Source organism: Nitrobacter sp., assembly GCF_051535215.1.
Classification (GTDB): domain Bacteria; phylum Pseudomonadota; class Alphaproteobacteria; order Rhizobiales; family Xanthobacteraceae; genus Nitrobacter.
In genome coordinates this window covers 1-56173 of sequence record NZ_JBPPLY010000017.1, presented here as the reverse complement: position 1 = coordinate 56173, position 56173 = coordinate 1, and the positions used below count along the sequence as shown (strand labels likewise).

Sequence of the window (56173 nt, the reverse complement as noted above, 5' to 3'; positions counted from 1 at the left end):
TCGACGCCGACAACCGCGTGCTGATCGCGCAGCGCCCGAAAGGCAAGCAGCTTGCCGGCCTGTGGGAGTTTCCGGGCGGCAAGTTCGAGCCCGGTGAACGCCCCGAAGAGGCGCTGATCCGTGAGCTGCGCGAGGAGCTCGGTATCGTCACGCAGGAAAGCTGCCTCGCACCGCTGACATTCGCGAGCCACGCCTATGAGAGTTTCCATCTGTTGATGCCGCTCTACATCTGCCGGCGCTGGCAGGGCGATGTGGTCTCGAAAGAGGGGCAGGCGTTGAAATGGGTTCGCGCCAACCGCTTACGCGACTATCCAATGCCGCCGGCGGACATTCCATTGATCCCGCCGCTGATTGATCTGCTGATGTAGCCGGCTCCCCGTCATGCTCGGCTTTATGCCGGGCATCCACGTCTTCTTTTTTCGAAGACATGGATGGGCGGGACGAAGCCCGGCCATGACGAAACCTTATTCCCGGCCCGGCTTTTCTTTTGAACTGTTTCTTACCGCGTCCTCCAGACTGGCCTTGGCCGACCCCGGCTTTAACGGCTTCTGCTGGCTCTCATGCGGCGCCCAGCCCGACAGCCATACGATATCGAAGGTGGCGCGGATGCGGCCGTCGGGATCGGCGAAGCGCTCATGATAGATTTGCGCCATCCGCAGCAGCGTTGCGCGGCGCAAAGGCGTGCGCCGCCGCTCGGCCATGATATTCGTTGCGCCCATGCGGCGGAGATCGTGCATCAGCGCGAAGGCATCATCGTAGCGCACCACCACGCGATCGACGTCCGTCACTGGCAGCGCGAAGCCGGCGCGCTGCAACAGCGCACCGCTATCGCGCACATCCGCGAACGGCGCGACGCGCGGCGAGATGCCCCCCTCAAGCTCGGACTCGGTGGCAGCAAAGGCTTGACGCAGTTCGGTCAGCGTTTCGCCGCCGACTGTGGCCGCGAGCAGAAACCCGTCAGGCTTCAGCGCGCGTCGTATCTGCGTCAAAACGCCCGGCAGGTCGTCGACGAACTGGAATGCGAGCCCTGAGACGGCGAGGTCGAGCGATTGCGGCGACAACCCCAAGGCTTCGCTCTCATCGGCAGGAAGCTTGACGGGCGCGAGTTCGGTGACGCGCGCCGCCAGCGCACCGCGCACCTGATCGCCCGGCGTGCCGACGTCCACCCCATGTTGAAACGTGCGCAGCACGGCCTGCAGGCGCTCCGCCATATCCTCCGCGACGCGCTCGAGCAGAAACGGCGCGACCCCCATTTTGGCCGCGCGCTTCTGCCGCACGCGCAGCAGAGCGCGGTCGAACAGAACGGGCGGAGATGGCGGGTTCGCGGCCATACGGCTTGGTACGCCGATCATCCCGTTGCTGGCAATCCGCGGCGACGCGATTGTGTCCCGGGCGCGGTGCAGCGCCACTTCGGCGAATGCTCCGCAGCACCGGGGCAAAAGGACTCGTTCTGTCCGGCTTGAGCACCGCCAGATCGCGGGCTAGCCTTCCGTTCCATGGACGCTTCAACGGACAGTCAGACTTCAGCGCCGCGAGCCAACCCGCTGTGCGGCGCGTGGCAGGCCTGTTCCGGCGTGTTGTCTCGCGCTGCGCGAACGGCGCTCGATATCGCGCTGCCGACGCTCTGCGTCGCCTGCCGCGAACCGGTCGCAGGCGTCGGCGTTTGCGCGGAGTGCTGGACGAAGCTGTCGTTCATCGAGCGTCCCTATTGTCCCCGCCTCGGCATCCCGTTTGTTTACGATCCGGGTTCCGACATGCTGTCGATGGAGGCGATCGCCAATCCCCCGGCCTATCAGCGCGCCCGCGCCGCGGTGCGCTACGACGATGTCGCCAAGGTGCTGGTCCACGCGTTGAAATATCAGGACCGCACCGACCTCGCGCCCGCGATGGGACGCTGGATGGCGCGCGCAGGCACCGAACTGCTCGAGGCTGCCGACGTTCTGATTCCGGTGCCGCTGCACTGGCGGCGCGGCTGGAGCCGCCGCTACAACCAGTCCGGCGCGCTGGCGCGCGTGATCGCCGCACAATCCGGCGTGCCGGTCACGCCCGACGCGCTGCAGCGCATCCGCCCGACCCGGCAACAGGTCGGCTTGTCGCGAACCGACCGCGCCCGCAACGTCCAGGGCGCGTTCAAGATCGCGACCGAACGCATGAGCGAAATCCAGGGCCGCCAGGTCGTCCTGATCGACGATGTCCTGACGTCGGGCGCGACGGTGGACGCGTGCGCGCGCGTGCTGCTGCGCGCCAAGGCTGCACAGGTGGACGTGCTGGTGTTCGCCCGGGTTGTCGACACCATGAAAGCTCCCATATAAATTGAGCTTCGAACCCGGAGCCTCGTTCCTGTTCGGGCGAAAGGCAACGACATGAACACCGAGACCACGTTCGTCGCGGCGATGATCCAGATGCGCAGCGGTCTGTTGCCGAAGCCGAATCTCGATGAGGGCGCAAGGCTGATCCGCGAGGCGGCGGCGCAGGGCGCGAGCTTCATTCAGACTCCCGAAGTCAGCAACATGATGCAGACCGATCGCATCGCGCTGTTCGAAAACCTGCAAAGCGAGGATGATGACCGCTCGCTCGCCGCTTATCGCGATCTGGCGCGCGAACTGAGGATCCACCTCAACGTCGGCTCGCTGGCGTTGCAGGCCACGCCCGACAGAGCCGTCAACCGCTCGTTCCTGATCGGACCGTCCGGCGATATCCTGGCGCGCTACGACAAGATTCACATGTTCGATATCGATCTCGGCGGCGGCGAAAGCTACCGGGAATCAGCCAACTATCAACCAGGCGAAACTGCCGTCCTGGCGGAGCTGCCCTGGGGCAAGCTCGGCATGACGATCTGCTACGACGTCCGCTTTCCGGCGTTGTATCGCGCGCTGGCCGAAGCGGGCGCGTCGTTTCTCACCGTGCCCTCGGCTTTCACCAGAAAGACCGGCGAGGCGCACTGGCACACGCTGCTGCGCGCCCGCGCCATCGAAAACGGCTGCTTCGTGTTTGCCGCGGCGCAAGCGGGTTTGCACGAGAACAAGCGCGAAACATTCGGCCATTCGCTGATCGTCGATCCCTGGGGCACCGTGCTGGCGGAAGGCGGCGCCACCGAACCCGGCATCGTGCTGGCGACAATCGATCCGGCCAAGGTCGCAGCCGCGCGCAAGACCGTGCCGTCGTTGCAGCACGGGCGGCGCTTCTCCCTGGTCACCCAGGATTCGGCGACCAATCACCTGCATCTCGTGCGAGGCTCGGCATGATCCGCTACAATCTGCGCTGCGAGCGCGGCCACACCTTCGAAAGCTGGTTCCAGAGTTCCGCGTCCTACGACGCGCAGGTCAAACGCAAGCTCGTGACCTGCGCGGTCTGCGGCTCGGCAAAAGTCGAGAAGGCGATCATGGCGCCGCGGCTCGGCGGCAGCAAGAAGAAGGGCCCACGGCGGATCGCGGCCGCTCCCGCATTCACGATCGACCCTCCCGAGGGAGGTTCGGCATGATCCGCTACAACCTGCGCTGCGATCGCAATCACACTTTCGAAAGCTGGTTCCAGAGCTCGTCTGCCTACGATTCGCAGCTCAAGCGCAAGCTCGTGACCTGCGCGGTCTGCGGCTCGGCGAAAGTCGAGAAGGCAATCATGGCGCCACGGATTGTCGGTGCGAAAAAGCGCGGATCGCAAGCGCCTGCTGACCCATCCACGTCGGCAATGATGGCGGAGGAGCGCGAACTGCGCGCCGAACTCAAACAGTTGCACGACCATCTGGTCAAGAACGCCGACGATGTCGGCGCGCGATTTCCCAACGAAGCCCGCAAAATGCATTACGGCGATATCGAGCCTCGCCCGATCTACGGCGAAGCGTCGCCGGAGGACGCGAAATCGCTGATCGAGGAGGGCGTCGCGGTGGGATCGCTGCCGGTGCTGCGGGACGACCGGAACTGATGAGCACACAGGCCCTTGCGAGCTGGCAAGCCTGGGCGGTGTTATCAGCCGTGTTCGCGGCGCTGACCGCCATTTTTGCCAAAATCGGCGTCGAGGGCATCAATTCCGACCTTGCTACTTTCCTCCGCACCATCGTTGTCCTCCTCAGTCTCGGCCTGATCCTGTTGGCGACGGGACAGATCCGTCACTCCGGTCCAATTCCGATCCGAAGCTGGATTTTTCTCGTGCTGTCGGGACTGGCCACCGGAGCGTCGTGGCTTTGCTATTTTCGTGCACTCAAACTTGGTCCGGCGACGCTGGTCGCGCCGATCGACAAGCTAAGTGTCGTGCTGGTGGCCCTGTTCGGCGTCATCTTTCTTGGCGAGCGCCCATCGCTGAACGGCTGGATTGGAATCGCCTTGATCGCAGCCGGAGCGGTCGTCATTGCCATCAAACGCTGACTCTGACTGAAGCCTTTCCCGCTTCCGATGGAAACCAGAAGCGATTCCATGATTTTGATGTCTTCACGGAACCCGGTGCAGCCTCCTCGTGCTCGAGGGCCCGCTTCGCTCGAAAACGCCTTAAACCGCCACCAGCAGCCCGACGCCGATCACGATCAGCACGATGCCGCCAGCTTCACGCAACGAAAGCGGCTGCTTGAACGAATAGTATGACACCGCCTGCGCGAACAGCACCTCGATGAGCGCCAGCGTGCGGACGTTGGCGGCCGCGGTGAGCGCGAACGCCAGGAACCAGAATTGCGAGGCGAACGCGCCCATAAAGCCCGCCAACATCGACGGCCGCCACAGGCCGAGAATTCGTTTCGGCACGTCCGGCGCGCGCAGCAGCAGATAGGCCGTCAGCACCGCCGTCTGCACCAATAGCCCGAGCACCAGCGTGCACGACGCCGCGGTGACGAACGATACGCCCGGCACCGCGATGATGGCGCCGCGAAAGCCGACCGCCGACAGCGCGAAGCAGGCGGCCGCGACCAGTCCCAGCACCATCGGCTTGAGGTCGGCAAAGCTCTTGGCGCCGGCCGGCCGGAGCGCGGTGAAAATGACGCCGAAGGTCACGATCAGGATCGCAATCACTTTCAGCCAAGTGAGATGATCGCCGAGAAAAACAAATCCGAAGATCGCGGTCTGGATTGCTTCGGTCTTGAGGTACGCGGTCGTCACCACGAATGAGCTGTCGTTCATCGCGAGCAACATCAAGCCGGTGCCGACGATCTGGCTGAGCGCGCCGAGCAGCAGCCACAGCCAGAAGGCGGCGGCAGGCCACGGGATTGGATCGCCGGTGAACGCCATCACCAAAGCGAAGAAAATCAGCGAGAACGGAAGGCCGAACAGGAAGCGGATGTTGGTCGCACCCCAGGTGCCGAGCGGACCGGTCAGCGACCGCTGCATCGCGTTGCGCGCGACCTGCCCGAGCGCGGCCGTGACCGTGAAAGGTATCCAGAGCGAGGCAACGGTGAACATGAAAGATTTTTTTCACCCGCCCCTGGAGCAAGTGGGTTGAGTGAACCTCACCCCACCGCCTCCGCCACCACCATGTAGTTGACGTCCAGGTCCGACGACAGGTTCCATTTGTCAGCGAACGGGCTGTAGACCACGCCGCTCTGCTCGGTGATGCCGAGCCTGTTGCGCTCGAGATGACCTGCGAGTTCATCGGGGGTGACGAACTTGTCCCACTGGTGGGTGCCGCGCGGCAGCCAGCGCAGCACGTATTCGGCCGCAACGATGCCGAGCGCGAAGCTCTTCCAGTTGCGGTTGAGCGTGGAGGCCACCATCATGCCACCCGGTTTCAGCATCGCGGCGCAACGATCGATGAACAGGCCGACATCGGCGACGTGCTCCACCACTTCCATCGCGAGGATGATGTCGAAACGCTCACGCACATCCATGTCTTCCACGGTGGTGCAGCGATAATCGATCGACAGGTGGGCTTTCTCGGCGTGCAGTTTCGCCGCGGCGATGTTGGACGCGGACGGATCGACCCCGATCACCTCGGCGCCGAGCCGCGTGAAGGGTTCGCACAGAAGGCCCGCGCCGCAACCGATATCGAGCAGCCTCAAATCCGCCAGGCAGTTCAGGCTGCGCGCGCTGCGCTCGAACTTGCGGCAGGCGGCGTCGCGGATGAACTGGAGCCGCAGCGGGTTGATCTTGTGCAGCGGCGCCATTTTGCCGTTGGGATCCCACCACTCCTGCGACAGTTTGGAGAACTTCGCGATCTCGGCCGGATCGACCGTCGATCCCGACGCGGCCGAAGAATTCGCGGAAGGGTTGACTGGCATGGCCATGGTTGTACGCGGCTCCTATCGTGCCGTGATGTGACTGCGGAACGCCAGCGGCGAGGCGATCGTCCTGATCCTCTCGGCCCCTTCGCCAACCCCACGCACCGTCACGTCGCCGTAGTTGAGAATACGGCCGAGAATACTCTGATTGACATCGACGCTCTCGACCTTGTCCAGACTCATCTCGAAAGTACGCCGTTTGATGAAGCCGGTCTTGTGCACAACCCGCAAATTGGTCACGTCGGTCTCTGTGGTCCAGCGGTGAAACCACGCCCGCAGCATCCAGTATAGCGCCACCAGCGCCGCTATTACGGCCAGCGACAGGCACAGCAGCATCCATGTCTGGCTCACGAACGCCTGCGAACCCGCGAAAAAGGCGAGCGCCACGATCCAGGCGGCGATGGCCGGCAGATAGAAGATCCAATGCACGTTGGTCGAATACAACACCTTCTCGCCGGGTTGCAGAATATCATCGATATAGCGTCCCATCGGCCTGCCTCGCGCGCCCTGCCTGGATCATCCGACCGCCCGTGGAGCGGCCGGAAGCCGGGTTGCCTGCCCGCAACCGCGCCGTTATGTATACGCGCCTTCTCGCCCGTGCGCCCGCTTTTCGCACGATATTCTGTTCAACCAGCCTCTATCCGGTTAACCCCTCAATCCAGATCGCCTTGGGAACGCACCATCCGTCATGAGCCGGCTTGTGATGAAATTCGGCGGCACCTCCGTCGCCAATCTCGACCGCATCCGCAACGTCGCGCGGCATGTCAAACGCGAGGTCGATGCCGGCCACGACGTCGCGGTGGTGGTATCGGCGATGTCGGGCAAGACCAACGAACTGGTGGCCTGGTGCAGCGATGCGTCCGCAATGCACGATGCGCGGGAATACGACGCGGTGGTGGCGTCCGGCGAGCAGGTCACGTCGGGGCTCCTGGCCATCGCATTGCAGGCGATCGGCATTCAGGCGCGCTCCTGGCAGGGCTGGCAGATTCCGATTCACACCTCGGACGCGCACGCCTCGGCGCGCATCCTCGGCATCGACGGCGGCGAACTCGTCAATCGCTTCAGGGAGCGCAAGGAGGTCGCGGTGATCGCCGGCTTCCAGGGCATCAGTCCGCAGACCGGCCGCATCACCACGCTCGGCCGCGGCGGCTCCGATACCTCGGCGGTGGCGATCGCGGCCGCCATTCGCGCCGATCGCTGCGACATCTATACCGACGTCGACGGTGTCTATACCACCGATCCGCGCGTGGTTCCAAAGGCCCGCCGGCTCGACAGGATCGCGTTCGAGGACATGCTGGAACTGGCGTCGCAGGGCGCCAAGGTGCTGCAGGTCCGTTCCGTGGAACTGGGCATGACCCAGAACATGCCGATTTTCGTCCGTTCCAGTTTCGACAAGCCGGAGGACATCGACCCCCATGGCACGCCGCCGGGTACGCTGATCTGCAGCGAGGAGGAAATCATGGAAAGCCACGTCGTCACCGGCATCGCCTTCTCCAAAGACGAAGCCCAGATTTCGGTGCGCCAGATCGAGGACAAGCCGGGCGTGGCCGCCTCGATCTTCGTCCCGCTCGCAAACGCCAATATCAACGTCGACATGATCGTGCAGAACGTCTCGGAAGACGGCAAGACCACCGACCTGACGTTCACGGTGCCGGCCGCCGACCATGCCCGCGCCCGGGAGACCATCGCCCAGGCCCGGGACACCATCGGCTATGCGCGCCTCGACAGCGCCACCGATGTCGCGAAAATATCGGTGATCGGTTCGGGCATGCGCAGCCACGCCGGCGTCGCTGCACAGGCGTTCAAGGCGCTGTCGGACAAGGGCATCAATATCCGCGCCATCACCACGTCCGAAATCAAGTTCTCGGTGCTGATCGATACCGCCTATACCGAACTCGCGGTGCGCACCCTGCACACGCTTTACGGTCTCGATCACGCCTAGAGGTCCTTCCGAATCTGATGGAATCAGCGGGAGCGAATCAGCCGCGTTCTATGATTTTGTTTGACGCGTTTTCTTGCCGCGAAACCGGTATCCACTTCGCCGGAAAACGCTATAGATCACGACGATAATCGATCCAAATCCAGCAGTTGAGAAAGGATGCGGACGGAAGCCGCCACACTTGTCCTTGTCCCGCTCGGGTATGCACTCCGAGCGTCCTTTTCGCCGGGCCGGCGAAAGCGGGCCGTGGTCTTACCCGTCGCCGGCGTCGGCGTTGCAGATTTTCCAAACCATCCGCCCCTTTGCGGGAGGCGTTTTGCTTGGCAAACCGGATAGCGATTGGTTATACGGCCCCCTAACGTGACCGGTGTGACCGGCGCTAGGGCTTCAGACAATCATTCGGTCGTGAGCCGCTGCGCGGAGCTTTCGGACGCGTTAAAGTCATTGTTTTTCTGAGGCTTATCAAAACGCGGCCTCGCAGGGAGGATACCGGGACATGCGGAGCGCGTCGAGCGGCCCCCGCGTCTTGTTGAGACGGCTCCGCGAAGTCATGGCGGAGCCGGTCAGCGCACAGGAGCGCCTCGACAAGATCGTGGTGCTGATCGCCGCCAACATGGTAGCGGAGGTGTGTTCGACCTACGTGCTGCGCGTCGACAATACCCTGGAACTCTACGCCACCGAAGGTCTCAACCGCGCCGCCGTGCATCGCACCGTGCTGACCTCGCATGAGGGTCTCGTCGGCCTCGTCGCCAGCGAAGCGACGCCGCTCAATCTGTCGGACGCCCAGAGTCACCCGGCGTTCTCGTTCCGCCCGGAGACCGGCGAAGAAATCTACAATTCCTTCCTTGGCGTGCCGATCCTGCGCGCGGGCAACACGCTCGGCGTGCTCGTGGTGCAGAACCGCGCCAGGCGCACTTATGTCGAGGAAGAGGTCGAAGCGCTTCAGACCACCGCGATGGTGCTGGCCGAGATGATCGCCTCGGGCGAACTGGCAGCCCTCGCCCAGCCCGGCCTCGAGCCGGTCTCGCGCCACTCGATCCGCCAGACCGGCGCGATCCTGTCCGACGGCATCGCGCTCGGCCATGTGGTGCTGCACGAACCGCGCGTCGTTATCACCAACTATATCGCCGAGGACCTCCCGAAGGAAATCAGGCGGCTGGAGTCTGCGCTCGCCAAGCTGCGCGCCGACCTCGACCGCATGCTGGAGCGCGGCGACGTCGCCGACGGGGGCGAACATCGCGACGTGCTCGAAGCCTACCGGATGTTCGCCAATGACCACGGCTGGTCGCATCGGCTGCAGGAGGCGGTCGCGACCGGCCTCACCGCCGAGGCCGCCGTCGAGCGCGTGCAGTCGGACACCCGCGCGCGGATGCTGCGCTCGACCGATCCCTATCTTCGCGAGCGCCTGCACGACCTCGAGGATCTCGGCCATCGCCTGATGCGGCAACTGGCCGGGCAGGACCATGCGCCTTCTCGTGAACAACTTCCCGAGAACGCCATCCTGATCGCGCGCGCCATGGGGCCGGCGGCCCTGCTGGACTATGACCGCAAGCGGCTGCGCGGTCTGGTGCTGGAGGAAGGCACCGCGAATTCACACGTCGCAATCGTCGCGCGCGCGCTGGGGATACCGGCCGTGGGCGAGGTGCCGAACGCGCCCGGACTCGCCGATCCCGGCGACGCCATCATCGTCGACGGCACGTCGGGCGCGATCTACGTGCGGCCGTCGGCTGAAATCGAATCGGCCTATGCAGAGCGCGTGCGTTTTCGCGCCCGGCGGCAAGCGCAATACATCGCGCTGCGCGACAAGCCGTGCGTCACCCGCGACGGCCAGCCGGTCGATCTCATGATCAATGCCGGCCTCCTGATCGACCTGCCTCATCTCGAAGACACCAATTGCTCGGGCATCGGCCTGTTCCGGACCGAGCTGCAATTCATGGTCGGCCAGAACCTTCCGCGCAGCAGCGAACAGCTTGCGCTGTACCGCGCGGTGCTGGATGCCGCCGGCGACAAGCCGGTGACCTTCCGCACCCTCGACATCGGCGGCGACAAGGCCGTGCCCTACATGGAAACCATAGCCGAGGAAAATCCGGCGCTGGGCTGGCGTGCGATCCGGCTCGGGCTGGATCGCCCCGGTCTGCTGCGCGGACAGGTCCGCGCGTTGCTGCGCGCCGGCGGCGGACGCGCGTTGCGCATCATGTTTCCGATGATCTCGGAAGTGGCCGAATTCGATCAAGCCAAGGCCATCGTCGAGCGCGAGCTCACCTATCTGCGCCAGCACGGCCACGCGCTGCCGGAACGCGTCGACGTCGGCACCATGGTCGAGGTGCCGGCGCTATTGTACCAGCTCGACGAACTGCTCGGGAAAGTCGATTTCGTCTCCGTCGGATCGAACGATCTTTTCCAGTTCATGTTCGCCGTCGATCGCGGCAACAGCAAGGTATCAAACCGCTTCGACACGCTGTCCGCGCCGATTCTGCGGGCCCTGCGCGATATCGTGATCAAAGCCAGGGCCGCGGGGAAAAGCGCCTCGCTGTGCGGAGAGATGGCATCGCAGCCGTTGGGCGCGCTGGCCCTGATCGGGCTCGGCTACCGCTCGCTGTCGCTGTCGGCCACAGCGCATGGTCCCGTCAAGGCCATGATCCTCGATCTCGATGCGCAGAAGATCGAAGCGGCGATCATGCCTCTGCTGGACGCCCCCTCCGGCAGCCTGTCCATCCGCGACCGGCTCAAGGACTTCGCCGATGCAGAAGGGCTAGCGTTGTGAGCAACATCTTGAGTCGCGTTTCACCACGCCCGAGCTTAACCCCGTCCCTGCCCCTCCCCCGCACGGGGAATAACGAGCCATTGCGCGCCTGATCATGCTGCCCGAAGCCAAACTCGACCTCATGCTGGCCCGCCACGCCGCGCTCGAAAGCGAACTGCTGAGCCAGGTCAGCGCCGACAGATACGTGCAGATGACGCGCGAACTGGCAGAACTCAATCCTGTCGTCGAGGCGGTGAAGAACTGGCGCGCGGTCAGGGCCGAGATCACCGGCATCGACGCCATGATCGCCGATCCCGCCACCGACGCCGAAATGCGGGCGATGGCGGAAGCCGAGCGCCCGGCGCTGGAAGCGCAAGGCGACGAACTCGCCCAGAAGATCCGAATTGCCCTTCTGCCAAAAGATGCAATGGACGAGCGCAACGTGATGCTCGAAATCCGCGCCGGCACCGGCGGCGACGAAGCCTCGTTGTTCGCGGGCGACCTGTTCCGCATGTACGAGCGCTTTGCAGGCTTGCTGGGCTGGAAGGTGGAGGTGGTGTCGGCGAGCGAAGGCACGATGGGCGGCTACAAGGAAATCGTCGCCGAGCTGCGGGGCCGCGGGGCCTACGCCAAGCTGAAGTTCGAATCCGGCGTGCACCGGGTACAGCGCGTGCCCGATACCGAAGCGCAGGGCCGCGTCCATACTTCGGCCGCGACGGTGGCGGTGCTGCCGGAGGCCGAAGAAGTCGATGTCGAGATCAAGCCTGACGATCTTCGCATCGAAACCATGCGCGCGCAGGGCGCGGGAGGCCAGCACGTCAACAAGACGGAGTCCGCGATCCGGATCACCCACATCCCGACCGGCATCGTCGTCAACATGCAGGACAGCCGCTCCCAGCACAAGAACCGCGCTTCGGCGATGAACATCCTGCGCTCGCGCATCTACGACGCCGAGCGGCAGCGCATCAATGCCGCGCGCTCCGCCGACCGCAAGGATCAGGTCGGATCGGGCGACCGGTCCGAGCGCATCCGCACCTACAATTTTCCGCAAGGCCGCGTCACCGATCACCGCATCAACCTGACGCTCTACAAGCTGCCGCAGGTGATCGCCGGCGACGCGCTGCACGAACTGATCGATGCGCTGACCACCGAGCACCAGGCGGCGCAGCTCGCAGCCGAGAATGGCAGCGCGTGAAACGACACGGCGTATGGGTCCCTGCCTGCGCCGGGACGACAACGCATGGGTCGGAGACGAGTGGATGACCGATTCATTAGCCGGACAAAGCATCGAGACGGCGCGCCGCGCGCTGACGACGCGATTCGAGTCCGTGGGGATCGACAGCGCCGCACTCGACGCCCGAATGCTGACCGGCGCGGCGCTGCAGCTCGATCTTACGGCGCTGATATCGGCCGCCGCACGACACCTGACAACGGACCAGGCCACGCACCTGGAAGCGTTTTCAAGACGCCGCCTCGCCGGCGAGCCGGTGGCGCGCATTCTCGGAACGAAGGAATTCTGGGGGCTGCCGCTCAAGCTGTCGGCGGAGACACTGGTGCCGCGGCCGGACACCGAAACCGTGGTCGAGGCTGCGCTCGACATCCTGCGCGCCGAAGGCCGCGCGAAGGCACCGCTCCGCATCGCCGATCTCGGCACCGGCAGCGGCGCGATCCTGCTCGCGTTGCTGACCGAACTGCCGAATGCCACCGGCATCGGCACCGATCTGAGCGCGGCTGCGCTCGACACCGCGAAAGACAACGCGCAAGCCCTCGGTCTTACGCCGCGCGCAGATTTCATGGTCAGTGACTATGCGAAGGACCTGTCAGGCCCGTTCGACCTGATCGTCTCGAACCCGCCTTATGTCCGCACGGCCGATATCGCATCTCTCGCGCCGGAGGTACGCGATCACGATCCGCATCTTGCGCTGGATGGCGGTGGCGACGGGCTCAAAGCCTATCGCCGGATCGCGCCGCAGGCCGAAAGGCTGCTATCGACCCGCGGCCTCCTCGTTCTGGAGGTCGGACGGGGCCAGGCCGATGATGTCGCCAAGCTGATGGTAACCGCAGGGTTAACGGTCGCGGGATCCCCCAAGGCCGACCTCGCGGGCATTGGCCGCGCCGTCATAGCCCGAAAATCGCCCTCGTAAAGCCCGATTGGGTCGTAAAAAACCACTTGGAATATCCCTCGGGAGCGACTACCTTCAAATCAACATGGTCCCGGGTTGCTGGCCCCGCAGCGTTCCTGCAGGCGAGCCTGGAGTTCTCGAACGAGAACCGACCCGAGTGACGGTTTCTTAAGGGCAGGTCATATCAAGCGCGTTGGCAGAGAGCTGCGTTGCTTGCGACCATGAAACGAACGAAAGCCTGATACTGCATTTGAAGACTCACGAGAGAAAACCGGAGTTTGGCGTCTCTGGCTAAATGGTGTGGCCGTGCCGGTGCGATGCGCCTGCCGACCGACCCAGAGGCGCATGTTTACTTAACGCGGCGATTGGCGGACCGATATGGGAAGTGGTGCGTGCGCTGCGCAGGCCACGTCGATGGCACAATAAGAGTCGGTGGCACAATAAGAAGTGACAAGACAATTCCTCAAGGGTGAAACTTCAAGGCTGGTAACCGAAGGCGGGACATGAGAAACGGTCAGAATAACAACAAGCGGATGCGTAACCGGAATAACAATAATAACAACAATAACAACCGACGCAGCCAGAACCCGATGACTCGGGTTTTCGAATCCAACGGCCCCGACATCAAGATCCGCGGTACCGCCTCTCACGTCGCCGAGAAATACGTCCAGCTCGCCCGCGACGCCCGTTCATCCGGCGATCCCGTCGCCGCCGAGAATTACTATCAGCATGCCGAGCATTACTTCCGACTGATCGCCGCGGCGCAGGAACAGTTTCGCCAGAGCCAGCCGCAGCAGCAGCCGCGGATCGACGTCGAGGCGAGCGATGATGCGGGCGACGACGAGAGCGAAAACTACTCGAACTTCGGAGCGGAGCCCGGCTTCGTTCCGGTTCAACAGCCGCGCGACAATCATCAGCGCGATCCGCAACCCTTCCAGCGCGACCAACAGCAACCCCGCGAACACCGTCAGCCGCAGCCGCAATATCAGCCGCAACCGGCGATGCAGCCCGCAGACAATGGCGGCGTCGATCGCCTGCCGTCGTTCATCACGGGATCGCAGCCCCAGGCGAATGGCGGCCGGTTCGAAGGCAACGGCCACCAGGGTGGTGAGCGCAATGACCGCTTCCCGCCGCGCCGGCGCCGACGTCCCCATAGTCCGCGTCAAGACAGCATGGCGCAACCGTCCGTCTCCGGCGAGGACTTCAACCCCGGCAACGAATAGAGCATTTTCGAAAGAAGCATGCTTTTCGGGCTCGAGCCGAGGATGGATACCGGTTCGCGTCAAGAAAACGCGTCAAAGCTAAATTATAAGCCTCGCTTCCGATTCCCATCAGAGGCGAAACTCCAGCGCCGCGCCTCATCCCTTTTAGCTCCGGAGGGATGGACGCGCCGGAAACCGCCATCTGATATCACTCGTCTGATATCACTCGTCGGTACTGCAGGATGACGGCGCGAGCACCGGGGGCAAAACCGGGATCAGCCGGCTGTGCTCCCGCTTCGCGGCGATCGGGCGATAGACCTGCTTGGTCGCCTCTACGATATGAACGCCGGCGAAAGGCAGCGACAGCGCGGCACCGACGCGCTCCCACGCCGCCGCCGAACGCAGAAACCAGCTGCCATTGATCGGCGGGACAAACAGTGCCTCGCCCCAGGCCGACGGCGTGAACCATGTCTGGCGCAGCAGTTGAGTGATCTGCGAGCGCGAATAGGGCCGGCCGTGGCCGAACGGCGTGGTATCGGTGCGGGTCCAGATACCGCGGCGATTGGGAACGATCGCCATCATACGGCCCGACGGCGAGAGAACGCGCCAAACCTCCCGCAGCAGATTTTCCGGATCGTCCGACATTTCCAGCGCATGAACCAGCAGGATGCGGTCCGCCGCCGCGTCCTGCAGCGGCAATGAAAACTCGTTGACTAGGCTTGCCAGCGCCGGCCGCGCCGTTGGCCATTTCAACACCCCCTGCGCCGCCGGCATGAAGGCGATACACCGTTCGCAGTCCTCCCGGAATAAGCCGAGATAAGGGGTCGGATAGCCCAGGCCGACCACGCACTGACCTTCCATGTTCGGCCAATGCGCCTGAATACCGCGATTGATCAGCCGCCGAGCCACGATGCCGAGGCGCTGCGAATAGAAATCCCGAAGGTCAATAACGTCGATTGCCATGGCCCTATCTACCATGTTGCGGCAGGACCGGCACCCCGGCCCGGCCTGGATTTGTGTAATTATAACCCGGCGTTAACGGCATGTTTCACCGCATACAGGGGTATGCTAGGGTCCCATTCAACGACGTTGAACCGGACTCCAGCCTTAATTTTTGATCGAGCATGATCTTATCCGAAAAGCGGTTTCCACTTTTCGGGATCATGCTCTAGCTTGACCGTCTCGGACTCACGGAGACGACATGACCGCCGAAATTCGCCTGTTCACCTGCCTCACTGACAATTTCGGCGCCCTGATTCACGACCCAGCCACCAAGGCGACTGCCGCGATCGATGCGCCGGAGGCCGGACCGATCATCGAGGCCCTGGAACGGAACGGCTGGAAGCTGACCGATATTCTGGTCACCCACCATCACGCCGATCATGTCGGCGGCATCGCGGAGCTGAAACAGAAATACAACTGCCGGGTCGTGGGGCCACACGACAAGGGCGCCACGATCGCCAATGTCGATGTGCGGGTCGGTCAGGGCGACATCGTCAAGGTCGGCACGCTGCTGGGACGCGTGCTGGAAACGCCCGGCCACACCCTGGACCACGTCAGCTACGTCTTCGACGACGAGAAGGTGGTATTCGCCGCCGACACCCTGTTCTCGATCGGCTGCGGCCGGGTGTTCGAGGGCACCTATCCGATGATGTGGGATTCGCTTTTGAAACTGCGCGCACTGCCGGACGATTTCCGGCTCTATTGCGGGCACGAATACACCGCATCGAACGTGAAATTCGCGCTGACCATCGAACCGAACAATCCGGTGCTCAAGGCGAGGGCCGAGGAAGTCGCGCGGCTGCGCGCCGAGGGCAAGCCGACGGTGCCAACCCTGATGGGCGAGGAGAAGAAGGCCAACGTGTTCCTGCGCGCCGACGATCCTGCCGTGGCGGCCGGGGTGCACATGAAGGGCGCCAGCGGCGTCGACGTTTTCGCCGAGCTCCGCGAACGCAAGAACAAGTCGTGAGTTTATGGCACGATCAGATGGCACTTTCCGCCACTGATATCATCGCGCGGCTTGATCTCAAGCCACACCCGGAAGGCGGTCACTATCGCGAGACTTTTCGCGACACCCAAACTGACGAGCACGGCCGCGCCGCGTCAACCGCGATCTATTTCCTGCTGGCGCGCGGCGAACGCTCGCGACGGCACCGCATCGATGCGGCTGAGGTCTGGCACTACTATGCCGGCAGCCCGATGGTGCTGGAGATCCATGAGGGCGGCGTTAGGCGCACGGTGCGCCTCGGCGCGAATCTTCCGGCAGGCGAAGCCCCGCAAGCGGTCGTGCCCGCTCACGCCTGGCAGACGGCAGAAAGCGGCGGCGACTGGACTTTGGTCGGATGCACGGTGGCGCCGGGGTTTGAGTTCTCCGGCTTTGAGATGGGTTAGCTAAAGCTCTCGATTACACGGAATCAACCGTTCCGGCGTCATGCGCGGTCTCGGGCCCGAGCATCCATCTTCTCTGGAAGATTGATGGAAAGCCCGACCATGACAGATAATCGAGGTGCGTCCGTCAAAATGTGAAGCACTTTAAAACAGCGTGCGCTGCCGCATCGCGGCCGACAGCGTCCCCTCATCGAGGTAATCGAGTTCGCCGCCGACCGGAACGCCGTGGGCGAGCCGCGTCACTTTCACGCCGGCATCGCCAAGCAGGTCGGTGATGTAATGCGCGGTGGTCTGGCCATCGACGGTCGCATTCAGCGCCAGCACGATTTCCGTCACGCGCGGATCGTGCGCGCGCGACACCAGCGCATCGATGGTGAGATCCTGCGGGCCGACGCCGTCAAGCGGCGACAGCGTCCCGCCGAGCACGTGATAAAATCCGTTGGATGCGCCCGCGCGCTCCAGCGCCCAGAGGTCGGCAACATCCGCGACAACGACGATGATAGAGGGATCGCGCCGCGTATCCGTGCATACGGTGCATGGACTGGGCGTGTCGATGTTGCCGCATGTCTCGCAGACACGGATCCTGTCGATCGCAACCTGAAGCGCGCTTGCGAGCGGCGTCATCAACGCCTCGCGCTTCTTGATCAGATGCAGGGCCGCCCGCCGCGCCGAGCGCGGGCCAAGCCCCGGCAGCCGCGCAAGCAACTGAATCAGGCGGTCGATCTCAGGGCCGGTGACGGACGGCATGTTTCTAGAGCTTCTCCGCTTCCGGAATCAGAAGCGAGGCGCGATGATATGTTGACGCGTTTTCTTCACGCGAAGCGACATCCATCCTCGGGTCAAGCTCCGAGGACATGCTTCGCTCGAAAACGCTCTGGTGGTCCGATTCCGACACGCACATTCCGCTTCACCGATCAGGTGAAACCCAGGCCCGGAGGCAGACCAAGTCCCCCGGTCAGCGCCTGCATCTTCTCCTGCATCGCGGTCTCAGCCTTGCGGCGCGCGTCGGCAATGGCCGTCACCACAAGGTCCTCGAGGATTTCACGTTCGTCCGGCTTGATCAGCGACGGATCGATCGAGATCGCCTTGACGTCCATCTTAGCGGTCATCCGTACCCGGACGAGACCGCCGCCGGACGTGCCCTCGACCTCGACATGCTCAAGCTCGTCCTGCATCGCCTTCATCTTGGATTGCAGTTGAGCCGCCTGTTTCATCATGCCAAGAAAATCAGCCATCACGCGTTCCTTTTGCTATTCGTCGCCACCGTCGAAGCCGTCGGCCAAATCTTCGGAAACGACATCCGAATCCGGCGGCGACAAAGCGAGCTTTCGCACCTCGATCACCTTGGCGCCGGGAAAACGCTCCAGCACGTCCTTCACGCGCGGATCGGCCTCGGCGGCGCGCTCGCGTTCGTTCTTTTGCAGCAGCGCCTGCGAACGCAGCGTCGGCTGGCCCGGCTCGTTGGAGACGATCACGGTCCAGCGCCGGCCTGTCCACTGTTCCAGCTTGCGCGCAAGATCGTTCACCAGCGTGCGCGCCGCGCTGCGTTCGAGCGCAACCTCGAGCCGGCCGTCTTCCATGCGGACGAGGCGCATATCAGCCTCCAGCGCGGCCTTGACGATCAGGTCGCGCTTTTCGCCCGCGAGCGCCACGAGTTCGGCGAAACTCTCCAGCCGCACCGCGGGTGCCGCATCCGCCGGATCGGCCATCGCCGCCACCGCCTGCGGACGGAACGCAGGCTCCGCAGCGGCGCGCGGCGCCGACACAGCGCGGACGGCGGATGATTGGACGGAAGACGCCGATGCGCCGGACGTTTTCTGCGATACGGCGCTGTTCGGGGCGACAGGCGATCCGTCGCCGTTCCGGTCCAGCAACCGGATCGCTTCGTCCGGTGTCGGAAGGTCAGAGACATAGGCGATGCGCACCAGCACCATCTCGGCCGCCGCCGCCGGCCGCGTCGCGCCCTGCACTTCGGTGATGCCCTTCAGCAGCATCTGCCACATCCGCGATAGCACGCGCATCGACAGCTTCGCGGCGAAATCGCGGGCGCGCAGCCGCTCCGTCTCGCCGAATGCGACATTGTCGGCGAGCGCGGGGACGATCTTGATGCGGGTCACGAAGTTGACGAACTCGGCCAGATCGCTGAGCACCACGACCGGATCGGCGCCGGTATCGTACTGATCGCGAAATTCGCCGAACGCGCGCGCGATATCGCCGCGCGCCAGCGATTCGAACAAATCGATCACCCGTGTGCGGTCGGCAAGCCCCAGCATCTGCCGCACGGCGTCGGCCCGCACCACGCCGGCGGCGTGCGCAATAGCCTGGTCGAACAGCGAGAGCGAATCGCGCACCGAGCCTTCGGCCGCCCGCGCCACGATGCCGAGCGCTTCCGGTTCGACCTCGACGTTCTCTTTCGCCGCAATATTGGCGAGGTGCGACACCAGGACGTCCGCATCGACGCGCCGGAGATCGAAACGCTGGCAACGCGACAGCACTGTCACCGGGACTTTGCGGATCTCGGTGGTCGCGAACACGAATTTCGCATGTTCCGGCGGTTCTTCCAGCGTCTTCAGGAACGCGTTGAAAGCCGCTGTCGACAGCATGTGGACTTCGTCGATGATGTAGACCTTGTAGCGCGCGCTCGACGGCGCATAACGCACGCTGTCGTTGATCTGCCTGACGTCATCGACGCCGGTGTGAGACGCGGCGTCCATTTCCAGCACGTCGATATGACGGCTTTCCATGATCGCCTGACAATGCACGCCGAGCGTCGGCATCCGGATGCTTGGTCCGCTCACCGAGCCATCAGGCAATTCGTAGTTCAGCGCGCGGGCGAGAATGCGCGCGGTGGTGGTTTTGCCGACGCCGCGCACGCCGGTGAGAATCCAGGCCTGCGGGATTCGTCCGGTCTCGAAAGCATTGGACACGGTGCGCACCAGCGCTTCCTGTCCAATGAGATCGTCAAAGCTCGCAGGACGGTATTTCCGTGCCAGCACACGATACTCGGCGCCGGACTCGGATGCCCGCGCACCGAGGTCGAAGCCGGTCTGGCCGGCGGCGTCATCGGAGGGCGTTGAGGAATGGCCAGCGTCGGTCATTGAGCGATCCGCAATTTTGTCTCTCGAAGCCGGCTTGCGGAGCAACGAGCGATCTTTCGGGCCGCGCCCGATCCGGCGCCGGCAAAAGTCCCGAAAAACATGGCTCGCCAAAAACAGGTAGGAGACTGACGAGCGACCCGATCCGGACCTCGTTAGGGCTGCTTCCTTCCGGACCTGACCCGGTTGGCGAGTGGCTCGTCCACCGCCAATCTCCCGGTCTCTATTTGGGGCCAAAAGAACCGGAAAGCAAGCGGCCGCGGCATTCCGTTCCGGGCCATTGACCTTGGTGGATCGCCGGGCCAGTTTGCCTCGGCCCTCCTCAAAAAAAGTGGCCGCAAACGATGTCCGAAGCCTGGTCGCTTCACCCGCAACTCGACAACGACGCGGTCGGCATCGGCGACCTGCCGCTCAGCCGACTCCTGCTCAGCAAGGACGCCAACTACCCCTGGCTGATTCTGGTGCCAAGACGGGCGGGAGCGGTAGAGATCATCGACCTCGATAGCGACGACCGCGCCAGCCTGATGACCGAGATCGGTCAGGTCTGCGAAGCGCTCAAGGACGTCACGGGTTGCGACAAGCTCAACGTGGCCGCACTCGGCAATCAGGTGCCGCAGCTTCACGTCCATATCATCGCGCGCCGCAATGGAGACGCCGCATGGCCGCGCCCGGTGTGGGGGGCTGCGCCCGCGCTCGAATACGACGCGGCGGAACTTGAGGCATTCATGGGTGCGATCAGGCGGAGGACAGGATTCGGTTAGATCGTTTAGGATGCGGTTTGCGGAGCCGACAAGGGAACCAGCGATGAACTTTCGTGACGCCGCGCCCAAGCGCCTGTCCCACATCCTGTGCATCGGGATACCGGTGCGCGATATGACCTTCCACGTGCAGGGCCTGCCGGAACGCGGCTTCAAGATCGGCGCCGAGCGCTTCGAGGAAATCGCCGGTGGCAACGCGCTCAACGCGGCAATCGCCATTTCCCGGCTCGGCGGCCGCGCGGCGTTCTGCGGCCCCATGGGCGATGCCGGCGAAACCTCCAGCCGCTATATCTTCGACAAGGCGGCGGAACTCGGCATCGCGATGCAGGACATCGTTCACATGCCGGGCCTGGTGACGCCGATCTCCAGCGTCATGATCGACCCCGGCGGCGAGCGCACCATCATTACCTTCCGCGATCCCGAATTGTGGAAAGTGCGCCTGCCCGACACCGAGCGGCTGCTCACCGACTGCGACGCCATCCTGGTCGAGAGTCGCTGCGCCCCCTTCTGTACGGATCTCTGCACGGAAGCGCGCCGGCGCGGCATTCCCGTCGTGGTCGATATCGACAGCGCCATGCCGATGCGCGGCGGCCTGCTGACCGCATCGTCGCATCTGATTTTCTCCAGCGAAGCACTCCAGGCCATGGCCGGCACCGACGACGATGCGACGGCGCTGCGGACTCTTGCCGGATCTACCTCGTCCTTTCTCGCCGGAACGCGTGGTCCACAGAGCACGTTGTGGCTGGATGCCAACGGCGAACTTCGGGAGACCCCAGCCTTTCCGGTCCCCGCCGTGGACACGCTGGGAGCCGGAGACGTATTTCACGGCGCATTCGCCCTCGCCATGACCGAAAACCAGGAAGTGCCGACGGCACTCCGATTCGCCTCCGCCGCCGCCGCGATCAAATGCACCCGTTTCGGGGGCGCTTTTGCCTGCCCGCAACGTCCTGAAGTGGAAGCGTTTTTGAGAGAAGCAGCTCCGGCCTCGGCTTAGTCCGGAGCGATCGCCCTTGCATTGGAATATTTTTCTATATATGAGGTTGAACAACTTACATATTGGAACAATGTTCTAATCATGAGCGATCTCGCCCTCCAGCCGCCCGAGTCCGGCCGTCGTCTCGACGCCATCGACCGCAAGATCCTGACCGTGCTCCAGGAGGATGCATCGCTATCGGTAGCCGAGATCGGCGACCGGGTCGGGTTGTCCTCGACGCCCTGCTGGAAACGAATCCAGCGGCTTGAAGCGGACGGCATCATCCTGCGCCGGGTGGCGCTGGTCGATCAGAACAAGATCGGGCTCGGCATTTCGGTGTTCGTCTCAGTGGAGAGCGGCGACCATTCGGATGCCTGGCTGACCACGTTCGCCAACGCGGTCAGCGCCATGCCCGAAGTGATGGAACTCTATCGCATGGCGGGCGATGTCGATTACATGCTGCGCGTCGTGGTCGCGGACATGGCGAGCTATGATCTCTTTTACAAGAAGCTGATCAGCGCCGTGGCGCTGAAGAACGTCACCTCGCGATTCGCGATGGAGAAGATCAAATCGGTGACGGCGCTACCGGTGCCGGCGGTAAGCGCAGCGTAGCGATTTCAATCGTCATCCGCGGGCTGACCCGCGTATCCATCACCTGATGGATTTGCCGGATCAAAGTCCGGCAATGACATCCGTGTTAAATCTTCTGATTGTATTCGCCGACCTCGGGATGGGTGCGCAGCACGCTGTCCATCGCCTCGAACATGTCGCGCATGCGCTGTTCGGAGACGGGGCTTTCCACAACGACCACCAGTTCGGGCTTGTTCGATGACGCCCGCACAAGGCCCCAGCTTCCATCCTCCGCCGTCAGCCGGATGCCGTTGACGGTGACGAGATCGCGGATCGGCTGTCCCGCCACCTTGTCGCCATTGGCCCTGGCGGTCTCGAAATGTTTCACCACGCTGTCGACGATGCCGTATTTCGCCTCGTCGGCGCAATGCGGCGACATGGTCGGCGACGACCATGTCTTGGGCAAGGCGTCCTTCAGGTCGGCCAGCGATTTTCCCGGAGCGCGATCGAGCATCTCGCAGATTGCGATCGCCGAGATCAGGCCGTCGTCATAACCGCGGCCCATCGGCGCGTTGAAGAAGAAGTGGCCGGATTTCTCGAAACCGGCAAGCGCGCCGAGTTCGTTGGTGCGCCGCTTCATATAGGAATGACCGGTTTTCCAGTAGGTCACGTTGGCGCCCTGCTTCTGCAAGACCGGATCGGTGACGAACAGGCCCGTCGACTTCACGTCGACCACGAAATGCGCATCCTTGTGGATCGCCGACATATCGCGCGCCAGCATCACGCCCACCTTGTCGGCGAAGATTTCCTCGCCGGTGTTATCGACGACGCCGCAACGGTCTCCATCGCCGTCGAAGCCCAGACCGGCATCGGCCTTGTGTTCGAGCACCGCATCGCGGATCGCGTGCAGCATCTTCATGTCTTCGGGGTTCGGATTGTACTTCGGAAAGGTGTGATCGAGTTCGGTGTCCAGCGGGATCACCTCGCAGCCGATCGCCTCCATCACCTTCGGCGCGAAGGCACCCGCGGTACCGTTGCCGCAAGCAACAACGACTTTCAGCTTGCGCTTCAGCTTCGGCCGCTTGGTCAGGTCGGCGATATAGCGTGCCGGAAAGTTTTCGTGAAACTGATAGGAGCCTCCCGCACTGTCGGCGAAGTCGGCACCGAGCACGATCTCCTTCAGCCGGTTCATCTCATCGGGTCCGAAGGTCAGCGGCCGGTTGGCGCCCATCTTGACGCCGGTCCAGCCATTGTCGTTGTGCGAGGCCGTCACCATGGCGACGCAGGGGACGTCGAGTTCGAACTGCGCGAAATATGCCATCGGCGTCATACACAGTCCGATGTCGTGAACCTTGCAGCCGGAGGCCAGAAGGCCGGAGATCAATGCGTATTTGATCGATGACGAATAGCTGCGGAAGTCGTGCCCGGTGACGATGTCCTTCTTCTGGCCGAGTTCGCCAATCAGCGTGCCGAGCCCCATGCCCAGCGCCTGAATGCCCATCAGGTTGATTTCCTTACCGAACAGCCAGCGCGCGTCATATTCGCGAAAGCCGGTCGCCTTCACCATCGGCTCGGATTCGTAGGCATAGGTATTCGGCGCCAGAACGGGTTTCGGCTTCGGAAACATGCAGATGGCCTCGTCAGGATAAGGGCAGGAACATTAGAAACAAAATGCAGCCCTGAATGCCATGGCTGCCGGAAATGTGGGAGCGGGTTTGTGAAAGGCAATTGCGGCATAATTCGCAGCGCCACAGCGGAGCGCGTCGCCTGCAATCTCGATCGACGGCGGCGCCTGCCTTATTGTTCCAGCACCATGCGCCCGTTGGCGAATTCGAAGCGCCTGAGTTTGGACAGAAACGACAGGCCAAGCAGGTTTTCCGACAGCGCCTCGTCGGGCAGCACCATGGCGTCGACATCCCGTACAACGAGGCCACCGACGTCGACCATGGCGAGCCGGGTTCGCGCCGCCTTGACCTTGCCGTTGGCGGTGGTCACCGTCGCATCATAGTCGTTCTGCGACGGCCGCACGCCGATCCGCGCGGCTGAACTTTCATTGAGCGCAATCACCGACGCTCCGGTATCGACCATGAAGCCGACGCGCTGGCCATCGATCCGGGCTTCCGTCTGGAAGTGGCCGCGACCATCGCGAGCGATGCTGACGCTGCGGCGACCGGCCTGAGCGCTATCCTCGAACGTCGCCTGCTGCGCGGGTGTCGTCGCGCGCGCCGCCGCGGTTACGGTCATCTTGTCGGCCACCTGCGCCATGTAGGTGCCCGCTCCGATCAGAAGCGCGGCAAAGATCATCAGATTACGCATGGCGCACACTCACTGACAGACGGAACGGCGGCCGCGATCTTACGCGTGGCCGTCGGCCGGCCATAACCCGCAACGGCCGTGTGGCTCTTTATTTGGGAAAAGGATGAGCGAAGCGTTAATACGGGCCTGGAGCCTTTTGACGCGTTTTCTTCACGCGAACCGGTCTCCACTTCGCTCGAAAATGCTCTAGCGGCCGTCTTCCGTGCTCAAGGCAAACGCCTTGATCTCATAGCTCTTACGGATCAGCACCAGCAGGTCCGTCGGCCGGACCGATCGCTCGGCGCGTCGCCATGAGACATCGAACGAACAATCGATCGACCCGTCATCATGCCGTTTCAGTTCGGCGAAGCGGGCGTGATAGCCAAAGCCTCCGATCAGGCGCGGCAGTTCGACGATCGCTCGCACCTCTGCATCGGCTGCGACGACCACCCGGACGCGGTGCTCGCGAGGGATGACATAGTCGACCCATTGCAGCGCCCAGAGAGTCATGACCGCCAGGGCCGTCGCGGCGGCGCCAAGCACCAGTTGACCGCCACCCAGGCAGAGACCGATCACCGTGATCAGCCACAACGTCGCCGCGGTGGTAACGCCGGTGATGAGATCTCCTTTCTTGAAGATGGTCCCGGCACCGATGAAGCCGACGCCGGTGAGGATGCCAAGCGGCAAACGCATGACATCCATCTCGGCGAAGGACGCCGGCGTCTTGCCGCTCGCCGACAGCAGGATGTTGGCCTGGATCATGGCGACCGAGGCGGCGAGTCCCACCAGAATAGTGGTGCGAAATCCGGCCGCGTGTCCCCGCGCGCTCCGATCCAGGCCAACGATGCCGCCGGCGACCATCGTCAAGGCGAGACGGATCGCGATATCCGGCCAGGTCGGTTGCAGGGGCATATCCATGGAAGCCTCGGGCGAGATGTCGTGGAGCATTTTCGCATCTGATCGAATCAGAAGCGAAGCTTCAGATTATTGTTTTAACGCGTTTCCTTCCCGCGAACCGGCTTCCACCTCGTTCGAAAGGCCATAACGCCGCGGCGACGGCACCGGTTCCCGGATACGCGGGCCCTTCAGGTCCCGCGCGGCTTGACCCGACGTGTCGGCGGCGCGTTCGCCGGATCTTCTGGCCAGGGATGCCGGGGATAGCGCCCGCGCAAATCGGAGCGCACGGCAGCATAGCTGCCGCGCCAGAAGCCGGGCAGGTCGCGCGTCACCTGCACCGGACGATGCGCCGGCGACAGCAATTCCAGAACCAGCGGCACCTTGCCTTGCGCGATCGTCGGGTGCGTCGTCAAGCCGAATAATTCTTGGAGTCGCACCGCAATGGTCGGCCCCTGCTCCGCTTCATAATCGATCGCCAGCATCGTGCCGGTCGGCGCCTCGAAATGCGTCGGCGCCTCCCGCTCCAGCCGTGCGCGCAAACTCCACGGCAACAGCGCTATCAGCGCGTCAGACAGATCGCTCGCGGAGAAATCCTTCAGCGATGTCTTGTCCGACAGAGCGGGCACCAGCCAGCTTTCCGCTTCGGCTGCAAGTCCGGCATCGGAGAGATCGGGCCACTCATCGAGTCCCTTCCGACCTTCCGCCGCGCGCAGGAACATCACCCGGTCGCGCCATTGCTTGAGCGATTTCGACCACGGCAGGCGATCCGGTCCCGCCCCCATCAGACCTTCGGCGAAGATGCGTGCGGTCGCCATCGAAGGAACGATCGCCAGCGGGGCTTCAGAGAGCGTGATCGCATGCAGCCGTTTCCGGCGGCGCGCCCGCAACGCCATCGCCGCGCGGTCGAACGAGACCTCATCGTCGGCCTCGATCTGGTCGGCGAAACGCGCCTCGATGTCGGCCTGCGTGATCGGCGCAGCCAGCAGGATACGGCCATTGGCGGCGGCGCCGGTCAGTTCGGCAACCGCGATGAAGGCCTCTCGCGCCAGGCGGGAGGCCGGGTCGACCGACGCGCCGCGGCCGTTGGCGAGGACGAAGGAGCCGTTGCCGCGATTGCGCGCCACGCGATCGGGGAATGCGAGCGCGAGCATCAGACCGGTGGACGGAAGCTCCCCTCCCCCTTGTGGGGCCGAGACGGGCAAGGACGCCCGCTCTGAGGGGTTAGGGGTAGACCCCCCTCCCCGCCCCTCCCCCACAAGGGGGGAGGGAGAAGAGGTCATGCCGCGCGGCGATGATTGCACACTCTCATTCGCTTTCACCTGCGAGGCCCATCGCTCCGCGAGTTGCCTTGCGCCTGAGGCGCGAGGGGAGCGGTCGCGACGGAAATTATCGAGCCGCGCGTCGAGATCGATGCTGTCGCCGCCGAGGCCGCGCTCGGTCAGAATAGCCGCGATGTCGGCAGCCTCCCGGCCCGCGCCGAGCCGATGCGAATCGACGATCATGCGCGCGAGCCGCGGCGGCAGCGCCAGCGCGCGCAGGCTTTTGCCCTCGTCGGTGATGCGGCCGTCCCCATCAAGCGCGCCGAGTTCGCGCAGCAGGGTGCGCGCTTCGTTCAATGCCGGCGCGGGCGGCGCATCCAGGAACGACAACATCGCCGGATCGCTGACGCCCCACTGCGCGAGATCCAGCACCAGCGACGACAGATCGGCGCTGAGAATCTCAGGCTGGGTGTGGGCGGGGAGCGAGGCGGTCTGCGGCTCATCCCAGAGCCGATAACACAGGCCGGGCTCGGTGCGGCCGGCGCGGCCGCGGCGCTGATCGACCGCGGCGCGCGAGGCGCGCACGGTTTCAAGCCGCGTCAGACCGATGTCGGGCTCGTAGCGTGGCACCCGCGCCAGGCCGGAATCCGCCACGATGCGGACCCCCTCGATCGTCAGCGACGTCTCCGCGATCGACGTCGCCAGCACCACCTTGCGATGGCCTTTCGGCGCCGGCGCGATGGCGCGGTCCTGCACCGCGGCGTCGAGCGCGCCGAACAGCGGCACGATCTCGACAGATGCATCGTGAACCCGTTCAGCGAGCATATTCTGTGTTCGGCGGATTTCGGCCGCTCCCGGCAGAAACGCCAGCACCGAGCCGGCATCAGCGCGCAGCGCCATGGCGATCGCGTCAGCCATCTGCCGTTCGAGAGGCGCGTCGGGCCTGCGGCCGAGATAGCGCGTCTCGATCGGAAAGGCGCGGCCCTCGCTTTCGATGACCGGCGCATCGCCAAGCAGCTTCGCGACACGCGCGCCGTCGATGGTCGCGGACATCACCAGGATGCGCAAGTCCTCCCGCAAGCCGGTCTGTACGTCACGCGCCAGCGCAAGACCCATGTCGGCATCGAGCGAGCGTTCGTGAAACTCGTCGAACAGCACCGCAGCAACGCCGGTCAGTTCAGGATCATCGAGAATCTGCCGCGAGAAGATACCTTCGGTGACGACCTCGATGCGGGTTGCGCGCGACACTTTCGAGCCGAACCGCACGCGGTAGCCGACGGTCTCGCCGGCGCGCTCTCCCAACGTCTGCGCCATTCGCTCCGCGCTCGCGCGCGCCGCGATCCGGCGCGGCTCCAGCACAATGATCTTCTTGCCCGTGGCCCAGGGCGCATCGAGCAGCGCCAACGGCACCCGCGTCGTCTTGCCGGCGCCGGGCGGCGCCACGAGCACGGCCGTATTGCGCGCGCCAAGCGTTCGTGCGAGTTCGTCGAGCACGGCATCGATCGGGAGCGGCGTGGCAAATTCTCGGATCACCGTCTCGGTTCCGTCATCACCCAACGAAGGTGGTGTTCGCGTAAGGCAGGTTTCAATGATTTCGAAAGCGGACGTACCGGATACCTCGCCTTCGCAAGGTATGACAGCCGGTTTGTGCCCGCGGTGATCCTTCAATGGTTAATGGCCTATTCCGATCACGGTCCCCTGAAACATGGCACATTATTTGATTGGTGAAAGGAGAACGCAACCGATCCTCCTGTAAACGCGCCCGATCGCGCCGAAAAGAGACACCCGATGACCGGAAACGGCACAGCCGCACTGAAGAACGAACGGATCGACTGGGTCGACTATGCCAAAGGCATCTGCATCATCATGGTCGTGATGATGCACTCGGTGCTGGGGGTTGAGGCCGCGGCCGGCCAGACCGGCTTCATGCACCTCGTGGTCGAATTCGCGAAACCGTTCCGGATGCCGGACTTCTTCCTGATCTCCGGCCTGTTCCTGCCCCTCGTCATCAATCGCGACTGGCGTACCTATCTCGACCGCAAGGTGGTGCATTTCGCATATTTCTACGTGCTCTGGGTGACGATCCAGTTCGGCTTCAAGGCGCCCTCGTTCGCCGCCGAAGTGGGCTGGCCGGGGGTCGCCCGGCTTTACCTGCTGTCGTTCATTGATCCGTTCGGCACGCTGTGGTTCATCTACCTGCTGCCGGTGTTTTTCGTGGTCATCAAGGCCACACGCAACGTTTCGCCATGGGCGATCTGGGGCGCCGCCGCGGCGCTCGAGGCGGCGCATATCTCCACGGGGTGGACGCTGATCGACGAATTCGCCGCGCGTTTCGTCTACATCTATTCTGGCTACCTGTTCGCGAGCCATGTGTTCGCGCTGTCCAACCGCGCCCGCGCCTATCCGGCAGCAGCGCTGGCAACGCTGGCGCTGTGGGCGGTCACGAATGCCGGCCTCGTTTATACCGGCGTCAGCGAATGGCCTATCATCTCGCTCGCGCTCGGGCTGGCCGGTGCCTGCGCCATCATCACAACGGGCACGTTGCTGGCCAAAATGCGCTGGCTGGACGCCGTGCGCTATTGCGGCGAGCATTCCATCGTCATCTACCTCGCCTTCTTCCTGCCGATGGCGACGACGCGCACGCTGCTGCTGAAGACCGGCATCATCCACGATATCGGCACGGTGTCGCTGATCGTCACCATCGCCGGCGTGGTCGGCGCGGTGCTGATCTGGTGGGCCTGCCGCAATACGCGGGCGAATTTCCTGTTCGAGCGCCCGGACGCCTTCTGGATCGCGCCGAGAAAACGCCCGGCCGCGCTGCAGGCGGCGGAATAAGCCAGCGATCACGCGCAAAACCGAACGGACCCGCCGCGAATTTGCTGGCGATGGCGGCCCGCAAGGGGGTGCCATTGCGCGCAAGAGTCCTTAAGTTGCGGCCATGCCGAAGAAGCCAGCCGCCGCGAAACCCGACCTAGCCGAGACGACAGCCAGCCCCGCTCCAGCGACAGCGGCGGGAGACGCTGGAATGCAGGGCCAGCACGTCTTCCTGGTCGACGGATCGTCCTACATTTTCCGTGCCTATCACGCGCTGCCGCCGCTGAACCGCAAATCCGACGGGCTGCAGGTCAATGCGGTGCTCGGCTTCTGCAACATGCTGTGGAAGCTGTTGCGCGATATGCCGAAGGACGACAAGCCGACCCATCTCGCGATCATCTTCGACAAATCCGAGGTCACGTTCCGCAACAAGCTCTATGCCGACTACAAGGCGCATCGGCCGCCCGCGCCCGACGACCTGATCCCGCAATTCGCGCTGATCCGCGAGGCTGTGAAGGCTTTTGATCTTCCCTGCCTCGAACAGATCGGCTTCGAGGCCGACGACCTGATCGCGACCTATGTGCGGCAGGCCTGCGAACGTGGCGCGACCGCAACCATCGTCTCCTCGGATAAAGACCTGATGCAGCTCGTCACCGACTGCGTCACCATGTACGATACCATGAAGGATCGCCGCCTCGGCGTTCCCGAGGTGATCGAGAAATTCGGCGTGCCGCCGGAAAAGGTCGTCGAGGTGCAGGCGCTGGCGGGCGACAGCGTCGATAACGTTCCCGGCGTGCCCGGCATCGGCGTCAAGACCGCGGCGCAGCTCATCACCGAATATGGCGACCTCGAAACGCTGCTGGCGCGCGCCGGCGAGATCAAGCAGCCGAAGCGGCGCGAGGCGCTGATCGAGAATGCGGAGAAGGCGCGCATTTCGCGGCAACTCGTGCTGCTCGACGACAAAGTGCAGCTCGACGTGCCGCTGGAAGAACTCGCCGTGCAGGAACCGGACGCGCGCAAGCTGATCGCTTTCCTCAAGGCGATGGAATTCACCACGCTGACGAAGCGCGTCGCGGAGTATTCGCAAGTCAATGCCGCCGAAATCGAGCCGGACAGAAAAAACGCGAGCGGCGTATCATCGGCGGCGGCCAAGGCCTCGAAGGACGCGGTCACTGGAGACTTGTTCGGAAACGACAGCGGCGCAAAAACCACGCCGGCGATCAGGGCAAAGGCGACAAGCGACACTGCGATCAAGACGCCGCAAGCCCTCGCTGCAGCGCGCCTTGAAGCCGTGCGCAATTTGCCGGTGCAAGCGGACAAGTATGAGATCGTCCGCTCGGTGGACCGGCTGAAGAACTGGATCGCCCGCATCGACAACGACGGCAGCTTCGCGGTTGAGGCGCTGGCCCCGACGATCGATCCCATGCGGGCCGAATTGTGCGGTATCGCGCTGGCGCTCGCGCCGAACGATGCCTGTTACGTGCCGCTTGGCCACAGGCAGTCCGGAGACGGGGCCGGGCTGTTCGCCGCCGGGCTCGCGCCGGATCAGATCGCGGCCGCCGATGCGTTGAAGCTCCTGAAGCCGGTTCTCGAATCCCGCGGCCATCTGAAGGTCGGCTTCAACGTCAAGTTCACCGCCGTGCTGCTGGCCCGGCACGGCATCGTCATGCAGAACAACGACGACGTCGAACTGATCTCCTATGCGCTCGATGCCGGGCGCGGCTCGCATGATCTTCAATCGCTGGCAAAGCGCTGGCTCGGCCACGGCAGCTTGGGATATGGCGAGTTGATCGGCAGCGGCAGGAGCAAACTTGCCTACGATCAGGTGCCCATCGATCGCGCCACGACCTACGCCGCGGAATATGCCGACCTCACCTTGCGGCTATGGCAGGTGTTGAAGCCGCGGCTCGTCGCCGAGCGCATGACCACCGTCTACGAGACGCTGGAGCGGCCGATGATCGCGACGCTGGCGCGCATGGAGCAGCGCGGCATCACCATCGACCGCCAGGTGCTGTCGCGGCTCTCGGGTGAATTCGCGCAGACCGCCGCGCGGCTGGAAGCCGAAATTCAGGAACTCGCAGGCGAGCCGGTCAATGTCGGCAGCCCGAAGCAGATCGGCGACATCATGTTCGGCAAGATGGGCTTGCCGGGCGGCAGCAAGACCAAGACCGGCGCATGGTCGACCTCGGCGCAGATCCTCGACGAACTGGCCGAGCAGGGCCACGACTTCCCGCGCAAAATCCTCGACTGGCGTCAGGTCTCGAAGCTGAAATCAACTTATACCGACGCGCTGCCGGAACACGTCGATCCGCAGACCCGCCGTGTCCACACGACCTACGCACTCGCCGCCACCACCACAGGACGCCTGTCGTCAAACGAGCCGAACCTGCAGAACATCCCAGTACGCAACGAAGAGGGCCGCAAAATCCGCCGCGCCTTCATCGCGACGCCGGGCCACAAGCTGGTGTCGGCCGACTACTCCCAGATCGAGCTGCGGCTGCTCGCCGAGATCGCCGACATTCCAGTGCTGAAGCAGGCGTTCCGGGACGGGCTCGACATTCACGCCATGACGGCGTCGGAAATGTTCGGCGTGCCGGTGCAGGGCATGCCCGGCGAAATCCGCCGCCGCGCCAAGGCGATCAACTTCGGCATCATCTATGGCATCTCGGCGTTCGGCCTCGCCAACCAGCTCGGCATCCCGCGCGAGGAAGCGGCCGCCTACATCAAGAAGTATTTCGAGCGCTTTCCCGGCATCCGTGCCTACATGGACGCGACCCGCGACTTCTGCCGCGAGCACGGCTATGTCACCACCCTGTTCGGCCGTAAATGCCACTACCCCGACATCCGGTCGCCGAACCCGTCGCACCGCGCTTTCAACGAGCGCGCCGCGATCAATGCGCGATTGCAGGGCACCGCCGCCGACATCATCCGCCGCGCCATGGCGCGGATGGACGACGCGCTTGCCGAGAAGAAGCTGTCGGCGAAGATGCTGCTGCAGGTCCACGACGAATTGATCTTCGAGGTGCCCGACGACGAGGTGACGGCGACGCTGCCGGTGGTGCAGCACGTGATGCAGGACGCTCCGTTCCCCGCAGTGCTGCTGTCGGTGCCGCTGCGGGTCGATGCCCGCGCCGCCGACAACTGGGACGAGGCGCATTAAAATATGCCTGCGACCTGACCGATGAGCGACATTTTTTCGGGGTCACTCGCTGCCTTCGCGCTGACCTCGCTCGTCATCGAGATGACGCCGGGGCCGAACATGGCCTATCTTGCGGCGCTGTCGCTGTCGCAAGGCATCCGCGCCGGGCTCGCCGCCGTCGGCGGCGTCGCGCTCGGACTCTCCGTTTATGGCGCGGTGGCGGCGCTCGGTCTCAGCGCGGCGATCGACAATTCGCCGCTGCTCTATGAGGTGCTGCGCTGGGGCGGTGTCATTTATCTGCTGTGGCTCGCCTGGGAGGCGTGGGCGAGCGAGGCGGAGACCGCCCCCGAAAAAGCCGGCAATCCCGATATCCGAGCCGGACAGGCGTTTCGTCGCGGCCTCATCACCAATTTGCTCAATCCGAAGGCGGCGGTGTTCTACGTCGCGGTGCTCCCGGACTTCGTTCAGGTCGGCAAGGGATCGATCGTGACGCAGACGCTTGGGCTGTCGGCGCTCTATGTCGGCATCGCCACGCTGGTCCATCTCGTTATCGTGCTGCTGGCCTCGCGCTTGCAAAACGTGGTCCAGACACCTGACAAGCGCAAAACCATCCGGCGGGTGCTGGCGGTGGCGCTTGCCGCCATCGCTGTGTGGTTCGCCTTCAGCACCGCCCGCTGATGGCGCCGCATTGAACTGTTGATGGGCGCGCGGAAAAGTGGTTCACCCTTCCGATCGTCGCTAGATTACCGTCACCCTTTCGAGCCCTGTCCGTGTCCCAACCCGCCTCCCGCACCCGCCTTGCCGAGATCATCCGCACCCGCTCGTTCGGGCGCGGCGAAATCACGCTGGCGTCGGGGCGCAAGAGCGATTTCTACTTCAACCTGAAGCCGACCATGCTCGACCCCGAGGGCGCGGCGCTGCTCGCGGAACTGAGCTTCGAGGCGCTCAAGGAAGACGGACTCGACTATATCGGCGGGCTGGAGATGGGCGCGGTGCCCCTCGCCGGCGCCATCGCACAGTTGTCGTGGCTGAAGCATCAGCCGATCGCCGCGTTCTTCGTACGCAAGAAGCCGAAAGAGCATGGCGCTCGGCTGGCGGTGGAAGGTCTTGCCAAAGACGAGAGCCTCAAGGGCAAGCGCGTCGTCATCGTCGAAGACGTCACCACCACCGGCGGCTCCGCCATCAAGGCGGTGGAGTCCGTGCGCGAGGCCGGCGGCGAGATCGTGCTGGTCTTCACCATGGTGGACCGCGAGGAGGGCGCTGCGGAAACCTTCGCGCAAGCCGGCGTGCCATTCCGCGCGCTGTACAAGGCGAGCGAATTCCTCAACCGGTAACTGCTTCGGACTCCATCAAGAACACAACCGGAACGCACGCCTGCGGCGGCGCTGCAGCGCGTTTACCACGTTCCCGACTCGGAACGTTTCCCGCTCCGTGATATTGAATCATATTCTGCCGTCCCCCGGCCCGTCGCGTATGGAGTTTGTCCGATGGCCCCGCGTGCGAACTGGAAAGGCTTTTTGCGCCTTTCGCTCGTGACCTGTCCGGTCGCCCTGTTTCCGGCGACGTCGGAGTCCGAGAAGGTCAGCTTCAACCAGATCAATCGCAAGACCGGCCACCGCATCAAATATCAGAAAGTCGACGCCGAGACCGGCGAAGACGTCGACAGCGAGGACATCGTCAAGGGCTACAAGGTCGACAGCGACACCTATCTCGAGGTCACCAAGGACGAACTCGACAACATCGCACTGGAGTCCACCCACACCATCGAGATCGACCAGTTCGTGCCCCGCGCCGAGATCGACGACCTCTATATCGTGAGGCCGTATTATCTGGTGCCCGACGGCAAGATCGGACATGACGCCTATGCGGTGATCCGCGACACCATCAAGGCGACGGGCAAGGTCGCACTGGCGCGGGTGGTGCTCACCAACCGCGAGCACGTCATCGCGCTTGAAGCGCGCGACAACGGGCTGGTCGGCCTGCTGCTGCGCTACGCTTACGAGGTGCGCGACGCATCGGATTATTTCGACGACATCAAGGACGTGAAAATCACCAAGGACATGCTCGATCTCGCGCGGCACATCGTCGAGCAGAAATCCGGTCACTTCAAACCGGATTCGTTCGAGGATCACTATGAGGCCGCCCTGCAGAACCTGATCGAGCAGAAGCAGGCCGGTCGGCCGATCGCCAAAGCGAAGATCAAGACCGAAGGCAATGTCATCAACCTGATGGACGCGTTACGGCAGAGTTTGAAGGGCGGCAAATCCGCACCGGCCGCAACCGACAAGCCGGCGTCGGCGAAAGGCAGGAAGCCCAAAAAGCGCATCGAAGGCCAGCGCGAGATGCTGTTTCCGATCGAGGGCAAGAAGGCGGCAAAGGAGTCCAAGCGGGAGCCCGCGAAGCGTCCGGCCAGGACGCGCGGCGCGAACAAGACGCCAGCCGCGAAACGCAAGGCCGGTTAGCGGGATGAGGAAAAGTGTGTAACGGTTTTCCGCCCGCATCCCGCTCCAAAATATTGGGCTCGATCACGCTCATGATTTTGGTTCGATCCAAAATCATCGTGATTTAACCGGCACGCGCCGATGCGCAAGCTGATCGCCTTCGACGACGAGACCATGACGGCGCTGACGCGTCTCGGTCGGGATCGCATGGCGACGATACAGGATCTGGCCGACGAAGCTTTCGCCGATCTTTTGAAAAAACATGACGTCCCGATCGACCTCAAGGACGCGCTACGCAAGAGCGCGGGCGTAAGACGCAAAAAATCGTAACGTCGCGGCACCCGCAAGCGTTTCCGGGCGTTGCACATCGGATGATCCAACTGGAACGACGCCGTGCCCTCCCGAAAGCTCAGCACCTACATCCAGAAGCGCGACTTCTCGAAGACCACAGAGCCGAGCGGCAAAGCGCGCGTCGCGGCTTCAAACCAACGGCGCTTCGTGATCCAGAAGCACGCCGCCACGCGGCTGCATTACGATTTTCGTCTCGAATATGACGGCGTGTTCAAGTCCTGGGCCGTGACGCGCGGCCCCTCCCTTGATCCGGGCGAGAAGCGGCTGGCAGTGGAGGTCGAGGATCATCCGCTCGACTACGGCGACTTCGAGGGCACCATCCCCAAGGGCCAGTATGGCGGCGGCACCGTGGAGATCTGGGACCGCGGCTACTGGTACGCCGACGACCCGGCGAAAGGTCTCGCCAAGGGCGACCTCAAATTCGCGCTGATGGGTGAGAAGCTCAAGGGCGAGTGGGTGCTGGTGCGCATGAAGCATGACCGCAGCGGCGGCAAGCGCACCAACTGGCTGCTGATCAAGCACCGCGACGACTATGCCAAACCCGGCAGCGGCGAGGACGTGCTGAAGCAGGACCGCTCGGTCGCGTCGGGCCGCACGCTCGAACAGATCGCGCAAGGCAAGGGCAAGGCGCCGGAGCCTTTCATGATGACCGCGCGGACCGCCGGCTCCGATGCGGTCTGGAATTCCAACAAAGGCATTGCAGCAGAAGCGCGGGCGACAAAGACAAGCGCCAAACCGGCTTCAACCCGCAAGCGAGCGCCGAAAAAAGCCACGACACGAGCGAGCAAGACACGAGCGAGCCAAGCACAAACGCACAAGACCCGCGCCATCAAGGACGATATGCCCGACTTCACCGGATTTCAGCTATGCGAAATTTCGGCGCGTCCGCCAACGGCGGAAGGCTGGGTGCACGAGATCAAGTTCGACGGTTACCGCATCCAGATGCGGATCGAGAGCGGCGAGGTGACACTCAAAACCCGCAAGGGGCTCGACTGGACCGAGAAGTTTTCCGCCATCGCAAAAGCCGCCGCGAAGTTGCCCGACGCCATCATCGACGGCGAGATCGTCGCACTCGACAGCAAGGGCCATCCGGACTTTTCCGCGATGCAGGCCGCGCTGTCCGATGGCAAGACGGACAACCTCGTGTTCTTCGCTTTCGACCTGCTGTTCGCCGGGGGCGAGGATCTGCGTCCCCTGCCGCTGCTCGCGCGCAAGGAACGGCTTCGCAAATTGCTCGGGCGCTCGGCGCAATCGAGCCGCTCGCCGATCCGCTACGTCGAGCATTTCGACGCGGACGGCGAACAGATGCTCGCATCGGCTCGCAAGTCCGGCCTCGAAGGCATTATCTCAAAGCAAGCGGATGCGCCCTATCGCGCCGGCCGAGGTGGAAGCTGGCTCAAGGTCAAGAGCCGCCCCGGCCATGAAGTCGTGATCGGCGGCTGGAAAACAACGGGCGGAAAATTCCGCTCGCTGATGGCCGGAGTCTATGAAGGCGACCGCCTCGTCTATACCGGCATCGTCGGCACCGGCTACGGCCGCGACACCGTGAAGCGCATCATGCCGGCTTTAAAGGCCGCTGCTGCCTCGAAAAGTCCGTTCTCCGGCAAGAATGCCCCCTCCGGCGGGCGTGAGGTGCACTGGCTCAAGCCGGAGCTCGTCGCCGAGATCGAATTCGCGGGCTGGACCAATGACGGCATGGTCCGGCAGGCTGCTTTCAAGGGCTTGCGCGCAGACAAGCCGGCCGGCGAGGTCAAGGCCGAGATGCCGGTCCGCACCGCGGTGCCCAAGCTCGATGCAAGGGCCGCGGCCGCAGTGCGCACGGAGACCACCACCTCGCGCCAGCCACGCGCATCTTCGGCGCGGGACCGCGCGGCGGTCATGGGCGTTGCGATCTCGCACCCGGACAAGGCGCTATGGCCCGATGCCGGGGACAAACAGCCAGTCACAAAACGGGATCTTGCCGAATACATGGAAACCATCGGCGATTGGATGATGCCACACATTCAAGGGCGGCCCTGTTCGATCGTCCGCGCTCCCGACGGCATCGATGGCGAAACCTTCTTCCAGCGTCATGCCATGCCAGGCATGTCGGACCTCGTCACCCAGGCAAAAGTGTATGGCGACCGTAAGCCTTATCTTCAGATCGATCGCGTCGAAGGCCTAATCGCGGTGGCGCAAATCGGTGGACTCGAACTGCATCCGTGGAATTGCGCGCCCGATCAATACGCCGTGCCGGGACGACTGGTGTTCGATCTCGATCCGGCGCCGGGCGTCGCATTCTCCGATGTGATCGCGACGGCAAAGCAGATGAAGCAGCGCCTTGAGGCGCTCGGACTTGAAACGTTCTGCAAGACCACCGGCGGCAAGGGTCTGCACGTGGTCACGCCACTTGCCACCGCCAAAAAGGAAACGCTAACCTGGAAACAGGCCAAGATGTTCGCGCAGGCCGTCTGCGAACAAATGGCGGCAGACGAACCCGACAAATATCTCATCAACATGTCGAAGAAGCAGCGCGAGGGCAAAATCTTTCTGGATTATCTTCGCAACGACACCAAGTCGACCGCTGTCGCGCCGCTGTCGCCACGTGCGCGCCCCGGCGCGACCGTGTCGATGCCGCTGAACTGGTCGCAGGTGAAAGCCGGCCTCGATCCCAAACGTTTCACGCTCCGCACCGCCGTTGACCTCCTGAAGAAAAGCAAGGCGTGGTCGGGTTACGACGAGGCGGCCCGCCCGCTGCAGGCCGCGATCGCTAAGCTGCTCCGATGACGGACGTCGGCGACGGAAGATTCGCAAAGGTCGCGCTGCTCGGCGTTCCCATCGACATGGGCGCCTCGCAACGCGGCACCTTGATGGGCCCGGCGGCGTTGCGCACGGCGGGCATCAAGCCGGTGCTGGAAAACCTCGGCATCGAGGTGACCGATCATGGCGATGTCTCGGTCGCTCAGGCGGTGCCGGCGACCGACCAGATTCCCGCAAACGCCAACCACTACCGGGACATCCAGGCATGGGTCCGAGCACTCAGCCCGCGCGCTTATGATGTGGCGAAATCCGGCGCGATACCGATCTTTCTCGGCGGCGACCACAGCCTGTCGATGGGTTCGGTCAACGGCGTCGCGCGCTATTGGCATGAACGGGGCCGCGAGTTGTTCGTGCTCTGGCTCGACGCCCATGCCGACTACAACACGCCGCTAACGACGATGACCGCGAACATGCATGGCATGTCCGCCGCCTTCCTGTGCGGCGAGCCCGGACTCGACGGCCTGCTCGGCGCGGAGCCGCGCGCATCGATCACATCAGCGCATCTCGACCTGTTTGGCATCCATTCGATCGACCCGCTCGAGAAGAAGCTGGTGCATGACCGCCACATCGCCATCGCCGACATGCGCGAGATCGACGAATTCGGGGTGGCGGTGCTGATCCGCCGCGTCATCGACCGGGTCAGAGCGCGCAACGGCGTGTTGCACGTCAGCTTCGATCTCGATGTTCTTGATCCAGCGGTGGCGCCCGGTGTCGGCACCACCGTTCCCGGCGGCGCGACCTATCGCGAGGCGCATCTCATCATGGAGCTGTTGCACGATTCCGGGCTGGTCCGTTCCGTCGATATCGTCGAACTTAACCCGTTTCTGGACGAGCGCGGACGCACTGCGCGGGTCGCGGTCGAATTGATCGCGAGCCTGTTCGGGCAGCAGATCATCGACCGCCCTACTCCCAGCAATACCTTGGGTGGAAGCTGACTCTCACTGTTTATCCATGCGCATTGTTTATCCATGCGGCGTCCGCCGCGGATGTTCATGCGAGCGCGGTCGTGACCGCGCGCCCGACGGCCGCCATCACCGCATCTTGCCGCTCCGCCGGAGCAGCCGCGCCGGTGAGATAGGCCGTTATGACGAACGGCGCGCGGTCCGGCGGCCAGATCACGGCGACGTCATTCGCCGTTCCCTGCTCGCCCGTTCCGGTCTTGTCGCCGACGCGCCAGCCGGCCGGTAATCCGGCGCGCAGACGCTTGCTACCGGTCATATTGGCTGCGAGCCAGCCGATGAGTTGCGTGCGGGACTTCGTCGACAACACGTTGCCCAGCGCCAGCGCGCGCAGGTCAGAGGCCATCGCATCCGGCGACGTCGTATCGCGTGGATCGTCAGGCGCCGCCTCGTTGAGTTCGGTCTCGATGCGATCGAGGCGGGTCACGTCGTCGCCCAGCGACCGAACGAAGGCGGTCAGGCCCTGCGGGCCGCCGATGCTTGCAAGCAGCAGATTGCCGGCGGTGTTGTCGCTGAGCGTCATGGCGGCCTCGCACAATTCGGCGACGGTCATGCCGATCGGACCGACACGCTTCTGCGTTTCAGGCGAATGCGCCACGAGATCAGCGTCGGTGAAATAAATCCGCCGCACGAGGCTTTCCTTCCCTGCATCGACGCTGTGAAGAACGGCGCCCGACACCAGCACCTTGAAGGTGCTGCACATCGGAAATCGCTCGTTCACCCGATGACCAACGCACTGGCCGGTGCCTGTATCGAGCAGGGCGACACCCAGCCGTCCGCTGCTTTCGGTCTCCAGCCGCTTCAATTCGTCGACAAACCTCTTTTCCAGTACCGCAGCCGCCCGGGCTGCGCAGCCCATGACGACGAGGCCGGCCAGACCCGTACCCGTCGCGCGCAACAACTGTCGTCTGCCGATCATTTTGAAGCATCCTCATGTTCCGCCGCCCCGAGACTGCCGGAAGGCACCGCGGCGACGCCTCCGTAGCTTAACCTCTTGCTGATCGAGCATGGCACTTTCTTTTCGGGGTCATGCTCTAATAGGAAGACTCGGGATTAAAAAAGGCGGCTACTGAGCCACCCTTTTTGGTTTCACAAAATTGATTGGCGGGGCTCTACTCCGCCGCGATCCTCACCTCGGGCGCCGCCGCCCTGACCTCCGCATCGACGTCATTTTCGAATCTGGCGAAGTTCTTCCGAAACATGCCGACCAGCGCGCGGGCGGTTTTGTCGAACTCGGCCTTGTCGGCCCAGGTCTTGATCGGATTGAGGATATGAGGCTCGACGCCCGGCACAGATGTTGGCACCGCAAACCCGAAATACCTGTCAGTCCGGCACTGGACATCCCGGAGCGAGCCGTTCAGCGCAGCACCGACCAGCGCGCGCGTGACCTTGATCGGCATGCGGCGGCCGGTGCCGTATTTGCCGCCGGTCCAGCCGGTATTGACCAGCCAGCAATCGACGCTGTGCTTCGCAATCAACTCGCGCAGCATGTTGCCGTAAACGCTGGGATCGCGCGGCAGGAAGGGTGAACCGAAGCAGGTCGAGAATTCAGGCTGCGGCTCGTCGCCCAGACCGCGCTCGGTCCCCGCCACTTTCGCGGTGTAACCGGAGAGGAAATGATACATCGCCTGCGCCGGCGTCAGCCTGGCGATCGGCGGCAGCACGCCGAAGGCGTCGGCAGCCAGCATGATCAGATTTTTCGGCTGACCCGCGCAGCCGGTCAAGGACGCGTTCGGAATGAATTCGAGCGGATAGGCCGAGCGGGTGTTCTCGGTCTTCGAGCCGTCATCGAAATCGGGCACGCGGGTGGATTCGTCGTGCACGACGTTTTCAAGCACCGCGCCGAAGCGGTTGGAGGCCGCATGAATTTCGGGCTCGGCCTCCTGCGACAGCTTGATGCATTTGGCATAGCATCCACCCTCGAAATTGAAGATGCCATCCCTGCTCCAGCCATGCTCGTCGTCGCCGATCAGCGTGCGCTTGGGATCGGCGGAAAGCGTGGTTTTTCCGGTACCCGAGAGGCCGAAGAAGATCGCGCTGTCGCCGCCCGCGCCGATATTGGCCGAACAGTGCATCGGCAGCACGCCTTTGTCCGGCAGCAGGTAGTTCAATGTGGTGAAAATGCTCTTCTTCATCTCCCCCGCATAACGGGACCCGCCGATCAGAATGATTCCGCGGGAAAGATCGAGCGCTACGACGTTTTCCGAGCGGACGCCGTGCCGTTTAGGATCGGCGCGAAAGCTCGGCAAGTCGATGACCGTGAGGTCGGGGGTAAATTCCACAAGCTCCGACGCGCTCGGCCGACGCAACAGCGTGCGGATAAACAGAGAATGCCATGCCAGTTCGGTGAAGACGCGGGTCTTGATGCGGAAGCTCGGGTCGGCGCCGCCGTAGAGATCCTGCGCGAAAAGCGTCATGTCTTCGACGTGCTTGAGGAAGTCGGCATACAGCGTCTCGAATTGCTCCGGCGTGATCGACTGGTTTCCATCCCACCAGACGTTCTGCTCGGTGGCTGCGTCGCGGACCGTGTATTTGTCCTGCGGGCTGCGGCCGGTGAACACACCGGTGTCCGCGCATAACGCACCGTCCGCGTTCACCATCGCTTCGCCGTTGCGAAGCGCGTGCTCGTAAAGTTGCGGCGCGCCGAAATTCCAGTACACGGCCTTGACGTTCTTCAGTCCGCTTTTCCCGGCGCCGAAGGCGTCGTTACGCACGCCTATTTCTCGCACGGAGAATTCCTCCTCGAACTCCGTATCATTGGCGCGGAAAGTGAAACCGCGCCTCTGCCACGATGCACTTAATATAACCGATCCGGCGTGGCTCCGGCGAACGGATATTGGTGAACGCCGGACGCCGCCAAGCCGATCCCCCGGCGTATCGATTTGTTCCGAAGCGGCTGACAGCGATCAAGGCTGGTTTGCGGCGCGAGCTTTTTCCGCCAGATCCTTCAAAACGACGCGAAGCTCGGTCGGCGTGACGATCCGCCGCGGAAAATCCAGCCGCAGCGCGTCATGACCATCGGCACTCATGTCCAGGCCATCGGGATCGCAGCCGGTGCAGCGCCAGTCGGCGGCCTTGGCGCCGAGCAATCGTGTCGCATAGAGATTCAGCGAGTCGCGATGATCGGCGTTCATATGATCGACCGCGCGCTGTTCGGCCTCAAGCAATTCGTCTGCGCCCTCAAGACTGGTCAGAATCTTTTCCGGTTTGAGATCCACGATCCGCCCGAAACCGGCTACCAGATGAACATTGGTCGGCCGAATCCGGAAAAAAGAGAAATCCTTGAAGTCCGCGAAAGACTCTGCGGACGGATGAACGTTCAGATACCGTCGGCGTAGCGTTGTCCTCAGCTCCCCGTCCGCCTCCTCGGCCGTTCCGCCGACCATGATCCGGGAACCTTCCAGCGGATCGCCCTCGGCGCGTTCGTCCAGCATCAGCGATACTCTGTGATCGGCGAGCAGGTTTTTCGTGTGCAGCGCCAGACGCGAAATGAGGAGAATTGGCGAGCCATCGTAATGACTTGCGACATTGACGAGCGAGCAATAGGGGTCCCCGCTGCCGGTCATCAGGGTTGCAAGCGCACCTTGCCGGCTTCGGCGCAGCAGCGATCGGGTAAGGTTGGCGGCGGTAAAATTGGCGGTCGGCTGCATGGCTTAAGTCCTCAATTCATTTGAAAAAACCGCCCTTTCGGGCTAAAATCAAAGGATCGAACAGGTACGGAACGGTGGCGTCCTTCGCGCGTTTTCCGGGAACTCGGTCACACTTCAGCCCAGCTTGCATTGCTCGTTGACTGCGTTCTTAAAGCCACTCCAAAGGCAGACGGTCGAATTGTTCGCCTCTCGCCATCCGCTTCGGAAAGCAGGCATATGCCCACAATCGCTTTGGTCGATGACGACCGCAACATTCTCACATCGGTCTCGATCGCGCTCGAAGCCGAAGGCTATCGCATCATGACCTACACCGACGGTGCGTCGGCACTCGACGGCTTCCGCACCAGTCAACCCGATCTCGCGATCCTCGACATCAAGATGCCGCGCATGGACGGAATGGAGACGCTGCGAAGGCTGCGTCAGAAATCCGACTTGCCCGTTATTTTCCTCACCTCCAAAGACGAAGAGATCGATGAATTGTTCGGTCTCAAGATGGGTGCCGACGACTTCATCCGCAAGCCGTTCTCGCAGCGGCTGCTCGTAGAACGCGTCAAGGCGGTGTTGCGCCGTGCTTGCCCGAAAGACCCGGCCGCGGCTCCCAAGGAGACCGACGCCAAGGCGCTGGACCGTGGTCTGCTGCGCATGGACCCGGAACGCCACACCTGCACCTGGAAGAACGAGCCTGTCACTTTGACCGTCACGGAATTCCTGATTCTGCAGGCGCTCGCGACACGTCCCGGCGTGGTCAAAAGCCGCAACGCGCTAATGGACGCCGCCTATGACGATCAGGTCTATGTCGACGACCGCACCATCGACAGCCACATCAAGCGGCTGCGTAAGAAGTTCAAGGTCGTCGACGACGATTTCGAGATGATCGAAACCCTCTACGGCGTGGGTTACCGTTTCAAGGAAACCTGATAAACTGCCGTTCCGGGATGTGCAGCCCCGCGAGCCGATTCATGCTCGGGGCAAGCCTTCCCGACGCGCGGTTCATATCCGAGGCAGGGCCACCGGCATGACCTCAACATCGGTCGGCATGGGCATCCTCCGCGTGAACGCGAAGTGGCGGGAATGACGATAGTGAAATGTGGGACCGATAACCGGGCAGTTTCAGTCTTTGCTTGATCGAACGCAGCCTGATCTCAATCCGGATACCACCGAGGACACCTCGCAGGTCCTGGTGACGGAGGCTCCTGCCGATCATGTCGAGCCGACGCCACGCTGGCAGCGGCCGCTGGAATGGCTGAGCCGCGCCGGGCAGTTTCTCTTCACGCTCAGTTTTTCGAGCCTGACCCGCCGCATCGTGTCGCTGAATCTCGCGGGTCTGATCGCACTGGCGGCCAGCATCCTGTATCTCTCGCAATTCCGCGCCGGACTGATCGATGCGCGCGCGCAAAGCCTGCTGGTGCAGGGCGAGATCATCGCAAGCGCCATCGCCGCTTCGGCGACGGTGGAAACCAACACCATCACCATCGACCCGGATCGCCTGCTCGATCTCAAGCCCGGCGAGAGCTACGGAGCGCCTGAGGAATTTTCCGGGCTGGATTTTCCGATCAATCCCGAGCGCGTCGCTCCCGTGCTGCGGCGGCTGATCTCGCCGACCAAGACGCGCGCGCGCATCTACGACCGCGACGGCGTGCTGATCCTCGACAGCCGTAGCCTTTTTCGTCGCGGCGACGTCATTCGTTTCGAACTGCCGCCACCGACCGAGGTCAAGCCGGGCTTCCTGGAGCGAACCACGATCGCGATCCGCACCTGGCTCAATCGCGGCGATCTTCCGCTTTACCGCGAACTCGGCCCCGAAAACGGCAACGGGTATCAGGAGGTCGCGCAATCGCTCAAGGGCGAGAAATCGAGCATGGTCCGGATCAACGATCGCGGCGAAATCATCGTCTCGGTGGCGGTTCCGGTGGAGCGGCCGCGCGCCACCATCTTCGGCTCGCTGATGCTGTCCACGCAGGGCGACGACATCGACCAGATGGTGACGGCGGAGCGGCTGGCGATTCTGAAAGTGTTCGGCGTCGCCGTGATGGTCATGATCGTGCTGTCGCTTCTGCTGGCCAGCACCATCGCGGGACCGGTGCGGCGGCTCGCCGACAGCGCGGAACGCGTTCGCCGCCGCATCAAGACGCGCATCGAAATCCCCGATTTTACTCGCCGCCGCGATGAAATCGGTCACCTGTCCGGCGCGCTGCGCGACATGACCGACGCGCTCTACAACCGCATCGAGGCGATCGAGACTTTCGCCGCCGACGTCTCCCACGAACTGAAAAACCCTCTCACCTCGCTGCGCTCCGCAGTGGAGACCCTGCCGCTTGCAAAAACCGAAGCCAGCCGCAGCCGCCTGCTCGAGGTGATCGAGCACGACGTGCGCCGGCTTGATCGGCTGATCTCCGACATATCCGACGCAAGCCGTCTCGATGCCGAATTGCAGCGCACAGACGTGGCCCCGGTCGATGTCCGACGCTTGCTGACCACGCTGACATCGGTCGCAAACGAAACCCGGCTTGGTCACGACGTCGGCGTCGACGTGCGCTTCGAGGGCAATCGGGCTGATACCTTCTCGGTCCCGGGGCACGACTCCAGGCTCGGCCAGGTCATCTCCAATCTCCTGACCAATGCGCAGTCTTTCTCGAAATCCGGCGGCCGCGTGCGCATCGTGTGCCGGCGACTGAAATCCGAAATCGAGATCGTGGTTGATGACGACGGACCGGGCATTCGTCCCGACGCGCTGGAGCGGGTGTTCGAACGCTTCTACACCGACCGACCGCACCAGGGTTTCGGCCAGAACTCCGGCCTCGGCCTGTCGATCTCCAAGCAGATCATCGAGGCGCATCGCGGGCGCATCTGGGCGGAAAACCGCCCTGGCCCGACCGACGCCCAGGGCGACACGCGGATCGCGGGCGCGCGCTTCGTGGTCCGCCTTCCCGCGACATGACCGTGTCGTCCGGTTCGACGATCCACGGCTCCGCAGTTCTGGTGGGAGATCGCGCCGTTCTGATCCGCGGGCCTTCCGGCGCCGGCAAGTCCCGCCTCGCCTTCGATCTCATGCTGGCCGGCGGTAGCGGCCTGATCCCGGCGGCGACGCTGATCGGCGACGATCGCCTTTGCCTGGAGCCGGTCCGCGACCATCTTGTCGTCAGGCCACCGCCCGAACTCGAGGGGCTGATCGAAATCCGCGGACTCGGCATTCGCCGCACCGCTTTTGTCGCAGAGGCTCCGGTCGGCCTGGTAATCGATCTTGCCGCGTCGGATGCCGAACGCCTCCCCCCGGCAAATGCGCTGCAAACAACGATATTAGGTGTCGAACTGGCTCGAATCCCGGTCGCGCCTGGCTTTTCGCCACTTCCGATGACCATCGCCGCGCTGACGACCATTCCGGGTTGCAGCGACACTCGCCTTACTGCTGATTGCCGGGGGAAATCTGGTAACCATATAAATCCCACTATAGCCACGAAGTAGACCATCGCGGCTCACGGAGCGACCGGTTTTCAGCGAAAAACCTGCCGCTCCCCCTTGCGTGAGGGCTCCGGATGGTCAAAGTGGCCCGTTCGTGCGGTGCACCAAGAGCACCCGCGAGGAGTTTTCAATGATTGGTCTGGTACTTGTGACCCACGGGCGCCTCGCCGATGAGTTCAAGGCGGCGCTCGAACATGTAATGGGCCCGCAAAAGCAAATCGAAGCCATCACCATCGGCGCCGAAGACGATGCCGATTTGTGCCGAGGCGATATCATCGAAGCCGTCAACCGTGTCGACAGCGGCGACGGTGTCGCTATTCTCACCGACATGTTCGGCGGTACGCCATCAAACCTCGCGATCTCCTGCATGAGTCGGCCCAAGGTCGAGGTGCTCGCGGGAATCAATCTTCCCATGCTCGTCAAGCTCGCCAAGGTGCGCGAGGAACGCACGCTGCCCGACGCCATCGCGATGGCGCAGGAGGCGGGGCGCAAATACGTGACGATCGCCAGCCGCGTGCTTGCCGGGAAATGACCGGGAAACCGGACGACGGAATCTCGTCGAACGATGCGCCGGCGACGGCGAGAACATCTGTGGCTCCGGGCGCGGTCTCCCGCGAAATTCCGATCGTCAACAAGCGCGGCCTGCATGCGAGGGCGTCCGCTAAATTCGTTCAGATGGTCGAGCGCTTTAATGCCGACGTCAGCGTGACGCGCAACGGCGAGACGGTCGGCGGCAATTCGATCATGGGGTTGATGATGCTGGCCGCCGGTATCGGAACAACGATCACGGTGTCCGCAACCGGCCCCGAAGCCAAAGCCGCGGTCGCCGCGATCGCCGAACTCATCGGCAACAAATTCAATGAGGACGAGTGACCGGCATCGGTCGCCAAGGCCGGTAGCGCGGAAATCTCCGGAATGCGCTTCTCGCACTTGACCCTTGCTTGCCCGCTGTGCGACCTGATGCTATCCCGCGCCCCATGACGACCTCCCCCATAGCCAACATCCGCAACTTCTCCATTGTCGCCCATATCGATCATGGAAAGTCGACGCTGGCCGACCGCCTGATCCAGATGACCGGCGGCCTGAGCGATCGTGAGATGGCGGGCAAGGAGCAGGTGCTCGACTCCATGGACATCGAGCGCGAGCGCGGCATCACCATCAAGGCGCAGACCGTGCGCCTGAAATACCGCGCCAAGGACGGCAAGGACTACGTCTTCAACCTGATGGATACGCCCGGCCACGTCGACTTCGCCTACGAGGTCTCGCGTTCGCTGGCCGCCTGCGAAGGCTCGCTGCTCGTGGTGGACGCGAGCCAGGGCGTCGAGGCGCAGACCCTCGCCAACGTCTATCAGGCACTCGACAATAACCACGAGATCGTGCCGGTCCTCAACAAGGTCGACCTGCCCGCCGCCGAACCCGACAAGGTGAAGCAGCAGATCGAGGACGTGATCGGCATCGACGCATCTGATGCGGTGATGATTTCGGCCAAGACCGGCCTCGGGGTCCCTGATGTGCTTGAGGCGATCGTCACCCGCCTGCCGCCGCCGCAGGGCGACCGCGACGCCACGCTGAAGGCACTTCTGGTCGATAGCTGGTACGACGTCTATCTGGGCGTCGTCGTTCTCGTCCGCATCGTCGACGGCGTCATGAAGAAGGGCAGCCGCATCCGGATGATGGGCACCAACGCGGCTTATGACGTCGAACGCGTCGGGTTCTTCACGCCGAAGATGCAGCAGGTGGAGGAACTCGGTCCCGGCGAGATCGGCTTCATCACCGCAGCCATCAAGGAGGTTGCCGACACCCGCGTCGGCGACACCATCACCGACGATCGCAAGCCGGTGACGGACATGCTGCCCGGCTTCAAGCCCGCAATTCCAGTGGTATTCTGCGGCCTGTTCCCGGTGGACGCCGACGATTTCGAGACGCTGCGCGCGGCGATGGGCAAGCTGCGTCTCAACGACGCAAGTTTTTCGTTCGAGATGGAAACCTCCGCCGCGCTCGGCTTCGGCTTCCGCTGCGGCTTTCTCGGCCTGTTGCATCTCGAGATCATCCAGGAACGCCTGCAGCGCGAGTTCGATCTCAACCTGATCGCGACCGCGCCGAGCGTCATCTACAGGATGAAGCTGACCGACGGCGGCGAGATCGAGATTCACAATCCGATCGACATGCCCGACGTGGTGAAGATCGCCGAGATCGAGGAGCCATGGATCGAGGCCACCATTCTGACCCCCGACGACTATCTCGGCAGCGTGCTGAAGCTCTGCCAGGATCGTCGCGGTGTACAGAAGGAACTCACCTACGTCGGCTCGCGCGCAATGGTGAAATACGATCTGCCCCTCAACGAAGTGGTGTTCGACTTCTACGACCGGCTCAAGTCCGTATCCAAAGGCTACGCCTCCTTCGACTATCACCTCACCGATTACAAGCCGGCCGATCTCGTGAAGATGCAGATCCTCGTCAACGGCGAGCCGGTCGATGCGCTGTCGATGCTGGTGCACCGGACCCGCGCCGAAGGCCGTGGCCGCGCCATGGTCGAGAAGATGAAGGAGCTGATCCCGCCGCACATGTTCCAGATTCCGATCCAGGCGGCGATCGGCGGCAAGGTGATCGCGCGCGAAACGGTGCGCGCGCTGCGCAAGGACGTCACCGCGAAATGCTACGGCGGCGACGTCAGCCGCAAACGCAAACTTCTGGAGAAGCAGAAGGAAGGCAAGAAAAAGATGCGGCAGTTCGGCAAGGTCGACATTCCGCAGGAAGCCTTCATCGCTGCGCTGAAGGTGGATAGCTGACGCTCGCATCGCCGCAGCCGATCGGCGTACGCGCCGGTTAAAGGAACCCTCGCAACGGCGGAGCGTTTCAACCCCACCGAAACGCAACCCGGAGAGGCGCCATGCCGCGCGGCGACAAATCGAGCTACACCAACAAGCAGAAGCGCAAGGCCGAGCACATCGAGGAAGGCTATGAAAAGCGCGGCGTAAAGAAGAAGGAAGCCGAGCGCCGGGCGTGGGCCACTGTGAACCGCGAAAGCAGCGGCGGCAAGAAGAGCGGATCGGGACGCGGCCGCAAGACCACGAAGGTCTCCTCCAAGCGCGGCGGCCGCATCGGCGGACCCCGCGGCGGCAAGGCTGCGGCTTCACGTTCGACAGCCGATCGGTCGCACTCAGCCAAGAAAGCGGCTGCGACCCGCAAACGCAATGCCGCGAAACGCTCCCCGGCAAAAGCAAAACGTTCTCCCGCCAAGAAAACCGCGCGCAAGCGCTAGCGGAGATAAAGTCAACAGCGCCTGTCCTTGCCGCTCTCCGGCCTTGATGCAAGCAAGCCGGCCGGCTAACGGCCGCTCCGGCGGGCAGCACGGCGGAACGACCGTTCGATTTGTGGCCGCGGCTCCGCGAAAGCGCTATAGAATCGCCGGTGATGAACGTTCGCGCGATTCTCTCCCTGCTTCTGGCGTCCGCCCTCGCTGTCCTGGGCGGCAGCGCGCCGGTGTCCGACGCTTTCGCGCAGGACAAGGGCACCCTGAACCCCAGACCGCTACCGCCATTGGCCAATCCGCACGATCCCGATCTTGCGGCCAAGCAATTGTTTGGCCGCAAGATGCTCCCGACCGCAGGCCCGCCGCACGTCATCGGTTTTTATGCGAAGGGCTGCATCGCCGGCGCCGAAGCGCTGCCGGTCACCGGGCCGACGTGGCAGGTGATGCGGTTGTCGCGCAATCGCAACTGGGCCCACCCCGCCATGGTCGCGTTGCTGGAGCGGCTGTCGGCCAAGGTGCACAGGGATGCCGGGTGGCCGGGACTTCTGATCGGGGACATGGCGCAGCCGCGCGGCGGGCCGATGATCACCGGCCACGCCAGCCACCAGATCGGGTTGGATGCCGACGTCTGGCTGACGCCGATGCCGAACCGGCTGCTGTCGCGCAACGAGCGCGAGGAGATGTCGGCCGTCATGATGGTGCGCCGTGACCGTCTCGACATCGATCCCCATGCCTGGACTCCAAGTCACCTCCGCGTCATCCGCGACGCAGCCAGGGAGCCGTCGGTCGAGCGTATTTTCGTCAATGCCGCGATCAAGAAGGCGCTGTGCCGCGAGGCCAGGGGCGACCGCAGCTGGCTCTCGAAAGTCCGACCCATGTACGGCCACGACTATCACTTCCATATCCGAATCAAATGTCCGCCCGGCAATCCGCAGTGCGAATCACAGACCCCGCCCGAGCCGACGGAAGGATGCACTGCCGGCGATCTGGCTTACTGGTTCAGCGATGCCGTGCTGCATCCCAAGCCGCCGAAAGTGCCGCCGAAGCCGAAGCCGCCGATCACGCTGGCCCAGTTGCCGCCGGATTGCGCCGAGGTCCTGGCCGCGCCGGCTGCCAGGCAATAGCAACTCCATTCTCGTTGAAACAGAAACGAGGCTCCAGGTTGCTGTTCTGGCTCGTTTCCTTGACGCCAACCGCTCCTCATCTTCAATTCGAGCCCGAGGACATGCCTGTTCGAAAATGCTACGATATCGAACGTCGCCGCACCGTAAGCGCTGGCGAGACTGCAGATCAGAGCGACTGATCCTCCTTTCCAACAGCAAACCCGCTTTCCCCAACGGCAAGCCTGCGCGCGCGACGTTGTGCCGCAGGGATCGTATCTGCGAAGGACTCAGGATGAGCATCAGCGAACGCAACCCGATCACCTCCGGCCTCACCGGTTTCTCACGAGGCCGTCAAAAACATGCCCGCCGCCAAGCCGACAGCTTGATGGAAGACTTCGGCTCCATGATTGCGGTGAACTGATATGAAACCGACGCTGTCGATTGCGCTGCTTCTGATCGCCGTAACGCCGGCCTTCGCAGCCGACCCCGAGGGATGCGACAAGTTCAAATGGCCAATGGACAAGGAAATCGCGCTCCTTACCGCGCCCTCCTTGCCGAAGCTGGCAGCCGGCGTGGAAACGCCTGCTCCGCCGGTCGCCGTCACGATGACGCTCAGTCCTATCGCCGAGGCAGTTCTGCCCAACCGCCGGAGCGCCAGCAGAAGCCGGACAGCTATGCCGGATTCGTTCGCACCAAGGTGACGTCCGCAGGACTCTACGTCGTGACGATATCGGAATACGGCTGGATCGATGTCCTTCAGAACGGCGCTTATCTCAAGTCGAACTCGTTCGGTGGAGTCACCGGCTGCGCCGGGGTCCGAAAAAGCGTGCGGTATGACCTTTCCGCAGGCCCGGTGATCATACAGGTCAGCGGCGCCGCCAAGGATACCATCAACCTCGCCCTTTCACCGGCCTCCCACTAAAAACCAACAGCCGCAGCCCTTTACGTATGGACTGCGGCTGTTATTGTCGGGCCAGCGATCTTTCCGGCTGGCCGTAAGCCGCCGGAAACTCCTGGAACGGCGCTTCCATTCGATCGTCTTGTCAATCCCTTGCACAACCTGCGCGGTCATTCGCGCCGGATCGATTTGGAGCGTCCCCATGAAGTTATTCGCCCGTTCATTGTTCGCGGCATTGCTGGTCGGTGCCTTCCTTGCGCCGGCCTCCGCCAAGGATGCCAAGCCCTCGGCCATGGCGCCCGCCGCGGCGCAGGACAAGACGCTGACCGTGTTCGCAGCGGCGTCAATGAAGAACGCGCTCGATGATGTCGACAAGGCATACACCGCCAAGACCGGCGTCAAGATCGTCGCGAGCTACGCGGCAAGCTCGGCGCTGGCCAAACAGATCGAACAGGGCGCGCCGGCCGATGTTTTCGTATCCGCCGATACGGCCTGGATGGATTACGTGAAGGACAAGAAAGCCATCAACGAACCAAGCCGCGTCAACCTGCTCGGCAACAGCATCGTGCTGATCGCACCGAAGGATTCGAAGATCGACAAGGTCACCATCGACCAGGGCTTCGATCTGGCCAAGCTCGCCGGCGACGGCAAGGTCGCGACCGGCGATGTCAAGGCCGTGCCGGTCGGCAAATATGCCAAGGCGGCGCTGGAAAAGCTCGGCGCATGGACCGCGGTCGAACCGAAAATGGCGATGGCGGAGAACGTCAGAGCGGCGCTTGCCTTGGTCGCGCGAAACGAAGCCGCGCTCGGCATCGTCTATTCCACCGATGCCAAGATCGAGCCGGGCGTGAAAATCGTCGCCACGTTCCCGGCGAACTCGCATCCGCCGATCGTCTATCCGGTGGCGGCGACCTCGACCGCTCATAAGGGCACGGACGATTACCTGGCCTTCCTGCGCAGTTCGGAAGCCAAGGCGATCTTCGAAAAGTACGGCTTTTCGTTCCTGGTCAGCCCCACGACCTGAACGGTCGCGATCATCGCGAGCCGACCGGCCTTGCGACCTCATGCAGCCCGGCGAAGCAATCCGGCGACCTCACGGCCGCATTGCTTCGTCGCTCAGGTCGGCTCGCGGATTCCTGAGCGATAGCGTTTCCGGGCGGACAGTTCTCGGATTCGCCCGCCGATCGAACGTCAAAATACAGTCCTGGAACTCCCGCTTCTGATTTCGTCAGAAGCGAGGCTCCCGGAGCGAATTGGTTTCCTCAGTTTCGTCTCAACCCCGTAGCGATAAAAATATTGCGGAACGCATGTTCGACATCTCGCCCCCCGAATGGACGGCGGTCCTGCTCTCACTCAGGGTAGGCCTGGTTGCGACACTGCTGGCGACGCCGATCGCCATCGCTCTGGCGTGGGCGCTGGCGCGATACGAGTTCTGGGGCAAATCGGTTGTCGATGCCGCCGTTCATCTGCCGCTCGTTCTGCCGCCTGTCGTAACCGGCTATCTGCTGCTTCTGACCTTCGGCAAACGTGGGCTGATCGGCGGCTGGCTCGCCGATCATCTGGGCATCGTTTTCGCGTTTCGCTGGACCGGGGCGGCGCTCGCCTGCGGCGTGATGTCGTTTCCGCTGCTGGTGCGGCCGATCCGGCTGTCGATCGAGGCCGTCGACCGACGGCTGGAGCAGGCCGCGAGCACGCTAGGGGCGTCGCCGTGGCAGGTCTTCGCTACCGTGACGCTGCCGCTGGCATTGCCCGGCATTCTGGCCGGCATGGTGCTGGGTTTTGCGAAAGCGATCGGCGAGTTCGGTGCGACCATTACATTCGTCTCCAACATTCCGGGAGAGACCCAGACGATTTCCTCGGCGATCTATTCGCTGATCCAGACGCCCGACGGCGATACGGCGGCGCTGCGGCTGGTGATCGTGTCGATCGTGATGTCCATGGCGGCGCTGGTCGCCTCCGAGGTGTTCGCGCGGCGCGCGACCCGGCGCCTGCACGGAAACTGACCATGCTGCATGTCGAGGTGTCGAAACAGCTTGGTGACTTCTCGGTCGAGGTCGCGTTTACGAGCGAAGGACGCGTCACCGGACTGTTCGGGGCGTCAGGCGCCGGCAAGACATCGCTGGTCAGCATGATCGCCGGGTTGCAGAAGCCCGATCGCGGCGTGATCTCCGTCGATGGCGAAGCGCTCGACGACACGACGAAGTCCCTCCATATCGCCGCGCATCAGCGTCGCATCGGCTATGTCTTCCAGGATGCGCGGCTGTTTCCGCATCTCGATGTGCGTCGGAACCTGGATTACGGACGCCGGATGAACCGCCTGACCCGCGATCCCGCGCAGGAAACGCGGCTCAACGACATGCTCAATATCGCTCACCTGCTGGATCGCCGCCCCGGCCAGCTTTCAGGCGGCGAGCGGCAGCGGGTTGCGCTCGGCCGCGCGCTGCTCTCACGCCCCCGGCTCCTGTTACTGGACGAACCCTTGGGATCGCTCGACGAGGACCGAAAGGCGGAAATCCTGCCCTACCTGATCCGGCTGCGCGACGAAGCCGGCGTGCCGATGGTCTATGTCAGCCACGATCCGGATGAACTGCGCCAGCTCGCCTCGCAGGTCGTGATGCTGAAGCGCGGACGGATCGCCGCATTCGGGGGGCCAGAAATTCTGCCCGCCTAATCTATAGCGTTTTCAAGCGCAGCATGCCCTCTGGCTCCCCCGGGGGATGCCGATCGGTTGCGTGAAAAAAACGCGTCAAAATTGTAAACCCCGCTTCTGATTCTTCGGAAGCGAAGGGGGACGCTAGAGCATGATCCGAAAAGTGGAAACCGGTTTTCGGAAAGGATCATGCTCAATCAAAAAGACAAGCGACGAGTCTGATTCAACGCGATTGAACAGACTCAATAGCGTTTTCGAGCGAAGTGGATACCGGTTCGCGTGAAGAAAACGCGTCAAATCAGGAATCTAGAGTCTTTCACTGTTTCCATGAAACGGTGAAAGACTCCAGCGGTCAAATCCTCGCAATCGACGACCAGGCTTTCGAGGCTTTCTGCCGGAGCGCCTCCGTCCGCGTCAGCGACGGCGGTTTCTCTTCGTCTTCGGGCAACCGGAGGCCGACAACGTTGACGCGGCCCTCGCTGATGTTGCGCGCGACAAGAACGATGGTATCGAGCGGCAAGGTCGCGCCATCCTTCGGAGCACGATCAAGATTGACGTCGAAGTAATCAGCCAGCGTCAATTGCGCGACCGCCGGATCGACGGAAATGCCGTAGATCTGCGCGATGTCCCCAAGGGTGATTTCGCCCGAGACCAGGAAGTCGCCGAGCAGATGCGGGTCCGGCGACGCCATCGGCTGCATCTCGACAAAGAAGCGATCGAGCGCCTCGGCCTTCTCCGGCGGCGCGAGCAGATAGAGGTAGTCTCCCGCCGCGATCGGCTCCGCTTCGGCCGGCGTCAGAATTTTCTCGTTACGGATCACGAGCGTCGGCTTCGACCAGGACGGAATCAGCCCGCGCCGGAGATAAAGGCTCTTCGGCCGCACCGGATAGCCGACCAACTGCTGCTCGAGCTGCCCCGGCAGATCGAGTTCGACGCGACGGGGGCCCCGTTCGGCGCGTGGCAACGCCACATGCAGCCGCCGCGCGGCCGCGGCGAGCGTCCAGCCCTGAAGCAACAGCGAGATGATCACCACCACGAACGCGACGTCGAAATACAGATAGGCCTTCGACAACCCGACCAGCATCGGGATCGAGGCTAGGAAGATCGCGACCGCGCCCCGCAGCCCGGTCCAGGCGATGAACAGCTTTTCCCGCCAGTTGAAGCGGAACGGCGCAAGGCAGAGGAACACCGCGAGCGGCCGCGCCACCAGCATCAGCACCAGCGCGACGAGCACCGCCGGCACGACGCTATCCAAAAGGCGCTGCGGCGAGACCAGCAAGCCCAGCAGCACGAACATCACGATCTGCGCCAGCCAGGTGGCGGCATCGAGAAAGGTCACGACGGAATTGTGGGCGCGGGTCGGACGGTTGCCGATGATGATTCCCGCGAGATAGACCGCGAGAAACCCGGAGGCGTGGAATATTTGCGCCACCCCGAAGATCACGAGCGCCGCGGTCGTGACGAACGGTGCGTGCAGCCCCTGGGGAAGCGCCACGCGGTTCAGCGCGGCGACCACGATCCGCCCGCCGATCAAACCCACGATAGCGCCGAGCATGGACTCCCGCAGGAACTCGAGCACCACATGCCAGACCGAGCTGTCGCCCACCGAGATCAGTTCCACCAGCATCAGCGTGAGGAACACCGCAAAGGGGTCGTTGGTGCCGGATTCCGCTTCCAGCGTGGCGCCGACGCGCGGACGCAGCCGCAGCCCTTGCGCATGCACCAGCAGGAATACCGCGGCCGCGTCGGTGGAGGCGACGACCGCGCCGATCAGCAGCGCCTCGGTCCAGTTGAGATCGAGCGCATATTTGGCGACCGGGGCGGTGACGAGTGCGGTCAGCAGCACGCCGAACGTGGCGAGCACCATCGAGGGCGCCAGGACCGTGCGGATGCTCTGGAATCGCGTCTTCAGACCGCCGTCGAACAGAATCAGGGCCAGCGCGGCCGACCCGACAAGATAGGTGTTCTGGACGTCGCTGAACGACAGGCCGCCGGGCCCGGAATCGCCCGCCAACATGCCGATGAACAGAAAGACCAGCAGCAACGGGGCGCCGAATCGCAGCGCCAACAGGCTCGACAGGATTCCGGCCATAACCAGAATCGCGCCGAGCAAGATCGCCAGACTGACCGAATCCAGAGATGCCATCAAAAGTCCGAAGCGGTAAACACTTGCATTTTCATCCTTATCGTCGCCGTCGCGTCACGCCAACCGATTTCTG

53 protein-coding genes, 1 other RNA gene and 1 pseudogene (1 of these 55 cut by a window edge) are annotated in these 56173 nt (G+C 63.5%); 38 read left to right on the top strand and 17 right to left on the bottom strand.

Annotation, left to right across the window (positions count from 1 at the left end):
• On the top strand, positions 1 to 368 hold the 3' portion of the coding sequence (gene mutT / locus ACS3WB_RS14055) for an 8-oxo-dGTP diphosphatase MutT (RefSeq protein ID WP_438276113.1). 34 nt of this gene lie to the left of the window's left edge; the window shows 368 of its 402 coding nt (coding positions 35-402); the start codon falls outside the window, past its left edge; it ends in the stop codon at positions 366 to 368.
• A gap of 96 nt (positions 369 to 464) precedes the next feature.
• Here the strand turns inward: mutT and ACS3WB_RS14050 are convergent, their stop codons facing one another.
• A complete protein-coding gene (locus ACS3WB_RS14050; protein ID WP_438276112.1) occupies positions 465 to 1352 on the bottom strand; it encodes a methyltransferase domain-containing protein in 888 nt (295 codons plus the stop codon).
• Between the two features lie 144 nt (positions 1353 to 1496).
• On the opposite strand from ACS3WB_RS14050, the gene ACS3WB_RS14045 reads away from it, so the two are divergent.
• The 5 genes and pseudogenes from ACS3WB_RS14045 to ACS3WB_RS14025 all read left to right on the top strand — a co-directional run bounded on the left by ACS3WB_RS14045 (position 1497) and on the right by ACS3WB_RS14025 (position 4361).
• Positions 1497 to 2312: a ComF family protein gene (locus ACS3WB_RS14045; RefSeq protein WP_438276111.1), complete on the top strand. Its 816-nt coding sequence runs from the start codon at positions 1497 to 1499 to the stop codon at positions 2310 to 2312.
• Positions 2313 to 2363: 51 nt separating this feature from the next.
• Entirely contained in the window at positions 2364 to 3245 is an 882-nt protein-coding gene (locus ACS3WB_RS14040; protein ID WP_438276110.1) for a carbon-nitrogen hydrolase family protein, read from the top strand.
• Positions 3242 to 3445 (top strand): annotated as a pseudogene (locus tag ACS3WB_RS14035) (DUF1178 family protein); the annotation flags it as partial. The gene ACS3WB_RS14040 and the pseudogene ACS3WB_RS14035, both read left to right, overlap by 4 nt.
• 32 nt (positions 3446 to 3477) lie before the next feature.
• Positions 3478 to 3921, top strand: coding sequence for a DUF1178 family protein (locus ACS3WB_RS14030; RefSeq protein ID WP_438276109.1), 444 nt, complete (start codon positions 3478 to 3480; stop codon positions 3919 to 3921).
• Complete coding sequence (locus ACS3WB_RS14025; RefSeq protein WP_438276108.1) at positions 3921 to 4361, top strand: EamA family transporter; 441 nt, start codon at positions 3921 to 3923, stop codon at positions 4359 to 4361. The genes ACS3WB_RS14030 and ACS3WB_RS14025 overlap by 1 nt, the downstream gene beginning before the upstream one ends.
• A 120-nt stretch (positions 4362 to 4481) precedes the next feature.
• Here ACS3WB_RS14025 and ACS3WB_RS14020 read toward each other — a convergent pair whose 3' ends face one another.
• The 3 genes from ACS3WB_RS14020 to ACS3WB_RS14010 are packed head-to-tail and all read right to left on the bottom strand — an operon-like array spanning position 4482 to position 6685.
• Positions 4482 to 5381: an EamA family transporter gene (locus ACS3WB_RS14020; RefSeq protein WP_438276107.1), complete on the bottom strand. Its 900-nt coding sequence runs from the start codon at positions 5379 to 5381 to the stop codon at positions 4482 to 4484.
• A gap of 47 nt (positions 5382 to 5428) precedes the next feature.
• A complete protein-coding gene (ubiG, locus tag ACS3WB_RS14015; protein WP_438276106.1) occupies positions 5429 to 6202 on the bottom strand; it encodes a bifunctional 2-polyprenyl-6-hydroxyphenol methylase/3-demethylubiquinol 3-O-methyltransferase UbiG in 774 nt (257 codons plus the stop codon).
• Between the two features lie 15 nt (positions 6203 to 6217).
• On the bottom strand, positions 6218 to 6685 hold the full coding sequence (locus tag ACS3WB_RS14010; protein WP_438276105.1) for a PH domain-containing protein: 468 nt from the start codon (positions 6683 to 6685) through the stop codon (positions 6218 to 6220).
• A 199-nt stretch (positions 6686 to 6884) separates the two neighbouring features.
• Here ACS3WB_RS14010 and ACS3WB_RS14005 point away from each other — a divergent pair, with 199 nt between their 5' ends.
• The 5 genes from ACS3WB_RS14005 to ACS3WB_RS13985 all read left to right on the top strand — a co-directional run bounded on the left by ACS3WB_RS14005 (position 6885) and on the right by ACS3WB_RS13985 (position 14224).
• Complete coding sequence (locus tag ACS3WB_RS14005) at positions 6885 to 8138, top strand: aspartate kinase (RefSeq protein WP_438276104.1); 1254 nt, start codon at positions 6885 to 6887, stop codon at positions 8136 to 8138.
• 493 nt (positions 8139 to 8631) lie between these two features.
• Complete coding sequence (ptsP, locus tag ACS3WB_RS14000) at positions 8632 to 10899, top strand: phosphoenolpyruvate--protein phosphotransferase (protein WP_438276103.1); 2268 nt, start codon at positions 8632 to 8634, stop codon at positions 10897 to 10899.
• 88 nt (positions 10900 to 10987) lie between these two features.
• On the top strand, positions 10988 to 12073 hold the full coding sequence (prfA, locus tag ACS3WB_RS13995; RefSeq protein WP_438276116.1) for a peptide chain release factor 1: 1086 nt from the start codon (positions 10988 to 10990) through the stop codon (positions 12071 to 12073).
• Between the two features lie 64 nt (positions 12074 to 12137).
• Positions 12138 to 13022, top strand: a complete 885-nt coding sequence (gene prmC, locus ACS3WB_RS13990) for a peptide chain release factor N(5)-glutamine methyltransferase (protein ID WP_438276102.1) — start codon at positions 12138 to 12140, stop codon at positions 13020 to 13022.
• 482 nt (positions 13023 to 13504) lie between these two features.
• Positions 13505 to 14224 carry a DUF4167 domain-containing protein gene (locus ACS3WB_RS13985; RefSeq protein WP_438276101.1) on the top strand — a complete coding sequence of 240 codons (720 nt, stop codon included), beginning with the start codon at positions 13505 to 13507 and terminating at the stop codon, positions 14222 to 14224.
• A 201-nt stretch (positions 14225 to 14425) separates the two neighbouring features.
• On the opposite strand, the gene ACS3WB_RS13980 is transcribed toward ACS3WB_RS13985, so the two are convergent.
• On the bottom strand, positions 14426 to 15166 hold the full coding sequence (locus tag ACS3WB_RS13980; protein WP_438276100.1) for a methyltransferase domain-containing protein: 741 nt from the start codon (positions 15164 to 15166) through the stop codon (positions 14426 to 14428).
• Between the two features lie 238 nt (positions 15167 to 15404).
• Here ACS3WB_RS13980 and gloB point away from each other — a divergent pair, with 238 nt between their 5' ends.
• Positions 15405 to 16172, top strand: a complete 768-nt coding sequence (gene gloB / locus ACS3WB_RS13975; protein ID WP_438276099.1) for a hydroxyacylglutathione hydrolase — start codon at positions 15405 to 15407, stop codon at positions 16170 to 16172.
• 17 nt (positions 16173 to 16189) lie between these two features.
• Positions 16190 to 16594 (top strand): cupin domain-containing protein, encoded by a 405-nt coding sequence (locus tag ACS3WB_RS13970; protein WP_438276098.1) that lies wholly within the window; start codon positions 16190 to 16192, stop codon positions 16592 to 16594.
• Positions 16595 to 16735: 141 nt separating this feature from the next.
• Here ACS3WB_RS13970 and recR read toward each other — a convergent pair whose 3' ends face one another.
• From recR to ffs, 4 genes are all read right to left on the bottom strand, one after another.
• Positions 16736 to 17338 carry a recombination mediator RecR gene (gene recR, locus ACS3WB_RS13965; RefSeq protein WP_438276097.1) on the bottom strand — a complete coding sequence of 201 codons (603 nt, stop codon included), beginning with the start codon at positions 17336 to 17338 and terminating at the stop codon, positions 16736 to 16738.
• 167 nt (positions 17339 to 17505) lie between these two features.
• The gene (locus ACS3WB_RS13960; RefSeq protein WP_438276096.1) at positions 17506 to 17826 is read right to left on the bottom strand and encodes a YbaB/EbfC family nucleoid-associated protein; all 321 of its coding nucleotides are present in this window, start codon (positions 17824 to 17826) and stop codon (positions 17506 to 17508) included.
• Between the two features lie 15 nt (positions 17827 to 17841).
• Complete coding sequence (locus ACS3WB_RS13955) at positions 17842 to 19689, bottom strand: DNA polymerase III subunit gamma/tau (protein ID WP_438276095.1); 1848 nt, start codon at positions 19687 to 19689, stop codon at positions 17842 to 17844.
• A gap of 117 nt (positions 19690 to 19806) precedes the next feature.
• Positions 19807 to 19903: signal recognition particle sRNA small type (ffs, locus tag ACS3WB_RS13950), an RNA gene on the bottom strand.
• A 127-nt stretch (positions 19904 to 20030) separates the two neighbouring features.
• Here ffs and ACS3WB_RS13945 point away from each other — a divergent pair.
• From ACS3WB_RS13945 to ACS3WB_RS13935, 3 genes are all read left to right on the top strand, one after another.
• On the top strand, positions 20031 to 20447 hold the full coding sequence (locus ACS3WB_RS13945; protein ID WP_438276094.1) for an HIT domain-containing protein: 417 nt from the start codon (positions 20031 to 20033) through the stop codon (positions 20445 to 20447).
• A 43-nt stretch (positions 20448 to 20490) separates the two neighbouring features.
• Complete coding sequence (locus tag ACS3WB_RS13940) at positions 20491 to 21438, top strand: sugar kinase (protein ID WP_438276093.1); 948 nt, start codon at positions 20491 to 20493, stop codon at positions 21436 to 21438.
• A gap of 81 nt (positions 21439 to 21519) precedes the next feature.
• A complete protein-coding gene (locus tag ACS3WB_RS13935) occupies positions 21520 to 22029 on the top strand; it encodes an Lrp/AsnC family transcriptional regulator (RefSeq protein WP_438276092.1) in 510 nt (169 codons plus the stop codon).
• An 85-nt stretch (positions 22030 to 22114) separates the two neighbouring features.
• Here ACS3WB_RS13935 and ACS3WB_RS13930 read toward each other — a convergent pair whose 3' ends face one another.
• From ACS3WB_RS13930 to hrpB, 4 genes are all read right to left on the bottom strand, one after another.
• Positions 22115 to 23614, bottom strand: a complete 1500-nt coding sequence (locus ACS3WB_RS13930) for a phosphomannomutase/phosphoglucomutase (RefSeq protein WP_438276091.1) — start codon at positions 23612 to 23614, stop codon at positions 22115 to 22117.
• A gap of 170 nt (positions 23615 to 23784) precedes the next feature.
• Complete coding sequence (locus tag ACS3WB_RS13925) at positions 23785 to 24303, bottom strand: TIGR02281 family clan AA aspartic protease (protein WP_438276090.1); 519 nt, start codon at positions 24301 to 24303, stop codon at positions 23785 to 23787.
• A gap of 186 nt (positions 24304 to 24489) precedes the next feature.
• Positions 24490 to 25200 carry an MgtC/SapB family protein gene (locus ACS3WB_RS13920; protein WP_438276089.1) on the bottom strand — a complete coding sequence of 237 codons (711 nt, stop codon included), beginning with the start codon at positions 25198 to 25200 and terminating at the stop codon, positions 24490 to 24492.
• A 167-nt stretch (positions 25201 to 25367) separates the two neighbouring features.
• Positions 25368 to 27971: an ATP-dependent helicase HrpB gene (hrpB, locus tag ACS3WB_RS13915; RefSeq protein WP_438276088.1), complete on the bottom strand. Its 2604-nt coding sequence runs from the start codon at positions 27969 to 27971 to the stop codon at positions 25368 to 25370.
• Between the two features lie 255 nt (positions 27972 to 28226).
• Between hrpB and ACS3WB_RS13910 the strand changes: the two genes are divergently transcribed.
• From ACS3WB_RS13910 to rocF, 8 genes are all read left to right on the top strand, one after another.
• Positions 28227 to 29273 (top strand): acyltransferase family protein, encoded by a 1047-nt coding sequence (locus ACS3WB_RS13910; protein WP_438276087.1) that lies wholly within the window; start codon positions 28227 to 28229, stop codon positions 29271 to 29273.
• Positions 29274 to 29376: 103 nt separating this feature from the next.
• Positions 29377 to 32412 (top strand): DNA polymerase I, encoded by a 3036-nt coding sequence (polA, locus tag ACS3WB_RS13905; RefSeq protein WP_438276086.1) that lies wholly within the window; start codon positions 29377 to 29379, stop codon positions 32410 to 32412.
• A 21-nt stretch (positions 32413 to 32433) separates the two neighbouring features.
• Positions 32434 to 33069 (top strand): LysE family translocator, encoded by a 636-nt coding sequence (locus ACS3WB_RS13900; protein ID WP_438276085.1) that lies wholly within the window; start codon positions 32434 to 32436, stop codon positions 33067 to 33069.
• A 92-nt stretch (positions 33070 to 33161) separates the two neighbouring features.
• On the top strand, positions 33162 to 33725 hold the full coding sequence (pyrE, locus tag ACS3WB_RS13895; protein ID WP_438276084.1) for an orotate phosphoribosyltransferase: 564 nt from the start codon (positions 33162 to 33164) through the stop codon (positions 33723 to 33725).
• Between the two features lie 153 nt (positions 33726 to 33878).
• Positions 33879 to 34853, top strand: a complete 975-nt coding sequence (locus tag ACS3WB_RS13890) for a Ku protein (RefSeq protein ID WP_438276083.1) — start codon at positions 33879 to 33881, stop codon at positions 34851 to 34853.
• A gap of 120 nt (positions 34854 to 34973) precedes the next feature.
• Positions 34974 to 35162, top strand: a complete 189-nt coding sequence (locus ACS3WB_RS13885) for a hypothetical protein (protein ID WP_438276082.1) — start codon at positions 34974 to 34976, stop codon at positions 35160 to 35162.
• 63 nt (positions 35163 to 35225) lie between these two features.
• Positions 35226 to 37949 carry a DNA ligase D gene (ligD, locus tag ACS3WB_RS13880; protein WP_438276081.1) on the top strand — a complete coding sequence of 908 codons (2724 nt, stop codon included), beginning with the start codon at positions 35226 to 35228 and terminating at the stop codon, positions 37947 to 37949.
• On the top strand, positions 37946 to 38917 hold the full coding sequence (gene rocF, locus ACS3WB_RS13875) for an arginase (RefSeq protein WP_438276080.1): 972 nt from the start codon (positions 37946 to 37948) through the stop codon (positions 38915 to 38917). Before ligD ends, rocF begins: the two co-directional genes overlap by 4 nt.
• Before the next feature lie 55 nt (positions 38918 to 38972).
• Here rocF and bla read toward each other — a convergent pair whose 3' ends face one another.
• The 3 genes from bla to ACS3WB_RS13860 all read right to left on the bottom strand — a co-directional run bounded on the left by bla (position 38973) and on the right by ACS3WB_RS13860 (position 42591).
• Entirely contained in the window at positions 38973 to 39860 is an 888-nt protein-coding gene (gene bla / locus ACS3WB_RS13870; RefSeq protein WP_438276079.1) for a class A beta-lactamase, read from the bottom strand.
• A gap of 193 nt (positions 39861 to 40053) precedes the next feature.
• Complete coding sequence (locus ACS3WB_RS13865; RefSeq protein WP_438276078.1) at positions 40054 to 41670, bottom strand: phosphoenolpyruvate carboxykinase; 1617 nt, start codon at positions 41668 to 41670, stop codon at positions 40054 to 40056.
• Between the two features lie 177 nt (positions 41671 to 41847).
• Positions 41848 to 42591: a HugZ family protein gene (locus ACS3WB_RS13860; protein WP_438276077.1), complete on the bottom strand. Its 744-nt coding sequence runs from the start codon at positions 42589 to 42591 to the stop codon at positions 41848 to 41850.
• 216 nt (positions 42592 to 42807) lie between these two features.
• Between ACS3WB_RS13860 and ACS3WB_RS13855 the strand changes: the two genes are divergently transcribed.
• From ACS3WB_RS13855 to modC, 14 genes are all read left to right on the top strand, one after another.
• Positions 42808 to 43509, top strand: a complete 702-nt coding sequence (locus ACS3WB_RS13855) for a response regulator transcription factor (protein ID WP_292611076.1) — start codon at positions 42808 to 42810, stop codon at positions 43507 to 43509.
• A gap of 199 nt (positions 43510 to 43708) precedes the next feature.
• Positions 43709 to 45529, top strand: coding sequence for a stimulus-sensing domain-containing protein (locus ACS3WB_RS13850; RefSeq protein ID WP_438276076.1), 1821 nt, complete (start codon positions 43709 to 43711; stop codon positions 45527 to 45529).
• A complete protein-coding gene (locus ACS3WB_RS13845) occupies positions 45526 to 46053 on the top strand; it encodes an HPr kinase/phosphorylase (RefSeq protein WP_438276075.1) in 528 nt (175 codons plus the stop codon). Before ACS3WB_RS13850 ends, ACS3WB_RS13845 begins: the two co-directional genes overlap by 4 nt.
• A gap of 127 nt (positions 46054 to 46180) precedes the next feature.
• Positions 46181 to 46582 carry a PTS sugar transporter subunit IIA gene (locus ACS3WB_RS13840; RefSeq protein WP_292611080.1) on the top strand — a complete coding sequence of 134 codons (402 nt, stop codon included), beginning with the start codon at positions 46181 to 46183 and terminating at the stop codon, positions 46580 to 46582.
• Complete coding sequence (locus tag ACS3WB_RS13835; RefSeq protein ID WP_438276074.1) at positions 46579 to 46923, top strand: HPr family phosphocarrier protein; 345 nt, start codon at positions 46579 to 46581, stop codon at positions 46921 to 46923. The genes ACS3WB_RS13840 and ACS3WB_RS13835 overlap by 4 nt, the downstream gene beginning before the upstream one ends.
• A 104-nt stretch (positions 46924 to 47027) precedes the next feature.
• On the top strand, positions 47028 to 48839 hold the full coding sequence (gene lepA / locus ACS3WB_RS13830; RefSeq protein ID WP_438276073.1) for a translation elongation factor 4: 1812 nt from the start codon (positions 47028 to 47030) through the stop codon (positions 48837 to 48839).
• Between the two features lie 101 nt (positions 48840 to 48940).
• Positions 48941 to 49312, top strand: coding sequence for a plasmid stabilization protein (locus tag ACS3WB_RS13825; protein ID WP_438276072.1), 372 nt, complete (start codon positions 48941 to 48943; stop codon positions 49310 to 49312).
• Positions 49313 to 49464: 152 nt separating this feature from the next.
• Positions 49465 to 50427 (top strand): penicillin-insensitive murein endopeptidase, encoded by a 963-nt coding sequence (gene mepA / locus ACS3WB_RS13820; protein WP_438276071.1) that lies wholly within the window; start codon positions 49465 to 49467, stop codon positions 50425 to 50427.
• A gap of 271 nt (positions 50428 to 50698) precedes the next feature.
• A complete protein-coding gene (locus tag ACS3WB_RS13815; RefSeq protein WP_438276070.1) occupies positions 50699 to 50827 on the top strand; it encodes a hypothetical protein in 129 nt (42 codons plus the stop codon).
• Position 50828: 1 nt separating this feature from the next.
• The gene (locus ACS3WB_RS13810) at positions 50829 to 51107 is read left to right on the top strand and encodes a hypothetical protein (protein ID WP_438276069.1); all 279 of its coding nucleotides are present in this window, start codon (positions 50829 to 50831) and stop codon (positions 51105 to 51107) included.
• A complete protein-coding gene (locus tag ACS3WB_RS13805; RefSeq protein WP_438276068.1) occupies positions 51104 to 51328 on the top strand; it encodes a hypothetical protein in 225 nt (74 codons plus the stop codon). Before ACS3WB_RS13810 ends, ACS3WB_RS13805 begins: the two co-directional genes overlap by 4 nt.
• Before the next feature lie 178 nt (positions 51329 to 51506).
• Positions 51507 to 52328, top strand: a complete 822-nt coding sequence (gene modA / locus ACS3WB_RS13800) for a molybdate ABC transporter substrate-binding protein (protein WP_438276067.1) — start codon at positions 51507 to 51509, stop codon at positions 52326 to 52328.
• A gap of 283 nt (positions 52329 to 52611) precedes the next feature.
• Positions 52612 to 53307 carry a molybdate ABC transporter permease subunit gene (gene modB / locus ACS3WB_RS13795; RefSeq protein ID WP_438276066.1) on the top strand — a complete coding sequence of 232 codons (696 nt, stop codon included), beginning with the start codon at positions 52612 to 52614 and terminating at the stop codon, positions 53305 to 53307.
• A 2-nt stretch (positions 53308 to 53309) separates the two neighbouring features.
• Positions 53310 to 53975 carry a molybdenum ABC transporter ATP-binding protein gene (gene modC / locus ACS3WB_RS13790; protein WP_438276065.1) on the top strand — a complete coding sequence of 222 codons (666 nt, stop codon included), beginning with the start codon at positions 53310 to 53312 and terminating at the stop codon, positions 53973 to 53975.
• Between the two features lie 331 nt (positions 53976 to 54306).
• Here modC and ACS3WB_RS13785 read toward each other — a convergent pair whose 3' ends face one another.
• Entirely contained in the window at positions 54307 to 56100 is a 1794-nt protein-coding gene (locus ACS3WB_RS13785) for a potassium/proton antiporter (protein ID WP_438276064.1), read from the bottom strand.
• Positions 56101 to 56173 lie beyond the last annotated feature (73 nt).

What these genes read in the sequence shown, in the direction of transcription:
- ACS3WB_RS14020 (WP_438276107.1), bottom strand. Translation starts at nt 5,381, where the DNA reads ATGTTCACCGTTGCCTCGCTCTGGATACCTTTCACGGTCACGGCCGCG.
- ptsP (WP_438276103.1), top strand. Translation starts at nt 8,632, where the DNA reads ATGCGGAGCGCGTCGAGCGGCCCCCGCGTCTTGTTGAGACGGCTCCGC.
- ACS3WB_RS13825 (WP_438276072.1), top strand. Translation starts at nt 48,941, where the DNA reads ATGCCGCGCGGCGACAAATCGAGCTACACCAACAAGCAGAAGCGCAAG.
- ACS3WB_RS14030 (WP_438276109.1), top strand. Translation starts at nt 3,478, where the DNA reads ATGATCCGCTACAACCTGCGCTGCGATCGCAATCACACTTTCGAAAGC.
- ACS3WB_RS13930 (WP_438276091.1), bottom strand. Translation starts at nt 23,614, where the DNA reads ATGTTTCCGAAGCCGAAACCCGTTCTGGCGCCGAATACCTATGCCTAC.
- ACS3WB_RS13980 (WP_438276100.1), bottom strand. Translation starts at nt 15,166, where the DNA reads ATGGCAATCGACGTTATTGACCTTCGGGATTTCTATTCGCAGCGCCTC.
- rocF (WP_438276080.1), top strand. Translation starts at nt 37,946, where the DNA reads ATGACGGACGTCGGCGACGGAAGATTCGCAAAGGTCGCGCTGCTCGGC.
- ACS3WB_RS13885 (WP_438276082.1), top strand. Translation starts at nt 34,974, where the DNA reads ATGCGCAAGCTGATCGCCTTCGACGACGAGACCATGACGGCGCTGACG.
- bla (WP_438276079.1), bottom strand. Translation starts at nt 39,860, where the DNA reads ATGATCGGCAGACGACAGTTGTTGCGCGCGACGGGTACGGGTCTGGCC.
- ACS3WB_RS13860 (WP_438276077.1), bottom strand. Translation starts at nt 42,591, where the DNA reads ATGCAGCCGACCGCCAATTTTACCGCCGCCAACCTTACCCGATCGCTG.
- ACS3WB_RS13815 (WP_438276070.1), top strand. Translation starts at nt 50,699, where the DNA reads ATGAGCATCAGCGAACGCAACCCGATCACCTCCGGCCTCACCGGTTTC.
- ACS3WB_RS14025 (WP_438276108.1), top strand. Translation starts at nt 3,921, where the DNA reads ATGAGCACACAGGCCCTTGCGAGCTGGCAAGCCTGGGCGGTGTTATCA.
- ubiG (WP_438276106.1), bottom strand. Translation starts at nt 6,202, where the DNA reads ATGGCCATGCCAGTCAACCCTTCCGCGAATTCTTCGGCCGCGTCGGGA.
- ACS3WB_RS14005 (WP_438276104.1), top strand. Translation starts at nt 6,885, where the DNA reads ATGAGCCGGCTTGTGATGAAATTCGGCGGCACCTCCGTCGCCAATCTC.
- modA (WP_438276067.1), top strand. Translation starts at nt 51,507, where the DNA reads ATGAAGTTATTCGCCCGTTCATTGTTCGCGGCATTGCTGGTCGGTGCC.
- lepA (WP_438276073.1), top strand. Translation starts at nt 47,028, where the DNA reads ATGACGACCTCCCCCATAGCCAACATCCGCAACTTCTCCATTGTCGCC.
- modB (WP_438276066.1), top strand. Translation starts at nt 52,612, where the DNA reads ATGTTCGACATCTCGCCCCCCGAATGGACGGCGGTCCTGCTCTCACTC.
- ACS3WB_RS13810 (WP_438276069.1), top strand. Translation starts at nt 50,829, where the DNA reads ATGAAACCGACGCTGTCGATTGCGCTGCTTCTGATCGCCGTAACGCCG.
- ACS3WB_RS13890 (WP_438276083.1), top strand. Translation starts at nt 33,879, where the DNA reads ATGGCCCCGCGTGCGAACTGGAAAGGCTTTTTGCGCCTTTCGCTCGTG.
- ACS3WB_RS13985 (WP_438276101.1), top strand. Translation starts at nt 13,505, where the DNA reads ATGAGAAACGGTCAGAATAACAACAAGCGGATGCGTAACCGGAATAAC.
- ACS3WB_RS14010 (WP_438276105.1), bottom strand. Translation starts at nt 6,685, where the DNA reads ATGGGACGCTATATCGATGATATTCTGCAACCCGGCGAGAAGGTGTTG.
- modC (WP_438276065.1), top strand. Translation starts at nt 53,310, where the DNA reads ATGCTGCATGTCGAGGTGTCGAAACAGCTTGGTGACTTCTCGGTCGAG.
- ACS3WB_RS13945 (WP_438276094.1), top strand. Translation starts at nt 20,031, where the DNA reads ATGTCCGAAGCCTGGTCGCTTCACCCGCAACTCGACAACGACGCGGTC.
- recR (WP_438276097.1), bottom strand. Translation starts at nt 17,338, where the DNA reads ATGCCGTCCGTCACCGGCCCTGAGATCGACCGCCTGATTCAGTTGCTT.
- polA (WP_438276086.1), top strand. Translation starts at nt 29,377, where the DNA reads ATGCCGAAGAAGCCAGCCGCCGCGAAACCCGACCTAGCCGAGACGACA.
- ACS3WB_RS13840 (WP_292611080.1), top strand. Translation starts at nt 46,181, where the DNA reads ATGATTGGTCTGGTACTTGTGACCCACGGGCGCCTCGCCGATGAGTTC.
- ACS3WB_RS14040 (WP_438276110.1), top strand. Translation starts at nt 2,364, where the DNA reads ATGAACACCGAGACCACGTTCGTCGCGGCGATGATCCAGATGCGCAGC.
- prmC (WP_438276102.1), top strand. Translation starts at nt 12,138, where the DNA reads ATGACCGATTCATTAGCCGGACAAAGCATCGAGACGGCGCGCCGCGCG.
- ACS3WB_RS14045 (WP_438276111.1), top strand. Translation starts at nt 1,497, where the DNA reads ATGGACGCTTCAACGGACAGTCAGACTTCAGCGCCGCGAGCCAACCCG.
- ACS3WB_RS13940 (WP_438276093.1), top strand. Translation starts at nt 20,491, where the DNA reads ATGAACTTTCGTGACGCCGCGCCCAAGCGCCTGTCCCACATCCTGTGC.
- ACS3WB_RS13845 (WP_438276075.1), top strand. Translation starts at nt 45,526, where the DNA reads ATGACCGTGTCGTCCGGTTCGACGATCCACGGCTCCGCAGTTCTGGTG.
- ACS3WB_RS13970 (WP_438276098.1), top strand. Translation starts at nt 16,190, where the DNA reads ATGGCACTTTCCGCCACTGATATCATCGCGCGGCTTGATCTCAAGCCA.
- ACS3WB_RS13835 (WP_438276074.1), top strand. Translation starts at nt 46,579, where the DNA reads ATGACCGGGAAACCGGACGACGGAATCTCGTCGAACGATGCGCCGGCG.
- ACS3WB_RS13855 (WP_292611076.1), top strand. Translation starts at nt 42,808, where the DNA reads ATGCCCACAATCGCTTTGGTCGATGACGACCGCAACATTCTCACATCG.
- ACS3WB_RS13910 (WP_438276087.1), top strand. Translation starts at nt 28,227, where the DNA reads ATGACCGGAAACGGCACAGCCGCACTGAAGAACGAACGGATCGACTGG.
- ACS3WB_RS13900 (WP_438276085.1), top strand. Translation starts at nt 32,434, where the DNA reads ATGAGCGACATTTTTTCGGGGTCACTCGCTGCCTTCGCGCTGACCTCG.
- ACS3WB_RS13920 (WP_438276089.1), bottom strand. Translation starts at nt 25,200, where the DNA reads ATGGATATGCCCCTGCAACCGACCTGGCCGGATATCGCGATCCGTCTC.
- ACS3WB_RS13960 (WP_438276096.1), bottom strand. Translation starts at nt 17,826, where the DNA reads ATGGCTGATTTTCTTGGCATGATGAAACAGGCGGCTCAACTGCAATCC.
- ACS3WB_RS13925 (WP_438276090.1), bottom strand. Translation starts at nt 24,303, where the DNA reads ATGCGTAATCTGATGATCTTTGCCGCGCTTCTGATCGGAGCGGGCACC.
- ACS3WB_RS13785 (WP_438276064.1), bottom strand. Translation starts at nt 56,100, where the DNA reads ATGGCATCTCTGGATTCGGTCAGTCTGGCGATCTTGCTCGGCGCGATT.
- ACS3WB_RS13935 (WP_438276092.1), top strand. Translation starts at nt 21,520, where the DNA reads ATGAGCGATCTCGCCCTCCAGCCGCCCGAGTCCGGCCGTCGTCTCGAC.
- ACS3WB_RS14050 (WP_438276112.1), bottom strand. Translation starts at nt 1,352, where the DNA reads ATGATCGGCGTACCAAGCCGTATGGCCGCGAACCCGCCATCTCCGCCC.
- gloB (WP_438276099.1), top strand. Translation starts at nt 15,405, where the DNA reads ATGACCGCCGAAATTCGCCTGTTCACCTGCCTCACTGACAATTTCGGC.
- ACS3WB_RS13955 (WP_438276095.1), bottom strand. Translation starts at nt 19,689, where the DNA reads ATGACCGACGCTGGCCATTCCTCAACGCCCTCCGATGACGCCGCCGGC.
- mepA (WP_438276071.1), top strand. Translation starts at nt 49,465, where the DNA reads ATGAACGTTCGCGCGATTCTCTCCCTGCTTCTGGCGTCCGCCCTCGCT.